Here is a 57,671-nt window from a genome sequence, read left to right as displayed (position 1 = left end):
AAAAATATTTGTAGATTTTTCAACGCAAATTTGCATTCTGTTCATACATTATAAAAGAGTACTTTTATACGTTTAGAAAATAAGGCGGGGGAAAAATGAGTATTACAGAACGTTTTTTTTACTTAGAAAAAGAACCATGTGTCATTTATTTGCCGGAGAAGCCAAATGGATTTTCTGTCATGCTTCTTGGTGATTACAACTACTTTATTGAGAATGGTACAAGTTTATGGACACAGCATGCGGGTAGATCTTATTTTTTACATGGCCTTATTGAGAAAGGCTACACGGTCTTTTCTTCTAATTTATACGGAAGACATTGGGGAAATGATCAATCTGTTCGTCTAGCAAAACGCCTATATGACGTTGTTTTGAGAAAAGAGACATTGAATGCGAAAATGCACATTATGGCAGATGGTATGGGGGCACTTGTAGCACTTGAAATGATGAACAAATATCCTGAATGTATACGCTCTGTCATTATGCTAAATCCGTGTTTAGATTTACCAGAATATGTGGAGTTTGAGAAAGAGCATAAGTTTTTTTACAAGAGACTCGTGAAGGAATTAAGTTTAGCGTATGATTCCAAAGAAGAAGAATTAGAATCCAAAATAAATAAGAAATCATTTACGCTTCTTCCGTCTTGTGTACCTGTTAAAGTTTTCGTATCAACACAAGAAAAAAGAGGTAGAAAACAGTTGTTACGTAAATACGAGAAAATGAGGCAATTCAATCAATGCGATACTTCTGTCTTATTCCATCTGCAAGATGTGAAATATAAAATGGTTAGGCAAACGACTGATTTCTTTAAAAAATATGAAGAAGAATTGTGAAGCTCCCATATACATAAATGAGGAGCTATTTGTTTCAAGGAGAAAGGGTTGGTGGTATGGAGCGCGTGCTAATTGTAGGTGCACTTACGTTTGTAGGTTATCACCTTGTGAATAAAATGGTTGCAGAAGAAGTAGAAGTGTACGGTCTTGATTTTGATGAATTCGAGAATATGACAAAAATTAATGAAGAGAAGTTATTGTTAATTGGCCGAAATGCGTTATTTACGTATTATTCGATAAGAGACGAAGATGGATGGAAATCAGTAGAAGGAGAGAAGTTCGATACAGTTTACTTTTGTTTGTATGAACCAAATCAACAAAGCGGCTTTCGAAATGAAAGAGTTATATTACAGTATTTAAAGCGAATTATAAGACTGTGTGAAGAACATAAAGTGAAGTTAAATCTAATTTCTTCTATTGAAGTAGGAAGCGCAGATGAGTCCGAAAATAAACGTCTATTTTCGAAAGTGGAAGAAGGCTTGAAAAAAGGAGAGGTACAATATAGTGTATTTCGAGTTCCTACATTATATGGTCCATGGCAACCATCTTTTATGATGTACCATCAGCTCATTTTATCAGAACTGGGTGAGAAAGAGTGCCATTATACGAGTGAGGAAAACGCCAGTGATCTACTGTACGTTGAAGATGCATGTGAATACTTATGGGGAAATGGAATGAACGAGGAGCATCTCGGCATATACAATTTACTTAGTGGTAAAAAGTCACTATGGAAAAAAGGTATGAACCTTCTCGGTGCAGAGGATAAAGTGAAGAAAGAGAATGTGGAAGAAAGAGATTCAGCTGTAGAGATTATTTCGATAAAAAGAAATACTCCGTTAGAATACGGTTTAAATAAACAATTGGCACATATGAAAAAATATAAAGAGTTATACGAAGGATAGCGAGCGTGTTACACTATGTATGTAAAAGTTTTAATGGAGAGGAAGAACATAATATGAATGAGAAAAGCATGCAATTTTTACAAATCGCAATGAAGCATTTACCAGAAGCAAAGGCCATTTTAGATGATAATGGAATTGCGCTTGATATGGAGAAAGCGCAGCCGGTGTTAGAGTTGTTAATGAAAGTTATGAACGAAGCTTATGAGCTTGGAAAAGCAGATAAAGAATAAAACCCTTCTTTTTTGAGGGGAGAGAGGCCCGAACCGTAAGTATAAGTGGTTCGGGCCTTTTTATATTTTGAAAAGACAGGGAAAGGTATTTTTCTGTTTCTTTTCATAAACAATAAAGTGAATAATGCGCTAGCTTTATGTTTTAGCTGAAATATATTCTAGACAAAAATACATTTATGTTTTAAAATTAGTACCAAGTCATAATAATTGATATAAAACGGAGGGCTGCGATGTGAACGTGGGCATTTTAGGGATCGGAAGATATGTGCCGGAAAAAGTAGTCACAAATCACGATTTAGAGAAAATAATGGATACATCCGATGAATGGATTCGTACGAGAACAGGGATTGCGGAAAGACGCATTGCCGATGATACAATAGATACTTCATATATGGCCGTAGAGGCTTCTAAAAAAGCGCTTGAAGATGCAGGGGTTAGCGGAGAGGATATCGATCTTATTTTAGTAGCAACAGTAACGCCAGATCGTGCTTTTCCAGCAGTGGCTTGTGTCATTCAAGAAGCAATTGGCGCAAAACATGCAGCTGCAATGGATTTAAGTGCAGCGTGTGCTGGCTTTATGTACGGAATGATTACAGCGCAGCAATTTATTCAAACGGGAACTTATAAAAATATACTAGTAGTCGGTAGTGATAAACTATCTAAAATTGTAGATTGGAACGATCGAAATACAGCAGTACTATTTGGAGACGGAGCCGGTGCGATCGTAATGGGAGCTGTTTCAGAAGGTAAAGGCGTTCTATCTTTCGAATTAGGAGCGGACGGAAGTGGCGGTAAGCATCTTTATCAAGACGAGTATGTTATGATGAATGGCAGAGAAGTCTTTAAATTTGCGGTTCGTCAACTTGGTGATTCTTGTCTTCGCGTTTTAGATAAAGCTGGTCTTACGAAAGAAGATGTGGATTTCTTAGTACCACATCAAGCGAACATTCGTATTATGGAATCTGCAAGAGAGAGATTAAATTTACCACAAGAAAAAATGAGTATGACAATTGAGAAGTTCGGTAATACATCAGCTTCTTCCATTCCGATTGCAATGGTAGAGGAATTGCAAAACGGACGTATTCAAGATGGTGATTTAATTATACTTGTTGGTTTTGGCGGCGGATTAACATGGGGAGCAGTCGCTCTTCGTTGGGGTAAATAAGGACTGAGAGAAAAAAAGGAGTGTATTTTGTATGGAAAAAAAGAGGGTCGTAATTACAGGACTAGGAGCTGTTACACCGGTCGGTACAGATGTTGAAACAGCGTGGGAAAACATTAAAAAGGGTGTATCTGGAATCGGACGACTTACAAGAATTGATCCGGAACTATTTCCAGCAAAAGTAGCAGCAGAAATTAACGACTTTGAAGTCGAGAAATATATTGATAAAAAAGAAGCGCGCCGTATGGATCGCTTTACACAATATGCAGTAGCAGCAGCGAAAATGGCAGTTGCAGATGCAAAGCTTGAGATTACAGAAGAAAATGGACCTCGAATTGGTGTATGGATTGGTTCTGGTATTGGTGGTATGGAAACATACGAAGAACAATTTAAGATTTTTACTGAGAAAGGCCCGCGCCGCGTGAGTCCATTCTTCGTACCAATGATGATTCCAGATATGGCAGCAGGCCAAGTATCAATTGCAACAGGAGCAAAAGGAATTAACACTTGTTCTGTAACGGCTTGTGCATCTGGTGCAAACTCAATTGGTGATGCGTTTAAAGCAATTCAGCGTGGTGATGCTGATGCAATGATTACAGGTGGAGCAGAGGCGCCGTTAACAAGTATGGCATTCGCAGGATTTAGCTCAGCGAAAGCATTAACATTCAATGAAGATCCAGCAACAGCTTGCCGTCCATTTGATAAAAACCGTAGTGGTTTCGTAATGGGTGAAGGTTCAGGTATTTTAATTCTTGAAGAATTAGAGCACGCATTAGCTCGTGGTGCTCACATTTATGCGGAAATCGCTGGTTACGGTGCAACTGGTGATGCATTCCATATTACAATGCCAGCTCCTGGCGGTGAAGGCGGCGTGCGCGCAATGCGTCAAGCTTTAGCAGATGCAGGTCTACAGCCAGAAGATATTGATTACATTAATGCGCATGGTACAAGTACGGATGCGAATGAAAAGTATGAAACGATGGCAATTAAAGAAACGTTCGGTGAGCACGCGTATAAAGTAGCAATCAGCTCAACGAAATCAATGACAGGTCACTTATTAGGAGCTGCTGGTGCTGTTGAAGCGATCTTCTCTATTAAATCAATTACAGATGGAGTAATTCCTCCAACCATTAACTATGAAACACCAGATCCAGAATGTGACTTAGATTACGTGCCGAATAATGCGAGACATCAAGAAGTAAACGCGGTGTTAAGTAATTCATTAGGATTCGGTGGTCATAACGCAGTATTAGTATTTAAATCGTATAAATAATAGATGAAATAAGGAGTTTTTTCGTAGCATATTGCGAAAAAACTCCTTATTTATTTTTACGTCTTTTTCTCCTTTTGCATATACATAAGAAAAAGGAGGGATGAAGATGGGGATTGTTGAAACAGCTGAATGGTTACATCTATATTATGGACGGCCAGAAAAGCTTTGTGAGAAGTTTACGAAGTATATCCCGCTGCCAAAAGAAAGGTTGTATCGCTTTTTAATTTCTAAAGGTATGTATCGCCCGGTTATGCGAGGAGAACAAGAAATTAAGGAGTTAGAGAAAAAGGAAGTTTGGAAAGAGTTACGTGCGGAGTATGAGAAACTAAAAAGTTGGTTAAAAGGTCCAGATGTCCCTGTCTTTATTTTATTATCAGATTCTTATAATCGAACTGTACAAGAAGAGTATAACGGTAGGGCTGGATTATCTATGCGTCACGTTATTTTCTTATTCGTATGTGGACGGAATTCGGTAGAAGAATTAAAAGTGTTATTGGCGCATGAATATCACCACATATGTAGGTTACATCAAATTGAGACGAAAGAAACAGAATATACATTGCTTGATACGATGATTATGGAAGGGCTAGCTGAGCAAGCGGTAACGGAAAGATACTCAGAAAAAAACAATGCACCGTGGACGAAGTATCTTTCAAAAGAAGAGGCTATTTATTATTGGAAAAACGTTGTACATGAAAGAATAAGTGTAAAACGAGGAACAAGGGAGCACGACATTTTATTAAATGGATTTCATTCTTATCCGAAGATGCTTGGCTATGCACTTGGCTTTCATATTGTCAAAGATTGTGTAACTTTGGAAGGGGACGATACACTTTCTTTATTACCTATAGATGCGAAAGAAATATTGAATAAAGCAAATACATTTCATATATAAAAAACAGGAGCTTTCTTTCCTGTTTTTTTTAGTATTAATAGAAGAAAAAATAATAATTAGAATATATTTCCTTAGGTGGAATAAAGTTAAGAAAAATTGAACATAATGATTGATACAAACAGTAGTGAAGTGAGGGGTAGTGAATGTTATATCTACATGATGTATGGGTAAATTGGTTTGAAGGTGAAGAGAATGGGTATAACGTTTGTCATTTTTACGAATGGCGGAAAGATGATACGATTGAGCTATTAGATCAAGTGCCATTATTAAAAGTAGATTCCACATTATATCATTACATCGAGAACGAATTGTTAGAGCTTCCGCAAAAAATGTTGGAAGACGTACATCATAAGGCTTATATTCGTAAAAATCATGAACGTTTGCAGCAAGAGTATTGCTTTGTAGTTACAGATGGAAAAGGAATTATTGCGATTGACACAATTGGTTACAATGTACCAATTCGAAAAAGTAGACTTATACCGCGCCAAGAGCAGATGGTATATGAGATGGTAGAAAACGTACAAGCAGAAAAGTATGAGTTCCAAGTAGAAGAAATGGAAAAAGAACATCATATTTTATCACCATCACCTTTCATTATGAATGGCTTAACTCGTAAAGAAAGACAGCTAAAACAATTATTATTTATGGCGTTAGATCAATTACATACAACGAAAAACACAGCAGAAATTCGCTATTGGTTCACAGAGTGGGATCCATCAGCATATGGAATGGTTCAACATATGGAATTTGAAGATATTTGGGCTAAGCTGTATGATGAAGCGAAAACAGGCTGGTCTGAGAAGCACGAACAATTATGCGAGCGTCTTGTAAAAGGACAGCCATTTTTTGAAAAGTTATGGGAAATGGAAAACGAGCAAAAGGTAAATTAAAAAAACCGCCAATTGGCGGTTTTTTTAATTTGTTATAACTTAGCTTCGGCAGCAAGCTCTTCGTGTCTAAGAGCCTTCCGCATAAGAAGACAAAAAGCGTCTTCTATGCGAAAGAACCTTAGCCAGTCAGAGCTGAACGAGCTGCCTCCGCTTTATAAGTTACCTACGTTTTCTGCTTAGTCCCATTGCGTTTTCTACTTTGCGTAGTTGTTTGAATGCAACGCGGTTTGCTTTTTCGGCACCTTTGTCTAGAATTTCGTCTAGTTCTGGTGAACTGATTAGTTCGTTATATTTGTCTTGGATTGGACGAATTGCTTCTACGACTACTTGTGCTAGGTCGCCTTTGAAGTCTCCGTATCCTTTTCCTTCGTACATTGTTTCGATTTCTTCAACTGTTTTTCCAGAGAATGAGGAGTAGATTGTTAATAAGTTAGAGATACCAGGTTTGTTTTCTTTATCGAATTTCACGATACCTTCAGAGTCAGTTACGGCACTCTTAATTTTCTTTTCAATTGTTTTTGGTTCATCAAGCATACTGATCATTGATTTTGGATTCGGATCAGATTTACTCATTTTTTTCGTAGGTTCTGTTAATGACATAACGCGAGCCCCTACTTTTGGAATACGAATTTCAGGAATTGTGAACACTTCGCGGAAGCGTTTGTTGAAACGCTCTGCTAGGTCACGTGTTAATTCCATATGTTGTTTTTGATCATCACCAACAGGTACGATTTCAGTGTTGTAAAGTAAAATATCAGCAGCCATTAATGGTGGATACGTTAGTAATCCAGCTGGAACTGAATCTCTACCTGATGCTTTATCTTTATATTGCGTCATACGCTCTAATTCTCCAACGTAAGCAACTGATTGCATAATCCATCCTAGTTGAGCGTGTGCTGGCACTTCTGACTGTACAAATAATGTAGCTTTTTCAGGATCGATGCCGCATGCTACATAAAGTGCAGCAAGACTGCGAATGTTTTTACGAAGTTGTACGGGATCTTGAGGTACTGTAATCGCATGTTGGTTTACAATACAGAAATAACAGTCGTGTTCGTTCTGAAGCTCTGTAAATTGCTTCATAGCTCCTAAATAGTTTCCAAGTGTAATCGTTCCACTCGGCTGAATACCAGAAAAGATAACTGACATAAGTAATTCCTCCTAAATTTGAATGCGTGATGGGGAAGAGAAGGCAAACAAAAAAGCCCATTCATCCCAAAAAACTATAGGGACGAATGGACCGCGGTACCACCCTAATTATTTCACTACTGTGAAATCTCTCTAATCCATAATAACGTTTGGATATAACGCCAAAGCCTACTACTTTCGGTTCGGTTTGGTGCTCAAAAGCCCATTCCATACTGTACAATTACTTGTTCACACCAGCCACAAGCTCTCTGAAATTGCCTCAATATGTACTCTTCTTTATCATCGCATACATATAAATTTATTTATTGTTACCTGAGCCCTTTTAATATGAAAGAACTAAAGTTTTATAACAAAATGTTTTGCTGATTATTATATCATATGGGATAGTGTTTGCAAACTACATCAAAATAGTAAAGCTAATGAGAGTCGAGAACAACCCAAGAATGATACCGGTAATGCAAATTGGATACGTCCATTTGAATGAATATGTTTTATAGATACGTTCTTTCTTATCGATTGGTTCCTCTACTTCTTCAATTAAAGAGTCAATTTTTTTGTTCGTACCAAATACTCTTTGGAAAGCGTAAATTGTTACGTTAAAAAATCCATTTTGAAATATGAATAAAAAACCGCCTATAAGAATAAAAAATAGTGCGATATAAAACGAGATGTTGACAAAATTCAACAAAAACTGCGATGAAACGAGGAATGCGCCAATACTAGAAGCGATTATCGCTATGAAAATTAGTATACAAGTATGAAAAAAAACTTTATTCAAAATGTTCCCCTCCGTCAAAATATTACTAGAATTATTATACTATAAAAGCTATAATATGTACTAGAATTAATTTTTTGAAAATTATACGCAATTAAAGGTCTGATTTCAAGATGATGGTAGCAATGTTAACGTATCCCTTTACAAAAAAATAAAAAAATAAACATTTTATTAAAAATTTTAACAAAAAAACAAAAAACTATATTCACAATTGTTATATTATATGTATAATGAAAATTGTAGAAACTTGGAGATTATTCTTTCAATTCTACTTTTTTACAAGTGAGGGTACAGGAAGTGCAATTAGGGGAGGCAACACAACATGAAGAAAAAGATACCGTTAATACTTGCATCGACGTTAACTGCAAGTATGTTGCTTGGCGCGTGTAGCTACCAAAAAGATGACGCAAAAGCAAAAGGGAAAGAAAATGCTACGAGTAGTAGTAATGGAAAGCAGATTCTTAATTTAACAGAGTTATCTGAAATTCCGTCAATGGATGCATCATTAGCATCTGATTCTGCATCTTCTACAGCATTAAATAATACGATGGAAGGTTTATATCGTATCGGCAAAGATCAAAAGAGAATGCCAGGAGTTGCTGAAGATGTTCAAAAGTTAGATGATGGAAAGAAATACATATTTAAATTAAGAAAAGATGCGAAATGGTCGAATGGGGAACCTGTAACAGCAAAAGACTTTGTGTATTCATGGAAAAGAGCAGTAAATCCAGATACAAAAGCGACGTATTCGTACATTATGTTCGACATTAAAAATGCAGAGAAGATTCATAAAAAAGAATTACCTGCTGACCAATTAGGTGTAAAAGCAATTGATGACTATACATTAGAAGTGGAATTAGATAATCCCGTTCCTTACTTTGTTGATTTAACAGTTTATCCAGTATTTTATCCACTAAATGAAAACTTTGTAAAAGCACAAGGTGAGAAGTTTGGATTAGAGGCAAATACAACATTATATAATGGGCCATTTGTTATGAGTGATTGGAAACATGAACAAAGCTTCCAGTTTAAGAAAAACCCATCATATTGGGATAATAAAACGGTTAAAATCGAAGAAATTAACTTTAATATTGTAAAAAATACATCTACTGATGTAAATTTATATGAGACAAACTCGATTGATCGTGCGGCTCTATCTTCAGAATTTGTTGATAAGTTTAGACAAAGCTCAGAATTCCACACAAGAAAAGAAGCAGGGGTTGCTTACTTAAGATTTAATCAAAGTAATCAATACTTAAGCAATAAAAACTTAAGAAAAGCAATTTCAATGTCCTTTGACCGTGATAACATTGCGAAAGTTATTTTGAATAATGGTGCAATTGGAGCTTATGGATTTGTTGGAAAAGATTTCGCTGAAGGTCCGAATAAAAAAGATTTCCGAGCTGAAAATGGAAAGTTAGTTGAAACAGATCCAAAAGAAGCGAAAAAGCTGTGGGAAACAGCGAAGAAAGAGCTTGGCACTGATAAAATCGAACTAGAATTCTTAAACTTCGATAATGAAGATGCGAAAAAAGTTGGTGAATTCTTAAAAGGTGAGATGGAAAAGAACTTACCAGGTTTATCGATTAAAATTAAACAGCAGCCATTCGCACAAAAAAATAAATTAGAAGATTCTCAGCAATATGATATTGCGTTTGGTATTTGGGGACCAGATTTCCCAGATCCAATTTCATATTTAGATATGTTTGTTACGAATGGTTCTCAAAATAAAACAGGCTATTCTAATCAGAAATATGATGAGTTAATTCTAAAAGCTAAAACAGATACAAAAGATTTACAAGCACGCTGGGACAACCTATTAGAAGTAGAGAAGATGTTAATTAAAGAGGATGCTGTTATCACTCCAATCTTCCAAAAAGGTTCAGCGTATGTAGTAAAAGGTGCCGTAAAAGATATTATCCCAATTAACTATGGTGGTAAATTAACTTACAAATGGGCATCTGTTGAACAAAAATAATCTTTTTTCCATCGTTTACTAGGGTATATGCCTATGATGGGCATATGCTCTTATTTTAAAAAAATAAAAGTAAGAATATTTAAAACTATCTTATTGCTTTTGAGAAAAACGGGGAGGTGCTTGACTATGGGACGTTATGTATTAAAACGTTTCGTGTACATGGCTTTGACATTATTTTTAATTACTACACTGACTTTCTTTTTGATGAAATTACTTCCGGGTTCTCCGCTTAAAAACCAGGAGAAGTTATCACCGGCACAAAAAGAAATCATTCTTGAAAAATATGGTTTAAATGATCCAGTACCAGTTCAATATGCACGTTACTTAGGTAACTTAGCAAAAGGTGATTTAGGGGTATCATTCCAATATGATAACCGTCCAGTAACAGATATGATTGTGGATCGCATTGGACCATCAGCACAACTTGGTTTACAAGCGATTATATTAGGAACATTTATCGGTTTAATTTTAGGAATCATTGCGGCACTTCGTAACAATACGTGGGTCGATTATGGGGCGACAATTATTTCCGTACTCGGGATGTCGGTACCATCGTTCGTATTCGCCGCATTACTACAATATTTCGTAGGGGTAAAACTTGGATGGTTCCCAGTAGCATTCTGGAAAGGACCAGAGTTTACAGTAATGCCTACAATCGCTTTATCGATGGCAGTTATTGCAACAATCGCACGTTTCGCTCGTGCAGAATTAATTGAAGTTATGCAAGCTGACTACATTTTAACAGCGAAAGCGAAAGGAATTAGCCAAGGCGTTATTATTATCAAACATGCACTTCGTAACGCGTTAATTCCTGTTGTAACAATTTTAGGACCAATGGTTGCAGGGTTAATTACAGGTACATTAGTTATTGAGCAAATTTATGCTGTACCAGGACTAGGGGAACAGTTCGTTAAATCTATTACAGTGAATGACTATACAGTTATTATGGGAACTACAATTTTCTATAGTGCGATTTTCATCTTAGTTATCTTCATTGTCGATATTTTATACGGAATTATTGATCCTCGTATTCGTTTAGCGGGAGGGAAAAAATGATGAAAGATGTACAAAAATTATCTCCAGATTTATTTCAACAAGCCAATCAAAATAATGTGGATAATGAAGTCATTGCCCGTCCAAGCTTAACGTTTTGGCAAGATGTAAGAAGACGTTTGTTCCAACATAAAGGAGCAATGTTCGGTTTCGTTTTATTAACGCTTATTATCTTACTAGCGATTTTAGGACCGATGGTAAGTAAGCACTCGTATAAAGAGCAAGACTTAGGTCGTGCAAAATTACCACCGAAAATTCCTGTTATTGAAAATGTTCATTGGCTACCATTTGACGGTACAGATCAATATGGTGTTGACCAATATGAGAAACGTGATATTAAAGAGTATTTCTGGTTTGGTACAGATGATCTTGGACGTGATTTATGGACAAGAACATGGGAAGGTACGCGTGTATCATTATATATCGCTCTTTTAGCAGCAGCGATTGACTTAGTAATTGGGGTTGCTTATGGAGGTATTTCAGCGTTCTATGGCGGTAGAGTAGATAACATTATGCAGCGTGTTATGGAGATTATTAACGGTATTCCATACTTAATCATCGTTATTTTAATGGTAATCATTATGGGATCTGGTATATGGTCAATTACACTCGCAATGGCAATTACAGGTTGGATAGGGATGTCGCGTATCGTTCGGGGACAAATCCTAAAATTAAAAAACCAAGAATACGTATTAGCATCTCGTACATTAGGTGCAACAAATACACAATTAATTGTAAAGCACTTAATCCCGAACGTAATGGGACCAATTATCGTAATGACAATGTTTACAATTCCAACAGCGGTGTTTGGTGAGGCGTTCTTAAGCTTCATCGGTTTAGGTATTCAGCCACCATTCGCATCACTTGGTTCTCTTGTAAATGACGGTTATAAATCAATTCAAACGTATCCGCATATGATGTTCATCCCTGCGGTTGTCATCAGTATATTAATTTTAGCGTTTAACTTAATGGCAGACGGATTACGCGATGCGTTAGATCCAAAAATGCGTAAGTAAAAGAGGGGAGAGGCAAAGATGAAAACATTGTTAGAGGTAAAAGATTTACAAGTCTCCTTTGATACACATGCAGGTGAAGTACAAGCTGTACGCGGCGTTACTTTTGATTTGAAAAAAGGAGAAACATTAGCGATTGTAGGAGAATCTGGTTCTGGGAAATCAGTTACTTCTAAAGCGTTAATGGGATTAATTCCGAATCCTCCTGGACGCATTAAAAATGGTGAAATCGTATTTGAAGGTCGTGACTTAACGAAATTAACAGAAAAAGAAATGCAACAAGTTCGTGGTAAAGATATCGCGATGATTTTCCAAGATCCAATGACATCATTAAACCCAACGATGACAATTGGAAATCAAATTATGGAAGGCCTTATTAAACACCAAGGGATGAGTAAAGCAGATGCACGTAAAGTCGCTTTAGAATTAATCGACCTTGTAGGTATTCCAAATCCAGAAGCTCGCTTAAAACAATATCCGCACCAATTCTCTGGTGGTATGAGACAGCGTGTAGTTATTGCGATGGCGTTAGCTTGTAACCCAAAATTATTGATTGCCGATGAGCCAACAACAGCCCTAGACGTTACAATTCAGGCGCAAATTTTAGAACTTATGAAGGACATTCAGCAAAAAACAGAAGCAGCAATCATTTTCATTACGCATGACTTAGGTGTAGTGGCAAACGTTGCGGACCGCGTAGCAGTTATGTACGCTGGTAAAGTTGTTGAAATTGGAACTGTAGATGAAATTTTCTACAATCCAAAACATCCATATACTTGGGGCTTAATCGCATCTATGCCAAGTTTAGATGGATCAGAGGAAGAGTTATATGCAATTCCTGGAACGCCTCCAGATTTATTGAAACCGCCAAAGGGTGACGCTTTTGCACCACGTAACCCACAGGCATTAAAAATTGATTTTGAAATGGACCCACCTTTATTTAAAGTAAGTGATACACACTATGCGGCAACTTGGTTACTTCACGAGCAAGCTCCAGAAGTAAAACCGCCGGCAGTCGTTGAAAAACGCATTCTTCAAATGAAAGCAGGTGAACAACATGACTAAACAACGTGAGAAACTAATTGAAGTAAAAAACGTAAAACAGCACTTCGACGTGAGTGGTGGTGTTGTCAAAGCGGTTAATGATATTTCATTTGATATTTACCGCGGCGAAACATTTGGTCTTGTAGGAGAATCAGGTTGTGGTAAATCAACAACTGGAAGAACGATTATTCGTTTATATGATGCAACTGCTGGTGAAGTGTTATTCGATGGTGAAAATGTACATGGTAAAAAATCACGTGCAGAGTTGAAGAAATTCAACCGTAAAATGCAAATGATTTTCCAAGATCCATATGCATCATTAAACCCTCGTATGACAGTAGGGGATATTATTGCAGAAGGTATCGATATTCACGGACTAGCAAAAAACAAAAAAGAGCGTATGGACCGTGTTCATGAATTATTAAACACAGTTGGTTTAAATAAAGAGCACGCAAACCGTTTCCCGCATGAATTCTCAGGTGGACAACGTCAACGTATCGGTATCGCTCGTGCACTTGCTGTAGAACCTGAATTTATCATTGCCGATGAGCCAATCTCAGCACTTGACGTATCAATCCAGGCGCAAGTTGTAAACTTACTGAAAAAGTTACAAAAAGAAAAAGGTTTAACATACTTATTCATTGCCCATGACTTATCAATGGTAAAATACATTAGTGATCGCATCGGCGTAATGTACCGTGGTCAAATCGTTGAGTTAACAACAAGTGATGAGTTATATGCGAATCCAATTCATCCATATACAAAATCACTATTATCAGCGATTCCGCTTCCAGATCCAGATTATGAGCGCAATCGTAAACGTATCGTATACGATCCATCTCAGCATGATTATGGCAATGAAGCACCAACAATGCGTGAAATTCGCCCAGGACATTTCGTATTATGTTCTGAAGCTGAGTATAAGAAATATAAAGAGATTTATCAATAATCAAAAGAGCCATTCTTCCGTTACAGAAGGATGGCTCTTTTTCTACTGTATAAACAGTTGTATTGTTAACATTTGTCGGTAAGTGAATATAAATGTTATTTACCAATGAATTCATCTTGATTAAACGAGTGTTACTGCGCCTGGATAGAAACAATCTCTTCTTTTTCCTCAGGTTTAACAAGTGCATAACGCTCCCACTCTCTACTTTTCCAGCGGAAGAACATAATAATGGCACGTGTCCATTCATCGATAGCAATCGCTAGCCAAATACCAACGAGCCCCATATCTAAATGGAATGCGAAAAAGTAACCGAGTGGTAAACTCATTAACACCATAGAGAATGCACCAATTAAAACGGGGTACTTTGCATCACCAGCTGCACGAAGTGAATTGATGATGACGATGTTCATCGTACGTCCGGTTTCAAGTAGTATACTTAGTAAAAGAACTGAAGCACCTAATGTAATAATGTGCGGATTATCTGTAAATAGTCCCATTAACTGTGTGCGGAATGTAATAACGAGAGCGACCATACATAAAGTGACTCCAATTGCCCATTTTACACTTTTCCATACACGTTCATACGCTTCATCTTTTTCACCACCGCCGACGAGGCGGCCAATAATAATTGCTGTTCCCATACCGATTGCAATAGCGAATAAATAAGTGAACATAGAAATGTTTGTAGCGTATTGTCTCGCTGCTAATGACTCTGTTCCTAAATATGTTGCATAGTATAAGAAGACAATTTGGCAAGCTTGATACATAACCTGCTCAAATGCAGATGGAATCCCGATCTTTAAAATTTTTCCGATGTATTCTTTTGATAAGGTGAAGTAATATTGTAATTTTACGCGATATTCCATAACACGGTACAGTAACCAGAAGAAAACGATAAGTGCGATTAGCCTGCTGACAGCAGAAGAAATGGCAGCCCCTTGTACACCGAGTTCTGGGAAACCGAATTTCCCGAAAATGAGTACGTAGTTTCCTGCGATATGAATAATATTCATTCCAAGTGAAATAAACATCGCTTGCTTTGTGAAGCCATGTACGCGGATAATTGCGGCTAATGAATTAATAATAGCTTGAAGGAAAATAGCTCCTCCGACGATAGATAAATAGCTTTGTGCATACATGAGTACATCGCCTTGTAAGTTCATTGCCATCATCATATGTTTTGAGAATAAAAGAAAACCAGCGCTTATAACGAGTCCGACCACTAAATTTAATGTGACGGCTAAAGCTGATATTTTAGATGCTTCCATAAAACGTTTGGAACCGAGGTATTGAGATACGACGATAGCTGCGCCGTTCCCGATGACTTCTAGTACCAAGATAGCGATATGGAGATATTGATTCGCTGCACCAACCCCAGATACAGCATCGTCTGATAATGCACTTAACATGAAAGTATCAGCGATCCCCATTAACATAAATAGAAAAACTTCTAGAAAAATAGGCCATGTTAATAAGAATAAACTTAGTTTCTCAGTAGGCCCGTTTTTTGCCTGAATTGCTGTCATGTCCGTCCCCTCTTTACCGATATCTATTTTTAGCAAAGTGTATCGTAACATACTTTCTTATCCTTTGCACTCATTTTAACCTACATATCTTTATTATGAAGGGCGCGCTATTTTATGATAAAAACAGAAGGATAATTATGCGTAAAGTATTATAAGATATAAATTTTATTTTTCTCTGATAATTTAGAAAAATATAAAAATAACTATTTTCAACACTTTAGTAAGGTTAATCAGCAATATGAAACGTTTACAAGGGTTTATTTTTTAACAGAAAATTTTAATAAAATAGAAATATAAATATACAAAAAATATATTTGTGTGTATAATATGAATTATTAGAACATATATATATTTCTTTTTGTTTGAAAATGAAAGGGCTAACATTTTTGTGGAGGGTGGAAGTATGAAAAAAAAGATGCCAGTTTTTGTAGTATCAACAGTAGCGATGAGCATGATGTTAGGGGCATGTAGCTACCAAAAAGATGAGCCGCAAGCGAACGCAAAAGGGGATAGCGGGAAAAGCGGTGCGAAGCAAGTCATTAATCTAACAGAAGTGTCTGAAATTCCGACAATGGATACAACACTTTCCTCGGATGCTGCTTCTTCAAAAGTTATGAATAATACAATGGAAGGGCTATATCGACTTGGGAAAGGTGATAAGTTAGTTCCGGGGGTAGCGAAATCCCATACGAAATCTGAAGATGGTAAAAAATATACATTTAAATTGCGTGAAGACGCTAAATGGTCGAATGGTGATCCTGTAACAGCAAAAGATTTTGTATATGCATGGCAAAGAGCAGTTAACCCTGATACGGCAGCGAAATCAGGATATATTATGCTTGATGTGAAAAATGCAGAGAAAATTAATAAAAGAGAGCTATCACCGGATCAATTAGGTGTAAAAGCGATAGATGATTATACATTTGAAGTTGAATTGGATAATCCGGTTCCATATTTTCTTGATTTAACGGTGTACCCACTATTTTTTCCATTAAATGAGAAGTATATGAAAGAACAGGGAGAAAAATTTGGTTTGGAAGCAAATACAACTTTGTATAACGGTCCATTTGTATTAAATGAATGGAAACATGAACAAAGTTTCCAATTAAAGAAAAATCCAAGCTATTGGGATCAAAAAGAAGTGAAATTAGAAGAGGTTAATTTTAATGTTGTAAAAGATACAGGAGCAGCTGTTAATTTGTATAATACGAATGCGATTGACAGAGTTGGTTTATCAGCGGAATTAGTTGATAAGTATAAAGGGCAACAAGATTTTAAAACAATTAATGATCCAACTGTATTCTTCTTACGTTTTAATCAAAAAAATCCAGCTTTAGCTAACAAAAATATTCGTAAGGCTATTTCTAGTGCATACGATCGAGATGGTATTGGTGAGGTTATTTTAAACAACGGTTCTAAGGGAGCTTACGGTTTAGTACCATCTGACTTTGTTAAGGGACCAGATAAGCAGGATTTCAGAAAAGAAAATGGAAAACTTTCAAAAGTCGATGTGAAGGAAGCTAAAAAATTCTGGGAAGCAGGAAAGAAAGAATTAGGTAAAGATAAAATAGAAATAGAATTTTTAAACTTTGATAATGAAGAATCTAAGAAAATTGGTGAGTATGTAAAGGGAGAATTAGAAAAGAATTTACCGGGTCTAACAGTAACAATTAAGATGCAACCATTTGCACAAAAATTAAAACTTGAAGATAGTGGACAGTTTGATATTTCATTTACTGGATGGGGACCTGATTTCCCTGATGCAATCACATTCCTTGATATGTTTATAACAGATGGTTCACAAAATAAAATGAGTTATTCTAATGCCCAGTATGATGACCTTATTAAAAAGGCAAAGCAAGAAGGTTCGGATGTAAAAGGACGTTGGAATGACCTGTTAAAAGCGGAAAAAATCTTATTTGAGGATGCAGCAATTGCACCAGTATTCCAACGTGGTAGATCTATATTAGAAAGAGAAACAATTAAAGATGTATATATCCACAAATATGGCGGCGAATTAAGCTTTAAGTGGGCATCTGTAGAAAAATAAAAAAAGCAGGCTAACCGCCTGCTTTTTTAATACGTACGTTTCTTATAAATGCCTTTCCCGCCAACTTGATTCCAGCCGGATTGGACATCCAAGCTTTTATTAACAAACTTCATCTTTTCTTTCCCGCCAAAGAGTTTTTCACCAATGCTATTTGTAATGACACCAATCAATGCTGTTATTCCGATGATGAGGGCAGCAACAGTGACAAAATCAATAAAAAAAGCAATCATTTGCAAATTCCCCCTTTGCCTGTCTGTATTTTTATTGTATGAGATAAAAGATAAAAAAGAAAGAAATGTCAGAAAAATAATTGATTTATTTTAGAAATCGTATAGACATGAATGAGAATGTTTGTTAAAATAAGAACAAACGTTCTTTTTGATTCTCACTTATATAGTCTTACATTTCTTAATTGATTTATCAGGAAAAGGTAAGAAAACGTTCTCTTTTTCACAGGAAAGATTATGAGAAAATAACTATATATCACATGAAAAATCTATGAAAAGCAAGCGTTAAGAGGGTTGAAGGTTAGTGTTAAATAACAGTTAATGTAAGTGTGGTCATGTTACATAGCAGTGGAATACACGGAAGAGTTTTCTCAATTAGAAGGAAATTTACTGTATATTTCTTGCAAAATCTATTGTATAATGATTATAGAAGTTACTTATTAAAAGTAATTGTTGTTTGCTAAAAGTTGTTGCTTACATGAAATGCGATTTTTGCACTTTGTTATAAGACAAGGTATCGAGAAAAATTGCTGAATTTAGAAATTTAAACTGTAATTAGTACAGAATTTGTACTCTTTAAGGAGAGTGAGCTTTGTATGGTAACATTATATAGTTCTCCAAGCTGTACGTCTTGTAGAAAGGCGAAATTATGGCTAGAGGAAAATCATATTCCTTATACAGAACGTAATATTTTCTCAGACCCATTAACGATTGAGGAAATTAAAGAGATTTTACGTATGACAGAAAGCGGAACGGATGAAATTATTTCTACTCGTTCGAAAGTTTTCCAAGAATTAAATGTAAACTTAGAGTCTTTACCACTTCAAGATTTATATAAGATGATTCGTGACTATCCAGGGATTTTACGTCGTCCAATTATGATTGACGAGAAACGCCTTCAAGTAGGTTACAATGAAGACGAAATCCGCCGTTTCTTACCACGTACAGTAAGAACGTTCCAATTGCGTGAAGCACAGCGTCTTGTAAATTAATTATAATAATATGAAAACCTTCTACCTATTATATAGTAGAAGGTTTTTTTTAATGTTTCACATTTCGTAATCGAACTTGTTGAACGATAAAGCCGATGCATAAAATGGTGAAAATAAACAAGTACGGAATGCTTGCAGTGAAACTTGGGTTGTTATGAAAAAAAGTTGCTAGTCTGTCTTCATGTGTGACCATTTTTCCTGCTGTATAGGCGAGAATCGCTGCCCCGCAATAAATAAGGAATGGAAATCGTTCCATAAGTATTAAAATGAGTTTGCTGCCCCAAATAATAATCGGGATAGAAATGAGTAAGCCGATTATTACGAGTAAAAATCTTCCGTGAGCTGCCCCTGCAATGGCGATAACGTTGTCAAACCCCATAACGAGATCCGCGAATACTATTGTACGCACAGCTTGAAATAAAGTTGTTTTTCCTTGAATAGAAGAAAGATCGTTGCTATTATCAGTTAGTAAATTTACTGCAATTAATGTAAGTAAAATGCCCCCGGTCAGTTGCAGAAATGGGATGTCGAGTAAATAGACAGCTAGTATAGTAAGGACGATTCTTAGTACGATTGCTAAAAGAGTACCGATCAAAATGGCTTTATTTCGTTTTGGTTCAGGTAAATTTCGGCTAGCTAGTGCGATGACAATTGCGTTGTCACCACCTAATACAACATCGATACCGACAATCATTAGTACAGATGTTAAAAACTCTAAGTCCATTCGTCTGCCTCCATTTATGATGTTTTAATAAGCGAACTATATGTATGTTGTGAAGAGAGAGACTAAATAATCTTCTCTAATAACAGTTTCACTTTATTACAGTGTACGGGGGAAGGTGGAAATGTATGTCCAAATTTTTTATGAGTGAGAAATCGCTATAATGATATATTTGTGTAGATGGTCGAATAAAGATAGGCATATAACTATTTTTGTAAAATAAATCGATTTTATTTCCATTCTGGAGAATCTTATCATAAAATGAGAGTACAAGAATCTATTGATTTGTCATATGAGTGGGGAATCCCTTCATAACAATTCTAAGCAGGAAGGGAGAGTTGTATTTTGGATATTGAAAGAATTAATGACCATACGATGAAATTTTTTATTACGTACATTGATATAGAGGACAGAGGGTTTAATCGTGAAGAGATTTGGTATGATCGCGAACGAAGTGAAGAGCTCTTTTGGGAGATGATGGACGAAGCTCGTGATCATGACGATTTCTTTATTGATGGACCGTTATGGATTCAAGTGCAAGCAGTCGATAAAGGGATTGAAGTACTTGTCACGAAAGCAGAGCTTTCAAAGGATGGACAAAAGTTAGAACTACCGATAGGTGTAGATAAAATTATAGACATTCCTCTAGATGAAGGTATTGAATCATTATTCCAGCAAGAATTAGTGGAAGAGGTAGAAGAGCAAGCAGGAACAAACTTTAACGAAGATGGTACGTTTGGCTTTTTAATTAAGTTTAATGATTTTGAAGATGTCATTTCATTAAGTCATCGTCTTATCTTTGAGGATATAAAAGATGAGCTATATTCATTTGAGAACCGCTATTATGTATATGTGGAATTCGATGAAGTGCTACATGATGAAGAAGAAATTGATCGTATTTTAAGTATCGTTTTAGAATACGGAGAAGAGTCAACTTTAACAATTCATCGTGTAAGTGAGTATGGGAAACAAATTGTGAAAGAGCATGCGCTTGAAACAATTCGCAATAATTTTCCTGCTAAAACGTAGGCCGATTTCTGTAGTATGAAATCGGCTTTTTATATGAAGAATAGGAAAGCTTTCTTAGTAAGGAGGTAAGAGATGAAAAATACGTTAAAGTTGATTTTCTTTGTTTTACTATTGTTCGCATTATTTGTTTCGTTACGTATGTTTATTGATGTTGCATTTTATTCGGATGTAATTGGGATAAAGGATGTTTCGATTTTAGGTATTATTAGTATTTTATTTACGGTATCTGCATTTTTAATTGGCTGCGTTATTTTCTTAGAGAACCGTCATCCGTCTAAAACACTTACATGGCTCATTGTGTTAGGTATTTTTCCGGTATTTGGATTCTTCGCTTATTTATTATTTGGACAGAACTTTCGGAGGAAGAGAATGTTCCAAAAGAAGGCGCTGCTCGATGAACAAGCGTTTTTACAATATAAAGGGCATGAAGATCACGACGAACGGATTTTGCGCAACCATAAGCATCAAGAGCTGTTATTTCGTTTAGCGGATCGCTTAGGCGCTTTAAATATTTCATTTCAAACTGAAACGAGAACATTAACAAATGGAGATGAAACGTTTCAGGCCATTTTAGATGGATTAAAGCGAGCGAAACACCATATTCATATGGAGTATTACATTGTGCGTGATGATAAGCTTGGAACAGAAATTAAAGATATTTTAATACAAAAATCAAAAGAAGGCGTAGTCGTTCGTTTTTTGTATGATGCGGTTGGTAGTTTTAAATTATCAAAAGCGTATATTGCAGAATTAAATGATGCAGGTGTCGAAATGATTCCGTTCTTCCCTGTGCGCTTTCCAATTTTAAACGATAAGATTAATTATCGAAACCACCGGAAAATCGTTATTATTGATGGAAATGAAGGGTTTGTAGGTGGATTAAATATTGGTGATGAATATTTAGGGAAGGATAAATACTTCGGTTTTTGGCGAGACACGCATTTATATTTGCGTGGTGAGGCTGTTCAAAGTTTACAGCTTATTTTCCTTCAAGATTGGTTTTATATGACTGGTGAGGCTGTGCTAGCCCCTGAATATTTACAAGCGAAAGCAGTTGAGGGGGATCATTGGGGAGGCGTGCAGCTCGTTGGAGGTGGACCGGATAATAAATGGGAAACCATTAAACATTTATATTTTGCCATGATTGCCTCTGCGCGGAAATCCATTTGGATTGCGACGCCATATTTCATTCCGGATGATGATATTTTATCTGCATTAAAGGTAGCTGCACTCGCTGGTATTGATGTTCGTTTGTTAATGCCGAGCAAGCCTGATAAGCGCACTGTCTTTTACGCATCGAGATCGTACTTCCCAGAGCTTTTAGATGCAGGGGTAAAGATATATGAATATGAAAAAGGTTTTCTCCATAGTAAAGTTGTCATTGTCGATTCTGATTTAGCTTCAATTGGGACAGCTAATATGGATATGAGAAGTTTTCATTTGAACTTTGAAGTAAACGCCTTTTTATATGATACAGATAGCATTCGAAAACTTGTTCAAGATTTTAAAGACGATTTAGAAGAATCCAGTGAAATTCATGTCGATCGTTTTCATAAAAGGCGTCTTCATAGACGAATAGTTGAATCAACGTATCGGCTATTATCGCCTTTATTATAAAAAGAGATGTCCGAAATTGGGACATCTCTTTTTTAAAAGGAATTTGTAATAAATTGTAGAATATAAGGAGCTGAAAGGGTGTGATTCCGATGTTTATCGCCAAAAGAGAAAACGGAGAAAAAATTCATCTACTCTATCATCATGATGAAGAGATTTTACACCGTATGCGTAAAATGGAGAACTTCTTTTGTATAGCTTGCGGGAAGGAAGTGCAAATGAAATTAGGGAAACAAAAAAAGTGGCATTTTGCTCATAAGAAAGTGGACTCATGTTTAGCATTTTATGAAGCAGAATCTATATATCATATGCATGGTAAAGAATTGTTATATAGGTGGTTCAAACAGCAAAATTTTCATGTGGATATAGAGCATTATCTTCCAGAGATTCAGCAACGACCAGATATTTTCATAGAGAGAGCAGGGAGAAAAATTGCGATTGAATACCAGTGCGCAAATCTCTCTATAGAACAGCTGTACAAACGAACCTATTCGTATTGGCGAGCCGGTATACAGGTCGTTTGGATCATTGGTGGAAATCAATTGAAAAAGCACTCCGCAAATTGGATGAAATTCTCCTCACTTATGGCTTTCTCCTTACAATCTTATCCTCAGCCACTTCTTATTTTCTTCTGTTCAAAACAAAAATCATTTATGAAATGCGCATTTATCACTTCATTTTCTGCAAGCGTCTCTTTCTCACATATTATATATTTACCAATTGAAACGACTAATTTTGAAATGCTCTTTTCTCCTGTTCCTTTCCAAAAGGAAATATTAGACCGAGAGTGGAAGAAGCGAAAGAACTATTTTCGTCAAAACGCTTTGCCTATTTGGAATTATAATCATAAGTCATTATTACGCCTCTTATACCAATGTAGATGTACCCCAGCAAATTTTCCTTCTGAAATCGGTTTGCCGCTCCCGTCTTCATTCGCTTTTCAAACAAATCCATTTATATGGCAAGCTTTTCTATATATGAAGTGTATAGGTGAGCTTGCGGTAGGGGATTGTATTTCCCTTCAATATGTGTGTAGTTATATAAAAAAGTATGCGGAAAGGCGCATGCTCCCGTACTTTTCACAGCATATATGGAAAGTAGCGGTTACTGAATATATGACATTTTTATGCTATACAGGTGTATTGCAGAAAGTAGGGACTTATAAGTACCGGAAAATAAGGGGGATAACTATGTTAAAAACAGAGCAGGAAGTTATGAAATATGATGAAGTTTGCTTAGCGTATGCCTTATCTTTATTTGAGGCAAAGTACAACATGAGAGAAGGAAAAGGGGATATAATAAAGACTGATCGTGAAGGAATTACATAAGAAAAATCGAATTGTATGTAAGTAGAGATATTTAAAGGAGGGCTTAAAGGATGTCTGAACAAAACACAGCAAAAACATTACCAGATCGCAATGAGATTGAAGAATCAAGTACGTGGCGATTAGAAGATATTTTCCAAACAGATGCAGAATGGGAAAAAGAATTTCAAGCTATTAAAGATTTATTACCGAAGTTAACTGAATTTAAAGGGAAACTTGGTGACTCTGCGAACAATTTACTTGAAGCATTGCAATATGAAGATGAAATTTCAATGCGATTAGGTAAGCTATATACATATGCACATATGCGTTACGATCAAGATACAACAAACTCTGTGTATCAAGCATTAAATGACCGTGCGACAAATTTATATTCACAAGTATCCAGTAGCACAGCATATATTGTGCCTGAAATTTTATCGATTTCAGAAGATACACTGCAATCATTCTTGAAAGAAAATAGAGACTTAAGTATATATGAACATGCATTAGAAGAAATTACGCGTCAACGCCCGCACGTATTATCTGAAGCGGAAGAGGCTCTATTAGCAGAAGCATCTGAAGTAATGAGTTCGTCAAGTAATACATTTGGTATGTTGAATAATGCGGATTTGAAATTTCCATCAATTAAAGGTGAGGATGGAGAAGAAGTAGAAATTACACATGGTCGTTACATTCAATTTTTAGAAAGTGATGATCGTCGTGTACGCGAAGATGCATTCAAAGCTGTATATGAAACGTACGGAAAATATAAGAACACATTTGCAAGTACGTTAAGCGGAGCGGTGAAGCGTAATAATTTCAATGCGCGCGTTCGCAAATACGATTCTGCACGTCAAGCTGCATTAAGTAATAATAATATTCCTGAAGCGGTGTACGATCAACTTGTTGAATCTGTAAATGATAATTTACACTTGCTACATCGTTACATTGATATTCGTAAGCGTGCACTAGGGCTTGATGAGCTTCATATGTATGATTTATATACACCACTTGTACCAGAAGTGAAAATGAACGTGAAATATGAAGAAGCACAAGACATGTTATTAAAGTCTTTAAACGTCCTTGGTGATGAGTATGTTGACATTTTAAAAGAAGCATATGAAAATCGCTGGGTAGATGTGTATGAGAATAAAGGAAAACGAAGCGGAGCATATTCATCTGGTGCATATGGAACAAATCCTTATATTTTAATGAACTGGCATGATAATGTAAATAATTTATTTACACTTGCTCATGAATTTGGCCATTCTGTGCATAGTTACTATACAAGAAAAACGCAGCCGCACGTATACGGTGACTATTCAATCTTTGTTGCGGAAGTAGCATCAACTTGTAATGAAGCGCTACTAAACGATTATTTATTAAAAACGACAGAAGATAAGAAAGAGCGTCTATACTTATTGAATCATTATTTAGAAGGATTCCGTGGTACTGTATTCCGTCAAACGATGTTCGCAGAGTTTGAGCATATTATTCATAAGAAAGTACAAGAGGGACATGCGGTAACACCAGACATGTTAACGGAGATCTACTATGATTTAAATAAGAAATATTTCGGTGATGCTTTAGTAATTGATGAAGAAATTGGTTTAGAGTGGTCTCGTATTCCGCACTTCTACTACAACTATTACGTATACCAATACGCAACAGGATTTAGTGCAGCAACGGCTCTATCTAAACAAATTTTAGAAGAAGGGCAACCAGCAGTAGAACGTTACATTAATGAGTTCTTAAAAGCAGGAAGCTCAGATTATCCAATTGAAGTGCTGAAAAAAGCAGGAGTAGATATGGCATCTCCAGAACCGGTAAAAGAAGCACTACAAGTATTTGAAGAGAAATTAAATGAATTAGAAGCATTATTATTTGAAGAGAAGTAATAAAGAAAGACGAGGGATTTACCTCGTCTTTTTGCTTGGGTTTTATTTTGTCGATATTTGTCGAGAGAATAAAACGAATTTCCTTCTTTTTTCTAAATTAGAAGGCAGTTTTGCAGTTGGTGTTTGTAGTTAAAACCCTTTAAATCGTTTTTTATGGTTGAAATAAGAGAGAGCGATGACAATGACTCCAAATAAAAGAGGGAGAGCAATAACTTTAGGAAAAGCTTGTAGTAGAGAGAGGATGTACAAGAAAAAAGAAACGATGACAGCTAGAAGGATTAGTAAAATATACGTTTTTTTCATACAGAATACCTCCAAAATAGCTTTTTTATAGCTTATTCAGAAATGAAAACGTTTAGAATGTGACAAAAGTGTGAAATTCGACAAAAGGGGTTGTCATCTGACGTCGAATCTTGTAATATAATAAGCGTGAACGAATTCACATACAAACATATACCCCTTTGTTTGAACGTGAAAATTTCTCCCATCCCCTTTAATATTTTTATAAGCCGTAAAGAAGAAGACCTGGTGTTTACACCAGGTCTTTTTCTTTTGCTATCCATTTCCAATAACGCTCACATTTTACGTCAATCATTTGTACTTTTCGTTTCAGTTGTAATTTTTTTAGTTCACGCTCGATCTCTTGTTGCGGGCAGTCATATATAAATGCTACTTCTTTTGAAGATATAAATTGCGTTGCTTCTAGTAATACTTCTAAAGGTGGTAATGGTTCTGGCTCGATTTCACATTTTACAAGTTCTTTTAATAATTGTACGTATACATCATAGGAATACGTTCCAGCAATTTTAATACCTTCTTCATCTGAATTCGCATGAAAAAATACGAGAGAAGGTATTTCGGTAATATGCATCTCATTTGTGAATTTCAAGTCACATTGGAAAGCTTTTTTTGCGCTAGCGGAATATAGATCTTTTTTAAATTCTTCTACATCAATTTCGCTATCTTTTGCGCATGCAAGTAATAATTCGCAGTCAGGGTTTGATACATTTTCAAGGAAAATGTATTCTTGGAGTTTTCGCAAAAACTTCGAACCTGCTTTTCGGCCCTGTAACTCCGCTGCCTTAATTGCCATCGAAACTAAATATGGTGTTGATGATGCCTCTTGCATATGTACTTTTCCATCACATGAAAAACCTTGTAAACTTGTCGTCTTTTCCCACACAAATCGAATATTAGCAGGTTTATTCCATTTGTGTGAGGAAGCGTTCGTTCCGTCCACTTTTCCAGTTACAATATGACGAATAGAGAAGTATTTCCCGTATTCAAGCCATAGTTTAATAATAAAGGGTTCAATTTCCCAGCAATCTTTACAAAGTGGATCAATAAATAAATATGCTTCTACAGACTTATGCTCACATGCGGAAGGAGATGGCATATTGATATGCTTTGCTTCCTGTTTATCCATTATATTTCACCTGTTTCGTTTGGAGTATTAACCATATGCTGAGCAGTTAATGCTAAACGTTCAAAAACGAACTCTCTTATATGACCGTGAACTCCTGTGTCATCCATTGCTTGCTCCATACATGATAGCCAAGCCTCTGCTCGTTTTGGTGTAATCTCAAACGGAAGATGGCGTGCTCTTAACATAGGATGACCATGTTCTTCAGTGTACAAATTCGGACCACCTAAATATTGTGTTAAAAATTGCTTCTGCTTCCTAGCGGTTTCTGTTAAATCATCCGGGAAGATGGGAGATAGGTCAGGGTGCTTACTGACATAGGAATAAAATGTGTCTACTAATATTGCAATGCATTGTTCACCGCCAATTGCTTCAAATGGTGTCATCGGTTGCTTGCTCATCCTTTATAAACTCCTTTTTCCATGAAATGTATATCTATTGTAGCAATGGAATGTTAGGGAGGGCAAATAAACAGCCTTCATAACGTTCTTTGCTTATTTTACAGATGTAAAAGAATCTTTTCCTTTTCAAAAAGTGAGATGTATCCACTAGTAGAACGTATTCACTAGTGGAATTTTCACTTTAGCGTGCTTTGTTTTGTTTGGCAAGGAAAAAGCGTTTTACTTTATTATTTGTATGACGGATTGGTATGTCGTGTTGCTTTAATAAATGAATAAAGGCAGCTTTTCCTGTTTCTTCATCTTGTACTTCAAATTCAATTTCATAATCATCGTGATTGTAATAAAAACTATGGTCAAAGACAAGCGTTCCGCCTTCAAATAACGTTTCAGCTCTTTCAGTTGTTAAACTACCCATATAAGTTAAAGTAGAAACAGGAATTTGTAGTTTGTGTAGTTGATCCATTACAGCCCCTGAAATAATTACGTTTGTTTCCATCATCATTCTTGCTTCGTCTTCTGTTACGACTTGATGAGTTTCCAACAAGCCAACTTCTGCAGGTTGTTTCAATGTTAATGTATAAGTTTCTTCTTTATGACGAATACGAAGTGCAGAGCCAGCTTCTTTTAACGAGAAGTTAGGTGTTTCAAAGTAGTGATTCACTTGTTTCGTAAATACCTCAATAGAAAACGATTTACATAATGCATGGAATTCTTCTTCTGTAACTATATTTTTAAATTCAATTTCAATTTCTTGTTTCATTGTATGCACTCCCTTTGATAAATAATTCTTTACACATTATCGCTTTTTCACAAATTTGGTTCAATGTTTTATTTGTTTGCGTCCATGTTATGATACAATAATACTGTTAAGTAAGACAGGAAGTTGAGATGGAGGAGTTAGAGCATGCAAAATAAAATCCAAGTTAAGAGCGTAGAAAAGAGAGAGAATGCTCTTATTTTTTGTGCGGAAAATAGTGAAATAGCGGTAAAGGAGTTAAGTGCGCGTAATCACGTACTTGTAGACTCAGATAATTTATCATTTTTATATATCTTAGAAAACGAATCATCTTTCATTTATGTAAGTATTCCGCACACATGCTGGGAAGCGATGCATGAAGCGATGAATAACGATGTGGTAATGTTTGTTCGCGTGAATGACATTGAAATGGAATTAGAAGGATTAAAAGAAGAAGTAGAATATTTAGTTGAAAATATTGAAGGTAATGCAAATTACGGAGAAGAACTAGTAACTGCTGTAGAAAAAGTATTTCTATAAGCAAATGGATTGATTTTGGTGGTGGTTGAAATGAATCGAAATTGGGAAGAATTTTTAGCACCTTACCATCAAGCGGTGGCAGAGCTGAAAGTGAAACTAAAAGGAATGCGTACTCAATTTGCAATGTTAACAGAGCATTCTCCAATTGAGTTTGTAACAGGAAGGGTAAAGTCGGTTGCAAGTATTATTGATAAAGCGGAGAAGAGAAATGTACCGTTAGACCGGCTGAGAGAAGATATGCAAGACATCGCGGGTCTTCGAATGATGTGTCAATTTGTTGACGAAATTAAGCCTGTTGTAGAATATCTTCGAAAACGAAATGATTTTGAAATCGTGGAAGAACGTGATTATGTCACGCAAAAGAAAGATAGTGGTTATCGTTCTTATCACGTTGTTATTAGTTATCCTGTTCAAACGATTCAAGGAGAACAAAAAGTATTGGTAGAAATCCAAATACGCACGTTAGCAATGAACTTTTGGGCAACAATTGAGCATTCTTTAAATTATAAATATAGTGGACGTTTTCCTGAAGATATTAAAATACGCTTGCAGCGTGCAGCGGAAGCAGCATTTTTATTAGATGAAGAAATGTCTTCTATCCGTCTTGAAATTCAAGAAGCGCAGAAAGTTTTTTCAAGAAAGCAAGAAACGAAAGATTCCGAATCATAAACTAAAGGGTGTTGGGCGATGAAATTTACAATTATGTCAAAGGGAGATCAATCATCAGATACACTGGCAAGCACGATGAAAGAATACTTGCTAGATTTTGGATTTATAATGGATGAACAGGAACCCGATATTGTAATTTCTGTTGGAGGAGATGGAACGCTTTTATATGCGTTTCATCGTTATTATAATCGATTAGATGAAACAGCATTTGTTGGCGTACATACAGGGCATTTAGGTTTCTATGCAGATTGGTTACCGACAGAAGTAGAGAAATTAGTAATTGCAATTGCTAAAACACCATTCCAAGTGGTGGAATATCCGCTTTTAGAAGTGATTATTCGCTATGTGAATGGGAGTAAAGAGTCACAGTATTTGGCGATGAATGAAGCGACTGTAAAAAGTGCAGAAGGTACATTAGTAACAGAAGTGGAAATACGCGGAGAGTACTTTGAAACGTTCCGTGGGGATGGCCTTTGTATTTCTACTCCTTCAGGAAGTACTGCGTATAATAAGGCGCTTGGCGGAGCGATTATTCACCCTTCTATTGAAGCGATTCAAATTGCAGAAATGGCATCTATTAATAACCGTGTGTTTCGTACGGTAGGTTCGCCGCTCGTATTGCCGAAACATCATACATGTGTGTTGAAGCCTGCTGCAGGAATGAACTTACAAATTACAGTGGACCATTTAACGATGGTTCATCAAGATGTGAAATCAATTCAGTATCGCGTTGCAAACGAAAAAGTACGATTTGTTCGTTTCCGTCCATTCCCGTTCTGGAAACGAGTTCGTGACTCGTTTGTTGCAGATAAATAGAAAGGGTTTATATATTTGAACAGATTTACATTGAAATGGGATATAGAATCGGCTGAAGAGGGAACTTTAGTTAGAGAATTTTTAAAAACAAAAGGGATTTCTAAAGCCGCATTAACGGATATAAAGTTTCACGGTGGAGCTATTGAAGTAAATGGTCAACATGCGAGCGTACGTCATCAGTTGCAAGCTGGTGAAGAATTACGTGTCTTTTTTCCGGTGGAGGAAAGAAGTGAAGGGATGATTGCAGAAGATATCCCTTTATATATTGTATATGAAGATAATGCGGTTCTTGTCATTAATAAAGAGGCGAATATGTCAACGATTCCGTCTAGAGAACATCCATCAGGAAGTGTTGCGAATGCGCTCTTATCTCATTATGATAAGCAGCATCTTGCAAGCACGGTGCATATTGTAACAAGATTAGATCGTGATACTTCAGGGCTTATGCTTATTGCAAAAAACCGTTTCCTGCATCATCTTTTATCGAAACAGCATCAACAAAAAGCTGTGAAAAGAACGTATGAAGCAATCGTTCATGGGGAGATGATAGAACGAGAAGGAACAATTGATGCACCGATTGGACGAAAGCCGGATAGCATTATTGAGCGGACGGTTTGTGATGATGGACAAAGAGCAGTTACTCATTTTAGAGTGATTGATAGCGCCAATCATAAGACACATGTATCGCTTGAGCTTGATACAGGAAGAACGCATCAAATTCGTGTGCATATGGCGCATATAGGGCATCCGTTACTTGGCGATAATTTATATGGTGGAAAAAGGGATGAAATGCAACGACAAGCACTTCATAGTACATCTTTGACGTTTTATCATCCTATTTTAGAGAAGGAAATGTCTTTCACTACAACGATTCCAAGTGATATGCAAGAGGTATTAAAGCACGCTTAAAAAGGGAACAAAATTCTTATGTAACGAAGAATTTTGTTCCCTTTTTTCTTAGCGGAATAATATTAAAATTTGATTTTCACCCGTGCGCTTTATAACGAAAAAACCACTTTCGGATTTTGTAGCAATGCCATCGTCATTTGGACTGCAATATCCATGGGTTTCGCAAGTGCCGTCATCCCGTACTAACATTTGTCCAATTAATCCGACAGGAAGCCACTCGGTACGATCTTTCCTTGCTATATATTTGCAAGCTGGATCCCATTCTGTATTTAAAAGTGGTTGTATGTCTTGTGATTCCGAACGTACATATTGGCGTTTTCCAAAGCTATCTGTTTTGTAGCGCTTTTGCCAACTTAAAGCACCGCTATTTCCTATAAGAGCGGGGGTTGCACTAGATATTCCTAAAATGAATGAATCGTTTGAAGTAGCGATTCGAATTTTTTCTTCGCTACTAAATGTAACGAAATAACCTACATCAATAAGAGTATTGTCTGCTGTTTCAAACATTTGTGCAAAATCAGTTCCGCTTGCATTATAAGAAGCGCCATCAATGTACATTTCTCCATTATGAGCAAGCCACTTTGCACCGATATTATGATCGGTTTTATTTGTTCCGTTTGCAATAAACCAAGAATATGATTCTTCTGCTGTGCCGAAGCGTCCCATAATATGGCTACCTGCAAAATGAGCTGTTGATGTATGATTACCTTCCGCATGAGAAGAGAATCCGTTAGCGATAGTAGCGGTTCCTTCTGCATGTGCTGCTTCGCCTAAAGCGATCGTATGTTTACCTTCCGCATGAGAATAAGAGCCACCTGCTATCGTTTCACTTCCTTCGCTATGGGAACTATGTCCAGTTGCTTTTGTTTTTGATCCTTCTGCATGAGAGAAAGAAGCTTTTGCGTGTGTAAGAAGCCCTTCTGCGTGTGAAGCTGTACCCTCTGCATTAGAGTGCAGTCCTTCTGCATATGCATACCGTCCCCCTTTTTTTACTTTTGTATTTTCAGGTGTAGGGGTTTGAATTATGATAGTTTTTTCTGTTTGTATATCATTGGATGGTGCTAATGCTTCTTTTATTTTCTTCACTTGATTTATAATAGCAGCTGGAATTTCTGATTCCGCTTTTTTATTTATTGCTACAGGGATGCTTTCTTCTGTCTTTTTCTCTGTTTGCTCAGAAGGCATAACCTGTTCGTTATGAGTAGGAAGAGGATTATTTTTTTGCTGCATCTTTGTTTTTCTATTATCAATTATGCGGCTCATTACAGCATTTTCTAAAGAGACATATTTCGGTCTAGCTTTGTTTTTGGGGGAAGCCTCTTGTCCTTCTAGTTCTTCTAAAGCTGCAGCTCGAATGCTGCACCAGTTGTTAATTCCGTACATGGGCAGATAAAAAGGCGGGCATTTTCTTTTTTGTTTAGAAGATTTTTTCTTCATTCTGTCACCTCCTGCGACAGTATATGCCGTGTAATGAAAAAAAGATGCACTTTATTGCATCTTTTTTTCATTACTTTACCCAGTTTTTATATGAGAGCCACCTAAATGATACGATAATCCCTCGTAATTTATGAATGATACGTAAATAAGGGGAGTTATGAAATTGGGCGGAATTTCTCAGGGACAAAAGGCAGGGAGGAAGGGACGGAAACGGTCTCCATTTCGGGATAACGTAGTCCGGTTAGTTTGCCGCCAAATACAGCGCCAGTGTCAATATTGACTGTATGATTTACAAAGCGAGGTTCTTTTACAGGTGTATGTCCATATACAATCCAAGCTTGTCCTTTATATTCTTTTGCCCAGTCGCGACGGACAGGTGAGCCGTCAGCGTGTTTTTCTCCTGTAATATCACCATATAATACAAAGGTTTGTACTTTTTTATCTTGTCTTCCTATATAATCTTGCCGAATTCCGGCGTGACATACAAGTAATCTTTTCTCATCGAGTACGTGATATAAAGGGGATTGCTCGTAAAGTGTGATGAATTTTTCTTTTATAATGCTTTGTTTATGAGAAGGCAGTGCTTCATATTCAGCAACAGTTGTTTCGAGTCCATGAGCGATTGTTACATTACGCCCAAGGAAAAATCGGTATAGTTTATTACAGTGATTTCCCGGAGCGTAATAAGCTACTTTTTTATTTATGACAAGTTCCCATACAATTTCAATCATACGTAATGAATGAGGGCCTCGATCAGTAATATCACCAACAAACGCAATTTGGCGTTGATCAGGGTGAATTGGCAGGTCACTATTCCAGTTATATCCGAGTTTCGTCGTTAAGTCTTGGAACTCTTGGAAGCATCCATGTATATCCCCTATAATGTCATATTTCATATTTAAACCTCCATCATATTTTTCATTAGTATATCTAAAAAGGGATAGAGATAAAAATATACCGTTTTTGTGCGTCAGTTGAACATAAAGATTTTCGTTCTTGAGCGAACGTTTAAAACAAATCCAATCGCTATCATGTATGTGAGTAAGGAACTTCCTCCGTAGCTCATAAGGGGTAATGTGATTCCTGTAATAGGTAATAATCCGATGGTCATCCCGATATTTTGAAATACTTGAAAAGTAAACATTCCGATTGTACCAGCACAGATGTAACTACCGAAAGGGTCATTACTTTCTAAAGCGATATGAATCATGCGGAAAATAAGTAGGAAAAAAAGTGCAATAATGACACTTGCGCCTAAAAAACCGAATTGTTCAGCGACATTAGTGAAAATAAAATCTGTATGTGGTTCTGGAAAGTATACTTGTCCATTTTCCCAACCTTTTCCTTGTATTTCCCCTGATCCAGTAGCTAAGAAAGCTTGTCTTAATTGATAGCCTTGCGCATCATATTTGTATGGTGCTAACCAGCCGTAGAAGCGATTTAGTTGATATTCTTGTAAAATGTGTGCTTTAAAGAATTTTGTATGAGTAAAAAAAATATAAGTTAATGTAACGCCAGTTGCAAAAATACCGGAAATTAATCCGAAAATAAAACGCCAACGTATACCAGAAACTAGTATCATTGCTGCGAGCATAGCGGAAATTACCATTGTGTTTCCTAAATCAGGTTCCTTTGCAATAAGTAGTAGGGGCGGCAAACTTGTTGCGCATATTTTTCCGAGTAATAAAAAATCGTCGTGTATTGTTCGGCAAAAATATTTCTCATTGTGATTTGCTATAATTCGTCCGGTGACGATAATTAAAAACAATTTCATAATTTCAGAAGGCTGGAAATTTCCGATACCTGGAAGCTTGTACCAAGCGGTAGCACCTTTAATTGTAATGGCGCCTGGTACTTGAAGTTCTAGTCCAATAAGTAGTACCAATGCAAAGCTATATAAATACCAAGCAATTTTTTGATAACGATCAAAATCAATAATCATAATTACACCAATGGCTATAAATCCAATGAAGTACCATTGGATTTGCTTTAATACAAAATTTATATTTTGCAAAAATGATGGTAAAGAGGCTTGTGCACTTGCAATTGCAAAGCAACTAACAATCCCAATGGCAAATAAGATGAATAGTAATACGTAGTCTATTTGATATTGAGAATTTGGATCTTTCAATGTAGGTGTTCCTTTCTATCGCCTAGTAAGTGTATGCATTATGTCATGATAAAAATAATATACAAGCAGACTATGCATACATTTATTCCACTATTTGTGTGAAGTCATACATCACAAAGAAGGAATAGCTCCTTCCTTGTGATGGATTATATGGCACGGAGTTCTTTTGTAATCATATTTAAACAATAGGAAAGACGTGCATGTGTATTTATATCTGGAATGAGGTTCGGAAATAGATTGTAATATTTGAACGCATTTTTATACCATCCGTAAGCTCTTATCAAACCCTTTTTATAATGTTTGGGGTCTTGTAAGAAACCATACTTTTTTGAGGTTAAAACGAGATGAGAAAAATCTTCACAGCCTTCAAGGAATTTGTGACGTACTTGCTGTCCAGAATGAACGCGGAAGGAACTTAAAGGCTCAGTGATATACATGGCATCACCTTTTGAAAGTAAATGGATCCAAGAGGCCATATCAACACTACAACCATATTTTCTGCCATTTAAAGTGCCGAAAGGTTCTGTTAATAGACTTTTTCTAAAGAGTACGATTGTAGGTTCGCCGATAATATTTTGTCCCGCCAAAAGCATACGGTTTCCAAAATCTTTCCCATTGAGTAGAGTATCTTCATCATATAATTTTTTCATGGAGGGGTGTTGTTCAATTATATCTCCATCATCATTGATCCAAGTACGATAGGATGTGATAAGTGCAAGGTTTTTATTTAAGTCTTGTTGGAAATAAAACATCATTTTTTCAATTTTATTATTACAAAATATATCATCGTCCATTAAGAAATTTATGTACTCTCCATTTGACTGTTCTAAGAGCATAAGGGCGTTATGAAATTGTCCTAAAGTAGAGGGATTTCGAATGTACGTTATATGTTTATGCTTATGTAAATAATCTCTGTATATTAATTTTTCTGTTTCATTATTTGTGCTATCGTCTCCTACAATAATTTCAATATTTGAATACGTTTGTGCTAATGCACTTTCTAGAGCAATTTTAAAATAATGTGGTCGATTATAGGTGGGAATAAGGATGGAAACGAGAGGTGGATTTTTTATATTATCCATATACAACTACCTTTCAGAAATTTTTTGTGTAAGAATAATATCTTGATAACTGGTGTGTTCAGTTCTGCCACACCATGAACCATAATGGGAAGGAGTCTGTACTTCTAGCCCATATTTATTTAATAGAGTACGAATATCTTCCTCAGGATAGGCAACTGCGAAATTCGGGATATCTTTATTTAGAACATAACAATTGTCAATTTGGTGATAAAAACCTAACGTACTTAGTCCTGCATTTAAGTAATAGGAAGATTCAGGATTAATTAAAAAGAAAGTAATAAAACATCTCCCATCTTTTTTCAGAACTCGTGCAATCTCGCATACGTAATGTTCTAATTCTTTCGGAAGGAGGTGGGTAAATACAGACGTTAAAAAAATAAAATCGAATGATTCATCTTCATATGGAAACTTGTATTGGGAAGCATCTTCTTTTCCATCGGGATTGTAGAATTGGTTATATATATCGACATGTTCAAAATGGAAATTGTTACGGCGTGTTGAAATGTTATTTTTGCACCATGTAATTCCCTTATTAAATAAGTCAAATCCATAATAAGTACCATCATCGCTTAAATAGTTCATTAATGGAACCGCCATACGGCCGATACCACAGCCTATATCTAACACTGTTTCATTTGATTTTAAATTGCCAATTTCAATAAAATACTGCATAAACTCTTTTCCAACTTCTTCAAAGTCACCACCTACATATTGAACGAGTTCTGGGGGTGGAATTAATGTGATTTTTTTCTCATTTTCGTTCATACATTCACTCCGTCCTTGTAGTAAAGTAAGAGATTTTTATTGCATATATAAGTTAATCATTTATAGTGAGGGGAACTTTACACGATTGGTTCTTACGAATCAATAGTGTGATAGAACCCCTCAAAAGAATAAAATTGTATTCTATTCTTTTCGCCAATAAATACCGAAATCATCAATTTGAGTCATAGGAGCTTTTATGTTTCTTTCACTTCTGAAATCTGTTACAGCCTCTGCGCATGTTATCAATCCATAATCATCAATAATAATAAAGCCACCTGTTGAAACTTTATCATATAAATTTACAAGACTATCCATCGTAGATTCATACATATCACCGTCAAGGCGAGCAATTGCAATTTTTTCTACCGGTGCTGAAGGCAATGTATCTTTAAACCAACCCTTTAAAAATTTCACCTGATCATTTAATAAATCGTATTTTTTAAAATTTTCTTGTACTGTTTCTAAAGAAACTCGTAAGTAATCGAATGTGTGCAAATAATCACCATAATCTTTTGGATATTGTTCTAAGTTAGGTGCGGGCAGACCTTCAAATGAATCGGCAACCCATACAGTACGATCCTTAATGTTGTTTGCTTGTAAAAATCCATTCATAAAAATGCATGATCCTCCGCGCCATACACCAGTTTCAATAAAATCGCCTTCTATATTTTCCCTGACTACAGTTTCCATAGCCTCTTGTAATTGATTCATACGCTTTCGACCAACCATACTGTGTGCAGCTCTTGGCCAATCCTTGCCACCTTGACGCTCATTGTTTGAAACGTTAGGATTAACGATTTTTAAATTGTGATTTTCTACATACTGCTTAAGAAATAAAGGAAGTGGAACCGTAACTGGTTCATATGATAGTTCTTTAGATATATGTAACGAAGCAGGTAAGTATGGTTCGTATTCTAACCATATTTCAAATAAAATTGTTTTCTTTAGTAACTCAAGATAAAGCTGGACAGCCGATTTATTTTCCATATAAGTGCCTCCTGCGGAATGTCATACAACATTATGACTATGTAGAAAAGAAGGATTTAATGATTGAATTTACCAATGAAAAAGCAGTAAAACTGATATCAGTTTTACTGCTAGGGAAAAAATTAAGCGATTTTTTCAATAATAATGGATGCACTCGTACCAAGAGCTAATGATAATCCAAGTCCTGTAACAATTACTTCAACTAATGATGGAGTTGACGTAATTTGCGTAATTGCTTGAACAACGATAGGTGCTCCAACTGAGATTAAAGTCGTTCCAGTACCAGGTACAGGTAAACCATTTACTTGGATTGTAAGTCCTCCTAATAGACTTACGGCTGCAGTATATACGATAACAGTGATTTTATAGAATCCAGTTTCACTAATTACGAAAGTATCGTCATCTAATTGAGAAATTGCTGTGCCAAACTGAGATCCAACAGTATTAAATGGTACTGGAGCATTAAGTCCAAGATCCAAAGAAATTCCACCGGAGTTAAATGCATATAATCCTGCTGGAAGTCCTAGCCCTGATGGTCCAGTCGGTCCAGTTGGCCCAGTTGGCCCAGTTGGTCCAGTCGGTCCGGTAGCACCAGTTGGTCCAGTCGGTCCAGTGTCTCCAGTTGGCCCAGTCGGTCCAGTAGTACCAGTGTCTCCAGTTGGCCCAGTCGGTCCAGTAGTACCCGTTTCTCCAGTTGGCCCTAGTTGTCGTGTCTCCAGTTGGTCCAGTTGGTCCAGTCGGTCCAGTCGGTCCAGTCGGTCCAGTTGGTCCAGTCGGCCCAGTTGGTCCAGTCGGTCCAGTCGGTCCACAGTTGGCCCAGTCGGCCCAGTCGGTCCAGTCGGCCCAGTTGGTCCGGTAGGAAGGGTAAACGGTGGTATTGGTGGTAATGTTGGTCCTACAAGATTAGGGTCAAATGCACTAGCTGATAAAGATTCATCGGGATTCAATCCATCTGAATAATTATTATTTGACATAAATTCACCTCCATAAAGCGTTCATTATATAGTAGATGCAAAACCGGAAGAAAATGACACGGACATTTGAATTATTGAAAAGAAATCTTAAACTGCTTGTGTAAGTTAAAAAAGTGGAAAGTTTATTGTATGTATAACATATGATTGATTTGGAAGAGGGTGATTATGTTGAACAAGCAAGGAATCACAATTAGTTTATGTATGATTGTTCGAGATGAGGAAGATACAATAGGTCGATGTTTAGATGCAGTAGAAAAAATTGTTGATGAAATTATTGTAGTTGATACAGGTTCCATTGATCGAACGAAAGAAATTGTAGCTCAATATACTTCCAACATATATGACTTTCCATGGATTAATGATTTTGCGGCAGCTAGAAATTTTTCTTTTTCGAAAGCAACACAAGAATATATATTATGGCTAGATGCTGATGATGTGTTATTAGAAGATGCTCAAGAGGCATTGATCCTATTAAAAAGAGAATTAGATCCTAATGTGGATGCTGTTTCGATGCCGTATCATCTTGCAATGGATTCTAACGGGAAACCTTTATATTGTACAAAAAGAAATCGACTTGTAAAGCGTGAAAAACAATTTCAATGGTTTGGAAAGGTTCATGAATATTTAGCTATTTCTGGTGAAACTTTTAGTAGTAATGTTGCTATTACACATAAAAAAGAAAAAAAGGTAACAAATCGTAATTTGAAAATTTTTCAAGATGCTGTAGCAGCTGGAGAAGAATTGAGTCCGAGAGATTTATTTTATTACGCGAATGAATCTATGGATAATCAAAAATATGATGATGCAGTTATGCTATATGAAACATTCCTTAATCAAGACGAAGGATGGTATGAAGAGAAAATTTATGCATGTGGTAAGTTAGGGGATTGCTATGCAAAGCTTGGATCATGGGAAAAGGCAATTGAATCTTGCGTGAAGTCGTTTCGATATGATGTTCCTAGAGGAGAGAATTGTACAAGAATAGGATATATATATATGGAACAACAAAAATATAACGAAGCGATATTTTGGTTTAAACTTGCAACGGAAGTACCAATGGCGACGGAGAGTCCGTTTCATAGTCCAGCGAGCTACACATGGCTTCCCTATTTACAAATGTGTATTTGTTATAGCAAGTTAGGAGAGCAAGATAAAGCTTATTATTACAATGAACTAGCAGCTTCATATGTTCCAAATAATGCTGCAATTGAATATAACCGCAAATATTTTCGGAGTGTTTTTGATAAACAATATAAATCGTTATAGGTTGCGTTTTTCTAGAAATGATGTATCGCGATTCTAACTCTAATAGATTGGCTATATAGTAAAGTATCGGTGTACTGGTTACATTTATAGACTTCCTATGAAGTTTATATTTCAAATTCAATTTGTATAAGGAGTGTGTGAAATGAATCCCCAAAAAAATTCTTTATATGAAGAAAAATCTGTGCATTATTATAATGCAGTGAATCCGAATTTATTAAAGCATATAAAAAAGGAATGGAAAGAAGTTCTTGATATCGGTTGCTCGAGCGGTGCATTGGGAGCGGCTATTAAAGAAAATGGAACACGTGTATCAGGAATTGAGGCATTCCCAGAGGCAGCAGAAAAAGCAAAAGAAAAACTAGACCATGTTGTTTTAGGTGATATAGAAACAATGGATATACCGTATGAGAAGGAGCAATTTGATTGCGTCATATTTGGGGATGTATTAGAGCATTTATTTGATCCGTGGGCTGTAATAGAAAAAGTAAAGCCATATATAAAAGAAAATGGTGTGATTTTAGCAAGTATACCAAACGTTGCTCACATTTCAGTATTAGCGCCGTTACTTGCTGGAAATTGGACGTATACAGAATATGGTTTATTAGATAAAACGCATATTCGTTTCTTTACATTTAATGAAATGCTCCGAATGTTTTTAAAATCAGGTTATTCGATTAGTAAAGTAGATCGTGTATATATTGATTATAAAATGTACGAACCACTTATTGAGGAATTATATGGAATTTGTAAAAAATATCGTCTTGGAAGTGGCTTCATGGCTGAGACGGTCGTATTTCAGTATATTATTGAAGCAGAAAAATCACAGCTATGAGTGCTGCTGAAAAAACAATATTATTTGTTACATGTATAAATGATCGGAAAATGTATGCACAGTGTGTACGACATATATTGAGCTTAGCAGTGCCTCCAGGGTATAATGTACAATTTATGCCAATTCGGAATGCGAAAAGTATGACGAGCGGATATAATCAAGCGATTTCGCATCCAGCGAAATATAAAGTATATATACACCAAGATGTTTTCATTATGAATGTGGCATTTTTATATGGATTACTTCAATTATTTAACGAACATGAACATCTTGGAATGATTGGAATGATTGGAGCCCAATATGTTCCTCCAAACGGGATATGGAATGAAGGCAAGGGAGTTGTTGGGAAAGTAATTGGTTATATGAACGATTTATTTTATATGGCAACTCAAGAACAGCCGTATCATGACTCAAAAACATTTATGCCTGTGGAATGTATCGACGGTTTATTGATGGCAACGCAATACGATATTCCCTGGCGAGAAGACTTGTTTGATGGGTTTGACTATTATGATGTATCTCAGTCATTTGAATTTAGAAAAGCTGGCTATACAGTTGGGGTTCCTGTACAGCGTGATGCGTGGTGCATTCACTATCATATTGATGTGAATATGACCAACTATGACAAGTATAGAAAGATATTTGTGGAGAACTATATGTCAGATGTAAATCAAGACGAATAGAGGGGCTACAAAATGAAGGATCGTACAATATTAGTTGTTGTTTGTGTAAATAATGAAGAGCTATTTGAACAATGCGAGAGACAAATAAGAAACCTTTTTGTTCCCCCTGATTATGTCGTACAAATTTTTCCGATACGAGATGCGAAAAGTATGGCAAGCGCATATAACCGAGCACTTTCATATCCCGCGAAGTATAAGGTTTATATACATCAGGATACTTATCTTATTAATCGAGAGATGTTTTATACACTTATTTCCCTTTTTAAAGATAATGAAAAGCTCGGCTTAATTGGAGTAGCTGGAGCCCAATTTTTACCGAGTAACGGGATATGGTGGGAAGGGAAAAATTTAGTAGGGAAAGTGATTGAGTATAGAAGACGGAATTATCAATTATTAAATTTAGATCAGGGGTTTTATGGAAGCCAATCTTTTATGTCGGTGCAGGCAATTGATGGCTTATTCATGGCAACGCAGTATGATATTCCGTGGCGAGAAGATTTGTTTCAAGGGTTCCACTTTTATGATGTATCACAGTCTTTAGAGTTTCAAAGGGCTGGTTATTTAATTGGTATCCCAAATCAATCAAATTTATGGTGTATTCATTATAACGGAGATGAATTTGATGCGGATACATATGAGAAAGATCGAAAAGTGTTTGTAGAACAGTATAAAGATATTTTATCTCCATCATAAGGGAGAGATGCAGAGTGAAAGGGATTATTTTAGCAGGTGGTACTGGATCGAGGCTATATCCAATAACGAAAGTAACGAATAAACATTTGCTTCCTGTTGGACGTTATCCAATGATTTATCATGCGGTATATAAGCTGAAACAATGTGAGATTACAGATATTATGATTATTACAGGTAAAGAGCATATGGGAGATGTTGTTAGTTTTTTAGGAAGCGGTCAAGAGTTTGGCGTGTCCTTTACGTATCGTGTGCAAGATAAGGCTGGCGGAATTGCACAAGCATTAGGGCTTTGTGAAGATTTTGTTGGGAATGATCGCATGGTAGTTATATTAGGCGATAACATTTTTTCGGATGATATTCGTCCGTATGTTGAAGAGTTTGCAAATCAAAAAGAAGGTGCGAAAGTACTGCTGCAATCTGTAGATGATCCTGAGAGATTTGGCGTAGCAAATATTCAAAATCGTAAAATAATTGAAATTGAAGAAAAGCCGAAAGAGCCGCAAAGTTCCTATGCAGTCACAGGAATTTATTTATATGATTCGAAAGTCTTTTCTTATATAAAAGAATTAAAACCTTCCGCAAGGGGAGAGCTTGAAATTACAGATATCAATAATTGGTATTTAAAACGAGGGGTACTTACTTATAATGAAATGAGCGGTTGGTGGACTGATGCAGGAACTCATGTTTCTCTTCAAAGGGCGAATACGTTAGCGCGGGATATAAACTTTGGTAAACAGTTTAACGGAGAATAGGTGAGAATATGAAAGTTATAGAAACAAACTTTACCGACGCGAAATTGCTAGAACCGAGGTTATTTGGAGATGAGCGTGGCTTTTTTACTGAAAGTTATAATAAGAAGGTGCTAGAAACATTAGGAGTTACGTATTCATTTGTACAGGATAATGTTTCGTATTCGGCAGAAGCGGGAACGATTCGGGGATTACACTTTCAAAAAAATCCAAAAGCACAAACGAAACTTATTCAAGTTATACAAGGAGCAATTTATGATGTTATCGTTGATTTGCGAAAAAATTCACCAACGTTTAAACAGTGGAGAGGATATATTTTAAGCGCGGATAATCATCGGCAATTATTAGTGCCAAAAGGATTTGCACATGGTTTTTGTACAATTGTCCCGCATACTATTGTTATGTATAAAGTAGATGAGTATTATAGTGCTAATCATGACTCAGGGGTACTTTGGGACGATAAAGACTTAGCAATTCCATGGCCGGTAACAAGTCCTATTTTGTCTGATAAAGATCGAATATTACCGTTACTTCAGGAATGTGAAGATAGTTTTTGAGTAGGAGAGTTGTTTATGAATATATTAGTAACAGGTGGGGCCGGATTTATTGGAAGTAATTTTGTTCATTACATGTTACAAAGCTATGAAACATATAAAATTATTAACTTTGATGCATTAACATATAGTGGAAACTTAAATAATGTAAAGTCTATTCAAGATCATCCGAATTACTATTTTGTAAAAGGGGAAATTCAAAATGGAGAGCTGCTGGAGCACGTTATTAAGGAACGTGACGTGCAAGTAATTGTCAATTTCGCAGCTGAATCACATGTGGACCGTAGTATTGAGAACCCGATTCCTTTTTATGATACAAATGTAATTGGGACAGTCACCTTATTAGAATTAGTAAAAAAATATCCACATATTAAACTCGTGCAAGTATCAACAGATGAGGTGTACGGCTCTTTAGGGAAAACAGGTCGATTTACAGAGGAAACACCGTTAGCTCCAAATAGTCCATATTCTTCAAGCAAAGCGAGCGCCGACATGATAGCTTTATCTTATTATAAAACATATCAATTACCAGTTATAGTAACGCGTTGCTCCAATAACTATGGGCCGTATCAATATCCTGAAAAATTAATTCCATTAATGGTTACGAATGCGCTGGAAGGAAAAAAATTACCGTTATATGGTGATGGATTAAATGTAAGAGATTGGTTACATGTAACGGATCATTGTAGTGCGATTGATGTTGTATTGCATAAGGGACGTATAGGAGAAGTATATAATATAGGTGGAAATAATGAAAAAACAAATATAGATGTTGTGGAACAAATCATTACTCTCTTAGGAAAAACGAAAAAAGATATTGCGTATGTTACAGATCGTTTAGGTCATGATCGTCGTTATGCGATTGATGCACAAAAGATGAAGAATGAGCTCGGGTGGGAACCGCACTATACGTTTGAACAAGGGTTGAAAGAAACGGTGGAATGGTATGAACATCATACAGAATGGTGGAAACCACTAAAAGAAAAGTAAGGGGCATATAAATGAAAGAACGGGTTATCATAACAGGAGCAAATGGTCAATTAGGAAAGCAACTACAAGAAGAGTTAAATCCTAAAGAATATGACATATATCCATTTGATAAAAAGTTACTAGATATAACAAATATATCCCGAATGCAGCAAGTGGTACAAGAAATAAGGCCACATATAATTATTCATTGTGCAGCGTATACGAAGGTTGATCATGCTGAGAAAGAAAAAGATCTAGCTTATAGAATCAATGCAATAGGAGCTCGAAATGTAGCGGTTGCTTCACAATTAGTAGGGGCGAAGTTAGTTTATATTAGTACTGATTATGTATTTCAGGGCGATAAACCGGAGGGATACGATGAATTTCATAATCCGGCGCCGATTAATATATACGGAGCTTCTAAGTATGCGGGAGAGCAGTTTGTCAAAGAGTTACATAATAAATATTTTATTGTTCGTACATCGTGGTTATATGGTAAGTATGGAAATAATTTTGTGAAAACGATGATGCGATTAGGTAAAGAAAGAACAGAAGTATCTGTTGTAGCGGATCAAATCGGTTCTCCTACTTATGTGGCGGATTTAAATTTGATGATTAATAAGCTCATTCATACTTCTTTATACGGTACGTATCATGTATCAAATAGAGGTTCGTGTTCTTGGTTTGAATTTGCCAAAAAAATATTTTCGTGTGCAAATATGAAAGTGAATGTAGTACCTGTTTCAACCGAAGAATTTGGAGCGGCGGCAGCGAGACCGAAATATTCTATTTTCCAACATAACATGCTACGATTAAATGGTTTTTTACAAATGCCTTCTTGGGAGGAAGGATTAGAGCGGTTTTTTATAGAAACAAAAAGTCATTAACAAAATTTACGTTAATGACTTTTTTGTTTGCCTTTAAGAGGTTTTATGGTACTATAATTATAGTATCAGGTACTAATAACAAGTATAAGTATTTCTGGGAGGATATATCATGGAACTATTACAAGGGAAAACATTTGTTGTTATGGGCGTTGCGAACCAAAGAAGTATTGCGTGGGGAATTGCTCGCTCTTTGCATAATGCAGGTGCAAAATTAATCTTCACATATGCAGGAGAACGTTTAGAGAGAAACGTTCGTGAATTAGCGGACACATTAGAAGGGCAAGAATCACTTGTATTACCTTGTGATGTAACAAATGATGAAGAACTTACAGCTTGCTTTGAAACAATCAAGCAAGAAGTTGGTACAATTCACGGTGTAGCACACTGTATTGCTTTTGCAAATCGTGACGATTTAAAAGGTGAATTTGTAGATACTTCTCGCGATGGATTTTTACTTGCACAAAATATTAGTGCATTCTCTTTAACAGCTGTAGCAAGAGAAGCGAAGAAAGTAATGACAGAAGGCGGAAATATTTTAACGTTAACATATCTTGGCGGCGAGCGCGTTGTGAAAAACTATAACGTTATGGGTGTTGCGAAAGCTTCATTAGAAGCGAGCGTGAAATATTTAGCAAATGATTTAGGCCAACATGGCATTCGCGTTAACGCTATCTCTGCAGGACCAATTCGTACGTTATCTGCAAAAGGTGTAGGCGACTTTAACTCAATCTTAAGAGAAATTGAGGAGCGCGCACCACTTCGTCGTACAACGACTCCAGAAGAAGTTGGGGATACAGCGGTATTCTTATTCAGTGATTTAGCACGTGGCGTAACAGGAGAAAACATTCACGTTGATTCAGGGTATCATATCCTAGGATAAATATAATATTAACTTTTAAAGGACAATCTCTAAATATTGAGATTGTCCTTTTTATTTGTTCCTAGAAAGAACGATTTTTAACGAAAGTTCTTACCACGTTCTGAATATAACTATAATAGTACACGATTTATTCAGCTACGTATGGAAGTGGGAGGGACGAGTGTGAAGAATAAAAATAAAAGTTCAACAGTTGGAAAACCGTTGTTATATATTGCACAAGTAAATTTGGAACTTGCTGCACCGAAAATAAAAAGAATTATCTTAACAAACTTTGAAAATGAGGATCGAAAAGAGGAAAGTAATAGAAACGAAAATGTTGTAAGTAGTGCTGTGGAAGAGGTAATAGAACAAGAACAGGAACAACAAGAAGAGCAGCAAGTAGAAGAAAAAATAGAAGAAGAGGAGCAAGTACAAGAACAGCCAGATCCAGTGAGAACTGTCCCATATAATAAATCATTTAAGGATATGAATACTGAAGAGAAAATTCATTTTTTATTAAATCGCCCTCATTATATTCCGAAAGTAAGGTGCAGAATAAAAACGGCTACGGTTTCTTATATTGGATCGATCATCTCGTATCGTAATGGAATTGTAGCTATTATGCCGCCAAATAGTATGAGAGATATTAGGTTATCTATAGAAGAGATAAAATCGATTGATATGGCCGGCTTTTAAATATGTAAAGGTGGTAGAAATCTTCTACCACCCCAATAGTTTTTTAGTTTACTTCACTTATTAGATAGAAACGTCGCGTAAGCACTGAATCGCACAGAAGCAGTTTAAATCAACAGTAAGACAAGTGTTAGTCGATACTAATCTTGCATTTGGTACAGCTAAAAACGTACAAATTGGATCATCACCAGGTGGTACAGGAGAACCGTCACCTAATACTACAGTTAATACACGTAGCACAGCACAGCTATCATCATCTACACTTTCCACACGGAAAATTGGAGATCGGCAGCTAGAAAGGCTTGCAGTTGGTGCAAATGCTTCAAAAGGTTCTCCAGTTTTTGTGTATAAAATAAAAGGGCGTGTATTTGCTACTGAAGCACTATTGTGTGCTCCTAAAAATGGGATTTCACAACCAGATCCACACGTTGTTGTAGAACAATCTTGTAATTCATTGATGAATTTTACAACGTCAACTACACAATGAGAAGAGCCATGGTGTTTATTTTCGTTACAACTCATTAATGTCACTCCTTATCTTCTTGTTTGTATTTACATTAATAAGATATTGGAGTTGAGGAGATTTGGTCACAATCTCAAGACCTTTTTTTTTAAATAGGCGAAAGAAGATAAGGGAAGGTGGAATTATGCTGTTTACAAGTTGGCTTTTATTTTTTATTTTTGCGTTAGCTGCTTTTAGGCTCACCCGTTTAATTGTTTATGATAAAATTACAGCTTTTTTGCGAAGACCGTTTATTGATGAATTAGAGATTACAGAGCCGGATGGAAGTGTATCAACTTTTACAAAAGTAAAAGGGAAAGGATTAAGAAAGTGGATTGGCGAATTATTAAGCTGTTATTGGTGTACAGGTGTATGGGTTAGTGCTTTTTTATTAGTTTTATATAATTGGATTCCTATCGTTGCAGAGCCGTTACTTGCATTATTAGCTATTGCAGGGGCAGCAGCAATCATTGAAACGATTACAGGATACTTTATGGGAGAATAATATATTTTCATAATACGAGAAAATGCGGAGTTTAAAAGAATGAGGGAACGGAAATAAAAAGTTGTTCATATAGTAAATAGACAGAATTGACAGTAGAGGAGATGTTTGCTGTGAGCAATAATCCAAGGCAAAATTCATATGACCTGCAGCAATGGTATAACATACAGCAACAGCACCATGCACAACAACAGGCATATCAAGAACAATTGCAACAACAAGGTTTTGTGAAGAAAAAAGGATGTAATTGTGGTAAAAAAAAGAACACAATAAAACACTATGAAGAATGAAACACTCATGTTACTGTGAGTGTTTTTTATTATATATAAAAAGCGGTATTTCTGTATTAGAAATACCGCTTTTTACTAGCTAATTTGTGCAACTGTTAGTGCTGCAGCACGGATGTCTACAGTTCCAATTAACTCAACTGGTACAATTTGAATTAAGTCACCAGGGTTTAAGTTAATAAGAATAACACCGCTGGATACGTCTACTTCACCAGTACCAATAACGTTAGAACGAACCGCTGTACCTGATCCAGGAATAATGTTAGCTGGTGTATTTAATGATAAGAAGAAACGACCAGCTTCTGGTGCAACAGGTACATTATCAAGACTAATTGTTAATGTATAACTGATTTGATAAATACCAGCTCGTAGAATTCGGATGCCATCTCCGACACTTACTGTATCATTTATTACAGGAACAGTAATATTTGGGTTTGGACTTACGCTAGGTAATAGTAGTGGTGTAAATAATGAAGCGAACTGAGGTGCAGACGCGTTGAAAGCAAAACCGAAGGCAGGTAGTGTACTAGCTGGTTTTGCCTCACAATCGATTTTAGTAAATTCACAATCAGAAGAGAACATGTTTTTCACTCCTTTATCTGTTTCTACTTTCAGTTAATGAAAAGGACAGGTTCTATGTTCTAGACAAGTTCCCAATTTTAAGAAATTTACATAATAATACTCGTTAAGCATGGATTGGGTGGCAGATAATTCTGCCACCCAATCCATGCTTAACTCATTATTTAGATTTAAATCGTAACATCGCGTAAGCATTTCTAGACAAGTTCCCAATTTTAAGAAATTTACATAATAATACTCGTTAAGCATGGATTGGGTGGCAGATCCACCCAATCCATGCTTAACTCATTATTTAGATTTAAATCGTAACATCGCGTAAGCATTGAATAGCGCAGAAGCAGCTTAAATCAACAGTAAGACAAGTGTTGGTTGATATTAATCTTGCATTTGGTACAGCTAAAAACGTACAGATTGGATCGTCACCAGGTGGTACAGGAGAAGTATCACCTAATACTACAGTTAATACACGCAATACAGCACAATCATCATCATCTATACTCTCGACACGGAAAATTGGAGATCGGCAGCTAGAAAGGCTTGCAGTTGGTGCAAATGCTTCAAAAGGTGCTCCAGCTTTTGTGTATAAAATAAAAGGACGTGTATTTGCTACGGATGCACTATTATGTGCTCCTAAAAATGGAACTTCGCAACCAGATCCACATGTTGTGGTTGCACATTCTTGTAATTCATGTATAAACCGAACGACATTTGATACACAGTTGAAATCACAATCGTGATGATGATGGTCTTCGTTACAATTGCAGCTCATTATGTTCACTCCTTATCGTGAGTTCTGACATACACTATTACAATATGAATGAGGTATGGTTGATATTACGTTAATTCTTACGATAAAAGCAGGGAATTTATATAGTAGGGATGTACATAATGCAATAAAAAAAAGACATCCTTATTTAGTGGATGTCTTTTCAGGTAAATCTTTTCGCACTGTATATAAAAAACGAGATATATCTAATTTCTTTCCTCTAAAAAATTGCGGAGAGGAAATGTAAAGTTCTTCTTTCGCACGTGTAATTGCGACATAAAGTAGTCGGCGTTCTTCTTCTAAAGCTTCAGAAGTCTCTGTAACACGATCGTTTGCATCTTTTAAAGAAGAAGTATGGGGGAGAATACCATCGCTCGCTCCAAGTAAAAAGACGCATGGAAATTCAAGGCCTTTTGCGTTATGAATAGACATAAGTGAAACAGCATCTTTTTGCGGCATTGTTTTTAATGCTTCCATTTCCTTTTGACCTTGAATTGCTTCACCAATAAATTGTAAATAAGCTGGAATATCGGTGAAACGATTTGCCGACTCCATTAATTCTTCTAACATTTCTTCTTGTATATCTTTATGCATCGTAAAGGAAGAACGATCGTTACTTTGTAAGTACTCTAAATACTTTCCTTTACCATGAATAATTTCTTTTAATGCTTTTTTCGGTTCTAATTCTTTTATAAATTTAATAAAATCGATACGCTCATTTACCTTTTTCACTTGAAAAGGTTTTAAGCTTGGATTTAATAGTAAGAAATGAAGAAGAGAAGGAAAACGACCTTCACCATACTTCCATTGTTCACGTTCAATAAATGAAATACAATCATCACGCCCGATATACATCGTTGGTAATATATTTGAAAGTGATTCTAATTGAAACGGATCAATTACTAGTCGTAAATGATCTAATACAGGCTTAATTAGAGAATGTTCATAAAATGACTGACTCGCACCGTGCTTAATAAACGGGATTTTATGAATTGTAAGCTGATCAAGTAACGAACGGCTTACGGAATGTGTGCGATACAGTAAACAAAAATCTTTATAGTTTCGTTCACCGCTAGCTATCTTTTCTTGAATGAGCTGCAAAATTTGGTTTGCTTCATCAAGAGTCGTAGCCGGTCTTGCGTAAAAAGGTTGTATACCTTCTTCGCGCACAGAATATAGCTCTTTATCAAAACGCTCTTGATTTAGTTTGATAACTTCATTTCCAAGTCCGACGATAAAAGGATTGGATCGATAATTCGTATTAAGTGCGATAATCGTAGTGTTATCAAATTCTTTTGGAAAAGATAAAATAATTTGGTGACTTGCTCCTCGCCAGCCATATATCGCCTGGTCGTCATCACCTGCGATAAACAAATTATTTCTTGGCGAAGCTAACAATTTTACAATTTCATATTGTGCATACGATGTATCTTGGAACTCATCTACTTCAATATAGTGGAAACGTTGTTGTAATTGAGTAAGCAAAGGAGCATTATTTTCTAACATATAATATGTTTCTAATAAGATGTCATCGAAATCGATATAATTATATCGTTGTTTTACTTCTTCAAAACGCTCATATACTTCTTTAAATTCTTGTTCAACGGGTGTTTTTGCTTTTACATCTTTCGGACGATTCAATTTGTTTTTCTCAAGTGAAATCATCGCGAGCATCGTTTCAGCATCATAATCATCTTTTAAACGTAACTCTTTTAAAATTTTCTTTATCATAATTTGTTTATGTTTTTCGTTGGCTAAAATTTGCTGATTGTATCCTTGACTACGAAGCAATTTTAAAAAGACAGAGTGGAACGTACCAGCAACAACGTAGCTACTTGCCGCATGATTCATACCTGGTAAATTTGCTACACGATTTCGGATTTCTTCAGCCGCTTTTTGTGTAAATGTAAGCAATAAAATATTTCGCGGATGAACTTGTTTTACATTTACTAAATAACCTACGCGGGTTGTTAAAACAGATGTTTTTCCGCTTCCAGCACCAGCCAATGTAAGAACAGGACCTTCTGTCGTTCGTACGGCCTCTAACTGTTTCTCGTTTAAAAATACATTTTGCTGTTCGAGGGCGCGGAAATACGCCGCATCTGCATCTTCTTCCATAATTAAATGGGTAGATGTTTTCGGAATATGATATGTTGCACGTGGAATATCAGCGTGCGTTAATGATTTTTGTGAAAATTTTTCTTGTGTCATATATTCACCTTCAAAACTATAGCATCAACATTTAACTTTAGCGGAAGAAAAAGAAAATAGCAATGTAAAAAACAGGAGGGGATACCTCCTGTTTTCAAATTACAATTCTTTTATCATAACGATATGAGGAATATTTGCTTCCATAAATACATCAGAATTCGTTACATATCCAAGTTTCTTATAGAAATCTTCAGCATGTGTTTGGGCATGCAACTTTAATTTTGGTAGCGAGTGTTCCTTTGCATATGCTTCAAGTGCATCCATAACAATTTTTCCAATGCCTTTTTTACGATGGGAAGCTAGTACACAAATGCGCTCCATTTTTCCAATGCCATCAATGGTGCGAAAACGTCCAGCACCAACTGGAACATCATTGTCATATATAACAACGTGTGTTGAAGTTTCTTCAAACTCATCGTACTCTTCTTCAGCAGAGACACGTTGTTCATTTACAAACACTTGTTTACGTACAGAGAAGGCATCTCTTAGTTGTTCATCCGTTTGTACAATCTGTGCGTGCAAATTAGTTGTTCCCCTTTCCAAGGTGGAATGTTTCGTGTACAGTCCATGTTCCATTTTCTAATTGATATAGAAGATGGAAACGATCAATTGGTTGTTCATAATAGAAATCTTTCATACGTAATCGGCCCAACACATCAGCATGCTCTGCGTCTGATAAGCCTTGTCCAATTGTTAAATGAGGTACGAAAGCATATTCGCGTTCTTGCGTGAATAACCCGCTATGCATTTCTTCATTTAAGAAAGTAAGTTCAGGTGTTTTTTCTACTTTAAAGTAAAGGACGTTATTAACAGGTGCGAATGAACCAACTTTCCCAACATGAAGGGTGAAAGGGTTCGTTTTACTTGCGATTGTATGTAACTCGTTTACAATCGATTCTAGTTGATCATCTTGCGTCTCAAAGGGTGTTTTCAATGTAATATGTGGCGGAACTAATGCGTAGTGCGGATCATAACGTTTACGCAATCCGTTCGCTTTATCTTGAATCATTTTAGATGGAAAAATTACAATGCCTAATTTCATGTTCCAATTCCTCCCTTTGTAAGTCTAGTTAGATTTTGAGAAAATAACTCTCTTAATCTATTATATCAAATTATTCTGAATACTGCTCTCTATTATTTCATTGATAGCATATGAGAGAAAGCTTTCGGTAAATCAGTTTGCCAATATTTCCACGTATGATTACCTTCAAATTCCTCGTAATGCGTGATGAAATTTCTATCTGTCAGAAGTGTATTGAGCTCACGGTTCGGCCCTACGAAATCAGATACTTGCCCATCAGTGCGCTTTACAGCTGTTTCTTCTGTCCCAATGACGTGATAAAGCTCCAGTGCCTCCGGAGTTTTGAAGTCTTTTGCTAAGTTCATCACTGTTTCGTCCACAAATGGTGATTGCATAACGACTTTACCGAATGTATGCGGATACATAAGTGCGGTCATAAAGGAAACTGTTCCGCCAAGGGAATCACCAATTAACACACGACCTTTTCCCATTTGGTACGTTGGATAATTTTCATCGATATACGGTGTAAGTTCATGAGCAAGGAAACGAATATAAGCAGCGTTTTTTACTTCATTTGGGAAATATTTTTCTTTACGATCGTGTACATTTTTATATGGAATACCGACGATAATTGTACGGTCAATTTCTTCAGTTTCACGAAGGCGCTCAATTACACGGTGCGCTTTACCAAGCTGAAAATAATCTCTACCATCTTGTGCAATTACAACTGTATGTTTGTGCAGTGGTGTGTAATTTACTGGTAAGTAAACGAGAAGTGTAACATCTTCTTGAAGTGATGCACTATAAAATGAAATCTCTTCAATTCTCCCTATTGTTTGATTCATGTAGATCCCCCTAAATAAAAATTTACTGTAATGATTGTAAGAGCGACGCTTGTAGTGAAAAAGAAAGAAATATTCACTAATAGGTGCTTTCGTTTCTATTTTACCATAATGGTACGAAGAATCTAAAAAATTAGTATTTAAGTTAGGAAAGAAAACGGATATAATGAAGTGGGATTTTTGACAGGCGAGAGGGGAGACGGAATTTGAAACAAGAAAAGTCAATCGCACTACCATTAGCAATTTCCATTATAGCCATTTCATTCGCAGCAGTTTTTGTAAAGATGTCCTCAGCACCATCTTCAATATTAAGTATGTATCGATTATGGATTATCGTACTTATTATGCTGCCTATCGTTTGGAAGAAACGGGAAGAGTTTAGTAAGATTCAAATAAAAGATTGGGGATTTTTAATTGGATCTGGATTCTTTTTAGCACTTCATTTTCTTTTATGGTTTGAATCTTTAAAGCATACGACAGTTGCTAGTTCGACGATTATTTTAGCGCTCCAACCGATCATATCTTTAGTTGGGGGTTTTTTCTTATTTAAAGAAAGAACAACATACTCAGCTATTGCGACAATGGGAATTGCGATACTAGGCGTAATGTGTATTGGGTGGGGAGATTTAGGACTAAGTGAACAAGCAATTTATGGAGATATATTATCCTTTTTAAGTGTAATAGCGGTTGTCGGTTATTTGTTTATCGGGCAAACGACAGTAAGGAAAGTATCACACTGGATTTACAGCTTTACAGTCTTTGCATTCGCGGGTATTTTTATGGGAATTTATAATATAGTGTTGCAAGTACCTTTTACAGGTTATACAAAGTGGGATTGGACCGTTTTTCTTTTACTTGCAGTCGTGCCGACAGTGTCACACGTCATTAATAATTGGTTATTAAACTACGTAAATGCAACAACAATTTCGATGAGTATTTTAGGGGAACCAGTTGGAGCATCTATATTAGCATTCTTCTTACTTGGGGAAAGACTAAATGCAATGCAAATTATCGGTAGCATGCTCGTATTGTTTGGTGTATCTGTTTTCTTACTACAGCAACAAAAACGAACAGCAAAAAATGTAGTAAACGAGCCAGCGTATACACAGGAATTATAATGTTAGAGGAGAAAAGAGAAGTTATGATACTTCTCTTTTTGTTTTATGCCGCTATTTGTGGGAGTTCTACTGCCTATAAACACCCGATTGGTGAGATCAGATTATAGTATCATTTTATAGAAATTTAGATGGAGAAGGGGGGAGTACAATGGAATTTCCATCAAAAAAAGATGCATGGTTATATCCAATCTTTTTTATTGTTGTAGGTGCCTGCTTTGCTCCAATATTTGCCGGAAGAGAACATTTTCTTTTGTTTTTCACAATCCCATTAGCCATATTATTTATTTGGAGTTGGTTTTCAACAAAATATATTGTCGGAGAAGAGACAATTACTATTAGATCAGGTTTCGTTAAAAAGCGCATATTTATACGAGATATAAAACGAATTTCAAGTACGAAAAACCCAATAGCAGCTCATGCTTTATCATTTGACCGACTTGAAATGGTTTACTGCACACATCAAACAGAAATTATTTCTCCTAAAGATAAGGAACAATTCATCAATTTAGTTAAAAGGAAAAATCCACACATTGACACAAAGTAAAAGAGTGGCTTCGTAGCCACTCTTTACTTTGGATTTGTCATATAAGGTTGTACATGAATGATACATAGGTCACGGAACTTCCCTTCAGCAGTTGTGACAATTACGACGGCTCTTCCGGCACTTTTTCCAGTAATCGTTATCGTATCATCTTTTGGATACATTGTGATAACATCAGCATTCATGTTTGTCCAAATAAGTTCTTTATTCGTTGCTTGCACTGGCAAAACGGAAGCTGATAACTCAATGCTTTGTCCCGTTCTTACTTTCAACTTATTTTTTTCCATATGAACACCGATGACTGAAATAACAGAAGGAGCAATTGAAATTTTAGGTGGATTAGATTGTATGTTCAAACAAGACGCAGAAGTATTTGTGATAGGTGAAAATTTTCGTGTTTGTTGTTGCTGGAAAGCTGCTAACATGTTGGAGTCCCCTTTCTGTTTAAGTGCTGATAGTACTACTATAAAGGAGTAGTGTTATGTTTAATTTAACGAAACATAAAGAAATTGTTAAATTCGAACAGAACATTGTCGAACTTTGATAAAAAGAAAGCTCTGCTGATACGATAACAGCAGAGCTTTCCCTTTATAGATTATGTTGTTTTTCAAAATCCTCAAATTGTTCTTCAACTTCTTTTGAAGGTTGTGTTAGTAAACTAACAATTATGATCACTAGTAAACTAATAGCGAAACCAGGAATCATTTCATATAAGAAGTCTTTTAAGAATTTAAATTGTGTCCATATAATAACAGTCGCAGCACCAGAAATCATACCAGCAAGTGCGCCCCATTTTGTCATGCGTTTCCAATATAAGCTTAATAAAATAGCAGGTCCGAATGAAGAACCAAATCCAGCCCAAGCGTATCCAACAAGAGCTAAAATCGTATCATTTTGTTTAAACGCTAATGCACACCCAACTAATGCAATAACAAGTACAGCCATACGACCGACAAATACAAGTTCTTTATCAGAAGCAGAACGTTTAAAGAATGTACGATATAAATCTTCTGTTATAGCACTAGAAGTAACGAGTAACTGAGATGAAATTGTACTCATAATCGCTGCTAAAATCGCTGCTAATAAAAATCCAGTAATAAGTGGATGGAATAAAATTTTTCCTAGTTCAAGGAAAATTGTCTCTGGGTTAGATAATGTTAATTCTTGTTGTGAGTAGTAAGCAATACCGATAAGACCAGTAAACATTGCTCCGACAACAGAGAAAATCATCCAGCTCATACCAATTCTTCGTGCGCTTTTAATTTCTTTTACAGAGGAAATCGCCATAAAGCGTACGATAATATGAGGTTGTCCAACATAACCAAGGCCCCATGCGAATAAAGAAATAATCCCTAAAGTAGAGGCACCTTTAAAAATATCTAGACGTGTTGGATCTACAGATCGAATTGTATCAAATGCAGGTCCAAGTCCGTTCGAGTTCATAATTGTTACGATAGGAACAAGAATAAGAGCAACAACCATAATGATTCCTTGCACGAAGTCTGTCCAACTTACTGCTAAGAAACCACCAAATAATGTGTAAGCGACAACAACGCCTGCAACAATGAATAATCCCACATGGTAGTTCATACCAAATGAATTTTCAAATAATACAGCGCCTGAAACTAATCCTGAAGCTACATAAAAAGTAAAGAAAATCATAATAACAAGTCCGGATACTAAGCGTAGCATGTGAGATTTGTCGTGGAAACGATGTTCCAAAAATTCTGGGATAGTAATAGAGTTGTTTGCCATTTCAGAGTAGGTACGTAAGCGAGGAGCGACATAAAGCCAGTTTGCGTATGCGCCTAGTGTTAGGCCGATCGCAATCCAACTACTACTTAATCCAACGCTAAACATTGCACCGGGTAAGCCCATTAAAAGCCAACCACTCATATCGGATGCTCCAGCACTTAATGCTGTTACTGCGGGGCCTAGTGTACGCCCGCCAAGCATATAATCTGTTAAGTTGGACGTTCGTTTATAGGCGAAATAGCCAATTACTAACATCCCGAGCATGTAAATAGAGATAGAAGTTAAAGTTAACATCTGCGTACTCATGTAGTTCCCCTTCCTTTTGTCATGTCTTTTGATGCGTTATGCATATTTATAATCTATCATGATTATTCTGAAAAATCCATACAGAAATATGAATTTTCAGAAATGTAAGCGTTTTTTGAAGTCATTTTACTTTTTTAATATATAATATTCATACAAAAAACCTTATTTTTAATAGAGTATTTATTATATTTACATAAAAAGAGGTTGTTTTGTCAATATAATATTGAAAGGAAAGAAAAATAAAATTTTTAAAAAAGTATTGACTTGTGAAAAAAGTCAGGTCTATAATGAGTGCAACTTAAAAAAATGCAAGCGTTGATGAAGAAGAGTACACATGATGAACATGTCAGAGAGCTGATGGTTGGTGCGAATCAGTATGGAATTGATGTGGAATGGGCTTCGGAGCTTCCAAACCGAAACGAAAGAAGTAGGCTTTGGCGACATGATCTCATCGATACAAGAGACACGTATTGTTTTTGATACGGTAAAGTGCGTTACAGTCGTAACGAATTAAGGTGGCACCACGGGAGTACCCGTCCTTTCTATAGGATGAGTACTCCCTTTTTGTGTATAAAAAATTAAATAAATGAAATCGTTTAAGTAAGAAGAGTACGTGTATTGGAGACGTTACAGAGAGCCGGGAATAGGTGGGAGCCCGGTGCGGTGCCATATGCGGAAT

At 36.1% G+C, this 57,671-nt stretch carries 60 protein-coding genes, 1 pseudogene and 3 other annotated features (1 of these 64 only partly in view); of the genes and pseudogenes, 36 read left to right on the top strand and 25 right to left on the bottom strand.

Translation table 11 applies throughout. The features are described 5' to 3' along the window. Positions 1–95 precede the first annotated feature (95 nt). The 7 genes from DN390_RS12655 (at position 96) to DN390_RS12625 (ending at position 6,182) form a co-directional block, all read left to right on the top strand. The gene (locus tag DN390_RS12655) at positions 96–830 is read left to right on the top strand and encodes a lipase family protein (protein ID WP_147807464.1); all 735 of its coding nucleotides are present in this window, start codon (positions 96–98) and stop codon (positions 828–830) included. A 29-nt stretch (positions 831–859) separates the two neighbouring features. After that, a complete protein-coding gene (locus DN390_RS12650; protein ID WP_147807463.1) occupies positions 860–1,732 on the top strand; it encodes an NAD-dependent epimerase/dehydratase family protein in 873 nt (290 codons plus the stop codon). A 53-nt stretch (positions 1,733–1,785) separates the two neighbouring features. After that, on the top strand, positions 1,786–1,962 hold the full coding sequence (locus tag DN390_RS12645) for a ComZ family protein (protein WP_001986215.1): 177 nt from the start codon (positions 1,786–1,788) through the stop codon (positions 1,960–1,962). 232 nt (positions 1,963–2,194) lie between these two features. After that, entirely contained in the window at positions 2,195–3,127 is a 933-nt protein-coding gene (fabH, locus tag DN390_RS12640) for a beta-ketoacyl-ACP synthase III (RefSeq protein ID WP_001100541.1), read from the top strand. A 31-nt stretch (positions 3,128–3,158) separates the two neighbouring features. Then, a complete protein-coding gene (gene fabF, locus DN390_RS12635) occupies positions 3,159–4,397 on the top strand; it encodes a beta-ketoacyl-ACP synthase II (RefSeq protein ID WP_000412652.1) in 1,239 nt (412 codons plus the stop codon). Positions 4,398–4,503: 106 nt separating this feature from the next. After that, a complete protein-coding gene (locus tag DN390_RS12630) occupies positions 4,504–5,292 on the top strand; it encodes a DUF2268 domain-containing putative Zn-dependent protease (RefSeq protein WP_147807462.1) in 789 nt (262 codons plus the stop codon). Between the two features lie 143 nt (positions 5,293–5,435). Next, positions 5,436–6,182 (top strand): YjbA family protein, encoded by a 747-nt coding sequence (locus tag DN390_RS12625; protein WP_000966137.1) that lies wholly within the window; start codon positions 5,436–5,438, stop codon positions 6,180–6,182. Positions 6,183–6,341: 159 nt separating this feature from the next. On the opposite strand, the gene trpS is transcribed toward DN390_RS12625, so the two are convergent. Then, positions 6,342–7,331, bottom strand: a complete 990-nt coding sequence (gene trpS / locus DN390_RS12620) for a tryptophan--tRNA ligase (protein ID WP_060629937.1) — start codon at positions 7,329–7,331, stop codon at positions 6,342–6,344. A 75-nt stretch (positions 7,332–7,406) separates the two neighbouring features. Beyond that, positions 7,407–7,623: a binding site (T-box leader), on the bottom strand. Between the two features lie 105 nt (positions 7,624–7,728). Further along, positions 7,729–8,109: a DUF3899 domain-containing protein gene (locus DN390_RS12615; protein WP_097949560.1), complete on the bottom strand. Its 381-nt coding sequence runs from the start codon at positions 8,107–8,109 to the stop codon at positions 7,729–7,731. A 319-nt stretch (positions 8,110–8,428) separates the two neighbouring features. Between DN390_RS12615 and DN390_RS12605 the strand changes: the two genes are divergently transcribed. From DN390_RS12605 to DN390_RS12585, 5 genes are all read left to right on the top strand, one after another. Further along, entirely contained in the window at positions 8,429–10,084 is a 1,656-nt protein-coding gene (locus tag DN390_RS12605; RefSeq protein ID WP_147807461.1) for a peptide ABC transporter substrate-binding protein, read from the top strand. Positions 10,085–10,210: 126 nt separating this feature from the next. Beyond that, entirely contained in the window at positions 10,211–11,140 is a 930-nt protein-coding gene (opp3b, locus tag DN390_RS12600; RefSeq protein ID WP_063224613.1) for an oligopeptide ABC transporter permease, read from the top strand. Further along, a complete protein-coding gene (opp3C, locus tag DN390_RS12595) occupies positions 11,137–12,153 on the top strand; it encodes an oligopeptide ABC transporter permease (RefSeq protein WP_060629940.1) in 1,017 nt (338 codons plus the stop codon). The genes opp3b and opp3C overlap by 4 nt, the downstream gene beginning before the upstream one ends. Positions 12,154–12,171: 18 nt before the next feature. After that, a complete protein-coding gene (locus DN390_RS12590; RefSeq protein WP_000854346.1) occupies positions 12,172–13,215 on the top strand; it encodes an ABC transporter ATP-binding protein in 1,044 nt (347 codons plus the stop codon). Next, positions 13,208–14,143: an ABC transporter ATP-binding protein gene (locus DN390_RS12585; protein ID WP_147807460.1), complete on the top strand. Its 936-nt coding sequence runs from the start codon at positions 13,208–13,210 to the stop codon at positions 14,141–14,143. Before DN390_RS12590 ends, DN390_RS12585 begins: the two co-directional genes overlap by 8 nt. A 131-nt stretch (positions 14,144–14,274) precedes the next feature. Here DN390_RS12585 and DN390_RS12580 read toward each other — a convergent pair whose 3' ends face one another. Then, entirely contained in the window at positions 14,275–15,720 is a 1,446-nt protein-coding gene (locus tag DN390_RS12580) for an MATE family efflux transporter (protein WP_147807459.1), read from the bottom strand. Between the two features lie 352 nt (positions 15,721–16,072). Here DN390_RS12580 and DN390_RS12575 point away from each other — a divergent pair, with 352 nt between their 5' ends. Continuing rightward, positions 16,073–17,719 carry a peptide ABC transporter substrate-binding protein gene (locus DN390_RS12575; RefSeq protein ID WP_147807458.1) on the top strand — a complete coding sequence of 549 codons (1,647 nt, stop codon included), beginning with the start codon at positions 16,073–16,075 and terminating at the stop codon, positions 17,717–17,719. A gap of 26 nt (positions 17,720–17,745) precedes the next feature. Here the strand turns inward: DN390_RS12575 and DN390_RS12570 are convergent, their stop codons facing one another. Next, positions 17,746–17,949 carry a hypothetical protein gene (locus DN390_RS12570; protein ID WP_000559978.1) on the bottom strand — a complete coding sequence of 68 codons (204 nt, stop codon included), beginning with the start codon at positions 17,947–17,949 and terminating at the stop codon, positions 17,746–17,748. 593 nt (positions 17,950–18,542) lie between these two features. On the opposite strand from DN390_RS12570, the gene spx reads away from it, so the two are divergent. Then, positions 18,543–18,938 (top strand): transcriptional regulator Spx, encoded by a 396-nt coding sequence (gene spx / locus DN390_RS12565; RefSeq protein WP_000258267.1) that lies wholly within the window; start codon positions 18,543–18,545, stop codon positions 18,936–18,938. Between the two features lie 49 nt (positions 18,939–18,987). Here spx and DN390_RS12560 read toward each other — a convergent pair whose 3' ends face one another. Beyond that, positions 18,988–19,662, bottom strand: a complete 675-nt coding sequence (locus tag DN390_RS12560; protein WP_097949563.1) for a TerC family protein — start codon at positions 19,660–19,662, stop codon at positions 18,988–18,990. A gap of 342 nt (positions 19,663–20,004) precedes the next feature. Between DN390_RS12560 and mecA the strand changes: the two genes are divergently transcribed. From mecA to pepF, 4 genes are all read left to right on the top strand, one after another. Then, a complete protein-coding gene (gene mecA, locus DN390_RS12555; RefSeq protein ID WP_000350711.1) occupies positions 20,005–20,688 on the top strand; it encodes an adaptor protein MecA in 684 nt (227 codons plus the stop codon). A gap of 72 nt (positions 20,689–20,760) precedes the next feature. Continuing rightward, a complete protein-coding gene (locus tag DN390_RS12550) occupies positions 20,761–22,305 on the top strand; it encodes a cardiolipin synthase (RefSeq protein ID WP_060629945.1) in 1,545 nt (514 codons plus the stop codon). Positions 22,306–22,385: 80 nt separating this feature from the next. Continuing rightward, entirely contained in the window at positions 22,386–23,630 is a 1,245-nt protein-coding gene (locus DN390_RS12545; protein WP_097949564.1) for a competence protein CoiA, read from the top strand. 50 nt (positions 23,631–23,680) lie between these two features. Continuing rightward, the gene (gene pepF, locus DN390_RS12540; protein WP_060629947.1) at positions 23,681–25,507 is read left to right on the top strand and encodes an oligoendopeptidase F; all 1,827 of its coding nucleotides are present in this window, start codon (positions 23,681–23,683) and stop codon (positions 25,505–25,507) included. Positions 25,508–25,636: 129 nt separating this feature from the next. Here pepF and DN390_RS30630 read toward each other — a convergent pair whose 3' ends face one another. The 4 genes from DN390_RS30630 to DN390_RS12525 form a co-directional block, all read right to left on the bottom strand. After that, positions 25,637–25,810 carry a hypothetical protein gene (locus DN390_RS30630; RefSeq protein ID WP_097949565.1) on the bottom strand — a complete coding sequence of 58 codons (174 nt, stop codon included), beginning with the start codon at positions 25,808–25,810 and terminating at the stop codon, positions 25,637–25,639. 229 nt (positions 25,811–26,039) lie between these two features. After that, positions 26,040–26,933 carry a ClpXP adapter SpxH family protein gene (locus tag DN390_RS12535; protein WP_098951754.1) on the bottom strand — a complete coding sequence of 298 codons (894 nt, stop codon included), beginning with the start codon at positions 26,931–26,933 and terminating at the stop codon, positions 26,040–26,042. Continuing rightward, positions 26,933–27,331, bottom strand: coding sequence for a globin domain-containing protein (locus tag DN390_RS12530; protein ID WP_000043381.1), 399 nt, complete (start codon positions 27,329–27,331; stop codon positions 26,933–26,935). The genes DN390_RS12535 and DN390_RS12530 overlap by 1 nt, the downstream gene beginning before the upstream one ends. Positions 27,332–27,512: 181 nt before the next feature. After that, on the bottom strand, positions 27,513–28,091 hold the full coding sequence (locus tag DN390_RS12525) for a CYTH domain-containing protein (protein ID WP_147807457.1): 579 nt from the start codon (positions 28,089–28,091) through the stop codon (positions 27,513–27,515). 144 nt (positions 28,092–28,235) lie between these two features. On the opposite strand from DN390_RS12525, the gene DN390_RS12520 reads away from it, so the two are divergent. The 4 genes from DN390_RS12520 to DN390_RS12505 are packed head-to-tail and all read left to right on the top strand — an operon-like array spanning position 28,236 to position 31,001. After that, on the top strand, positions 28,236–28,607 hold the full coding sequence (locus DN390_RS12520) for a UPF0738 family protein (RefSeq protein ID WP_048553937.1): 372 nt from the start codon (positions 28,236–28,238) through the stop codon (positions 28,605–28,607). 30 nt (positions 28,608–28,637) lie between these two features. Next, positions 28,638–29,276, top strand: coding sequence for a GTP diphosphokinase (yjbM, locus tag DN390_RS12515; protein ID WP_060629952.1), 639 nt, complete (start codon positions 28,638–28,640; stop codon positions 29,274–29,276). Between the two features lie 18 nt (positions 29,277–29,294). Next, positions 29,295–30,092 carry an NAD kinase gene (locus DN390_RS12510; RefSeq protein ID WP_000673195.1) on the top strand — a complete coding sequence of 266 codons (798 nt, stop codon included), beginning with the start codon at positions 29,295–29,297 and terminating at the stop codon, positions 30,090–30,092. 15 nt (positions 30,093–30,107) lie between these two features. Continuing rightward, a complete protein-coding gene (locus DN390_RS12505; RefSeq protein ID WP_147807456.1) occupies positions 30,108–31,001 on the top strand; it encodes an RluA family pseudouridine synthase in 894 nt (297 codons plus the stop codon). Between the two features lie 48 nt (positions 31,002–31,049). Here DN390_RS12505 and DN390_RS12500 read toward each other — a convergent pair whose 3' ends face one another. The 7 genes and pseudogenes from DN390_RS12500 to DN390_RS12470 form a co-directional block, all read right to left on the bottom strand. Further along, a complete protein-coding gene (locus tag DN390_RS12500) occupies positions 31,050–32,438 on the bottom strand; it encodes a peptidase G2 autoproteolytic cleavage domain-containing protein (protein ID WP_147807455.1) in 1,389 nt (462 codons plus the stop codon). 155 nt (positions 32,439–32,593) lie between these two features. Next, positions 32,594–33,334: a bis(5'-nucleosyl)-tetraphosphatase PrpE gene (prpE, locus tag DN390_RS12495; RefSeq protein ID WP_060629955.1), complete on the bottom strand. Its 741-nt coding sequence runs from the start codon at positions 33,332–33,334 to the stop codon at positions 32,594–32,596. 74 nt (positions 33,335–33,408) lie between these two features. After that, on the bottom strand, positions 33,409–34,569 hold the full coding sequence (locus DN390_RS12490; protein WP_147807454.1) for an FtsW/RodA/SpoVE family cell cycle protein: 1,161 nt from the start codon (positions 34,567–34,569) through the stop codon (positions 33,409–33,411). 146 nt (positions 34,570–34,715) lie between these two features. After that, a complete protein-coding gene (locus tag DN390_RS12485; RefSeq protein ID WP_060629957.1) occupies positions 34,716–35,651 on the bottom strand; it encodes a glycosyltransferase family 2 protein in 936 nt (311 codons plus the stop codon). Positions 35,652–35,657: 6 nt separating this feature from the next. Beyond that, positions 35,658–36,416, bottom strand: a complete 759-nt coding sequence (locus DN390_RS12480; RefSeq protein WP_097949572.1) for a class I SAM-dependent methyltransferase — start codon at positions 36,414–36,416, stop codon at positions 35,658–35,660. 141 nt (positions 36,417–36,557) lie between these two features. Next, entirely contained in the window at positions 36,558–37,403 is an 846-nt protein-coding gene (locus DN390_RS12475; protein WP_060629959.1) for a TylF/MycF family methyltransferase, read from the bottom strand. 122 nt (positions 37,404–37,525) lie between these two features. Beyond that, positions 37,526–38,377: pseudogene (locus DN390_RS12470) on the bottom strand (BclA C-terminal domain-containing protein). A gap of 165 nt (positions 38,378–38,542) precedes the next feature. Here DN390_RS12470 and DN390_RS12465 point away from each other — a divergent pair. From DN390_RS12465 to DN390_RS12420, 10 genes are all read left to right on the top strand, one after another. Then, a complete protein-coding gene (locus tag DN390_RS12465) occupies positions 38,543–39,643 on the top strand; it encodes a glycosyltransferase (protein WP_147807453.1) in 1,101 nt (366 codons plus the stop codon). A gap of 142 nt (positions 39,644–39,785) precedes the next feature. Beyond that, the gene (locus tag DN390_RS12460) at positions 39,786–40,475 is read left to right on the top strand and encodes a class I SAM-dependent methyltransferase (RefSeq protein ID WP_147807452.1); all 690 of its coding nucleotides are present in this window, start codon (positions 39,786–39,788) and stop codon (positions 40,473–40,475) included. Continuing rightward, positions 40,472–41,158, top strand: coding sequence for a glycosyltransferase family protein (locus DN390_RS12455; protein WP_097949577.1), 687 nt, complete (start codon positions 40,472–40,474; stop codon positions 41,156–41,158). The genes DN390_RS12460 and DN390_RS12455 overlap by 4 nt, the downstream gene beginning before the upstream one ends. 12 nt (positions 41,159–41,170) lie before the next feature. Next, positions 41,171–41,851, top strand: coding sequence for a glycosyltransferase family protein (locus DN390_RS12450; protein ID WP_000654997.1), 681 nt, complete (start codon positions 41,171–41,173; stop codon positions 41,849–41,851). 14 nt (positions 41,852–41,865) lie between these two features. Further along, positions 41,866–42,603 (top strand): sugar phosphate nucleotidyltransferase, encoded by a 738-nt coding sequence (locus DN390_RS12445; protein ID WP_060629964.1) that lies wholly within the window; start codon positions 41,866–41,868, stop codon positions 42,601–42,603. Positions 42,604–42,611: 8 nt separating this feature from the next. Next, positions 42,612–43,157, top strand: coding sequence for a dTDP-4-dehydrorhamnose 3,5-epimerase (gene rfbC / locus DN390_RS12440; RefSeq protein ID WP_147807451.1), 546 nt, complete (start codon positions 42,612–42,614; stop codon positions 43,155–43,157). Between the two features lie 15 nt (positions 43,158–43,172). Beyond that, positions 43,173–44,144, top strand: coding sequence for a dTDP-glucose 4,6-dehydratase (rfbB, locus tag DN390_RS12435; RefSeq protein WP_097949579.1), 972 nt, complete (start codon positions 43,173–43,175; stop codon positions 44,142–44,144). An 11-nt stretch (positions 44,145–44,155) separates the two neighbouring features. Then, positions 44,156–45,010, top strand: coding sequence for a dTDP-4-dehydrorhamnose reductase (gene rfbD / locus DN390_RS12430; protein ID WP_097949580.1), 855 nt, complete (start codon positions 44,156–44,158; stop codon positions 45,008–45,010). 109 nt (positions 45,011–45,119) lie between these two features. Beyond that, on the top strand, positions 45,120–45,890 hold the full coding sequence (fabI, locus tag DN390_RS12425; protein ID WP_000421885.1) for an enoyl-ACP reductase FabI: 771 nt from the start codon (positions 45,120–45,122) through the stop codon (positions 45,888–45,890). A gap of 141 nt (positions 45,891–46,031) precedes the next feature. After that, a complete protein-coding gene (locus tag DN390_RS12420) occupies positions 46,032–46,565 on the top strand; it encodes a spore coat CotO family protein (RefSeq protein ID WP_097949581.1) in 534 nt (177 codons plus the stop codon). Positions 46,566–46,625: 60 nt separating this feature from the next. On the opposite strand, the gene exsY is transcribed toward DN390_RS12420, so the two are convergent. Continuing rightward, positions 46,626–47,084, bottom strand: a complete 459-nt coding sequence (gene exsY / locus DN390_RS12415) for an exosporium assembly protein ExsY (protein WP_097949582.1) — start codon at positions 47,082–47,084, stop codon at positions 46,626–46,628. Between the two features lie 125 nt (positions 47,085–47,209). On the opposite strand from exsY, the gene DN390_RS12410 reads away from it, so the two are divergent. Next, the gene (locus DN390_RS12410) at positions 47,210–47,569 is read left to right on the top strand and encodes a DUF1360 domain-containing protein (protein WP_000899662.1); all 360 of its coding nucleotides are present in this window, start codon (positions 47,210–47,212) and stop codon (positions 47,567–47,569) included. Positions 47,570–47,670: 101 nt separating this feature from the next. Further along, the gene (locus DN390_RS12405) at positions 47,671–47,856 is read left to right on the top strand and encodes a hypothetical protein (RefSeq protein WP_003266501.1); all 186 of its coding nucleotides are present in this window, start codon (positions 47,671–47,673) and stop codon (positions 47,854–47,856) included. A 75-nt stretch (positions 47,857–47,931) separates the two neighbouring features. Here DN390_RS12405 and exsF read toward each other — a convergent pair whose 3' ends face one another. The 6 genes from exsF to DN390_RS12375 form a co-directional block, all read right to left on the bottom strand. Further along, positions 47,932–48,435, bottom strand: coding sequence for an exosporium protein ExsF (exsF, locus tag DN390_RS12400; protein ID WP_060629970.1), 504 nt, complete (start codon positions 48,433–48,435; stop codon positions 47,932–47,934). Positions 48,436–48,730: 295 nt separating this feature from the next. Beyond that, on the bottom strand, positions 48,731–49,201 hold the full coding sequence (gene cotY, locus DN390_RS12395) for a spore coat protein CotY (protein ID WP_097949583.1): 471 nt from the start codon (positions 49,199–49,201) through the stop codon (positions 48,731–48,733). A gap of 141 nt (positions 49,202–49,342) precedes the next feature. Continuing rightward, complete coding sequence (locus DN390_RS12390; protein WP_097949584.1) at positions 49,343–51,409, bottom strand: ATP-dependent helicase; 2,067 nt, start codon at positions 51,407–51,409, stop codon at positions 49,343–49,345. Positions 51,410–51,508: 99 nt separating this feature from the next. Beyond that, a complete protein-coding gene (locus tag DN390_RS12385) occupies positions 51,509–51,931 on the bottom strand; it encodes a GNAT family N-acetyltransferase (RefSeq protein WP_097949585.1) in 423 nt (140 codons plus the stop codon). Position 51,932: 1 nt separating this feature from the next. Beyond that, positions 51,933–52,451, bottom strand: coding sequence for a YjcG family protein (locus tag DN390_RS12380; RefSeq protein WP_060629974.1), 519 nt, complete (start codon positions 52,449–52,451; stop codon positions 51,933–51,935). Positions 52,452–52,543: 92 nt separating this feature from the next. After that, on the bottom strand, positions 52,544–53,275 hold the full coding sequence (locus DN390_RS12375) for an alpha/beta hydrolase (RefSeq protein WP_147807450.1): 732 nt from the start codon (positions 53,273–53,275) through the stop codon (positions 52,544–52,546). Positions 53,276–53,478: 203 nt separating this feature from the next. Here DN390_RS12375 and DN390_RS12370 point away from each other — a divergent pair, with 203 nt between their 5' ends. Both DN390_RS12370 and DN390_RS12365 read left to right on the top strand, forming a co-directional pair. Next, positions 53,479–54,390: a DMT family transporter gene (locus DN390_RS12370; protein ID WP_147807449.1), complete on the top strand. Its 912-nt coding sequence runs from the start codon at positions 53,479–53,481 to the stop codon at positions 54,388–54,390. Between the two features lie 148 nt (positions 54,391–54,538). Next, a complete protein-coding gene (locus DN390_RS12365) occupies positions 54,539–54,934 on the top strand; it encodes a PH domain-containing protein (RefSeq protein WP_147807448.1) in 396 nt (131 codons plus the stop codon). A 23-nt stretch (positions 54,935–54,957) separates the two neighbouring features. On the opposite strand, the gene DN390_RS12360 is transcribed toward DN390_RS12365, so the two are convergent. Next, the gene (locus tag DN390_RS12360; protein WP_060629980.1) at positions 54,958–55,356 is read right to left on the bottom strand and encodes an Ig-like domain-containing protein; all 399 of its coding nucleotides are present in this window, start codon (positions 55,354–55,356) and stop codon (positions 54,958–54,960) included. Between the two features lie 163 nt (positions 55,357–55,519). Beyond that, positions 55,520–56,992, bottom strand: coding sequence for a sodium/proline symporter PutP (gene putP / locus DN390_RS12355; protein ID WP_097949588.1), 1,473 nt, complete (start codon positions 56,990–56,992; stop codon positions 55,520–55,522). Positions 56,993–57,298: 306 nt separating this feature from the next. Continuing rightward, positions 57,299–57,536, top strand: a binding site (T-box leader). Between the two features lie 42 nt (positions 57,537–57,578). Next, positions 57,579–57,671 (top strand) — a binding site (T-box leader); it runs 152 nt beyond the window's last position.

Origin of the sequence: Bacillus sp. SH7-1 (assembly GCF_008042405.1) — a bacterium.
Classification (GTDB): domain Bacteria; phylum Bacillota; class Bacilli; order Bacillales; family Bacillaceae_G; genus Bacillus_A; species Bacillus_A thuringiensis_N.
Note: the sequence above shows the minus strand (reverse complement) of the source record. Positions and strands in the feature narration are given on the sequence as shown.

Coding starts and splice junctions, on each gene's coding strand:
- DN390_RS12590 (WP_000854346.1), top strand. CDS start 12,172: ATGAAAACATTGTTAGAGGTAAAAGATTTACAAGTCTCCTTTGATACA.
- DN390_RS12575 (WP_147807458.1), top strand. CDS start 16,073: ATGAAAAAAAAGATGCCAGTTTTTGTAGTATCAACAGTAGCGATGAGC.
- DN390_RS12500 (WP_147807455.1), bottom strand. CDS start 32,438: ATGAAGAAAAAATCTTCTAAACAAAAAAGAAAATGCCCGCCTTTTTAT.
- DN390_RS12360 (WP_060629980.1), bottom strand. CDS start 55,356: ATGTTAGCAGCTTTCCAGCAACAACAAACACGAAAATTTTCACCTATC.
- DN390_RS12585 (WP_147807460.1), top strand. CDS start 13,208: ATGACTAAACAACGTGAGAAACTAATTGAAGTAAAAAACGTAAAACAG.
- DN390_RS12375 (WP_147807450.1), bottom strand. CDS start 53,275: ATGAATCAAACAATAGGGAGAATTGAAGAGATTTCATTTTATAGTGCA.
- DN390_RS12480 (WP_097949572.1), bottom strand. CDS start 36,416: ATGAACGAAAATGAGAAAAAAATCACATTAATTCCACCCCCAGAACTC.
- fabF (WP_000412652.1), top strand. CDS start 3,159: ATGGAAAAAAAGAGGGTCGTAATTACAGGACTAGGAGCTGTTACACCG.
- DN390_RS12450 (WP_000654997.1), top strand. CDS start 41,171: ATGAAGGATCGTACAATATTAGTTGTTGTTTGTGTAAATAATGAAGAG.
- opp3b (WP_063224613.1), top strand. CDS start 10,211: ATGGGACGTTATGTATTAAAACGTTTCGTGTACATGGCTTTGACATTA.
- prpE (WP_060629955.1), bottom strand. CDS start 33,334: ATGAAATATGACATTATAGGGGATATACATGGATGCTTCCAAGAGTTC.
- putP (WP_097949588.1), bottom strand. CDS start 56,992: ATGAGTACGCAGATGTTAACTTTAACTTCTATCTCTATTTACATGCTC.
- DN390_RS12475 (WP_060629959.1), bottom strand. CDS start 37,403: ATGGAAAATAAATCGGCTGTCCAGCTTTATCTTGAGTTACTAAAGAAA.
- DN390_RS12530 (WP_000043381.1), bottom strand. CDS start 27,331: ATGAGCAAGCAACCGATGACACCATTTGAAGCAATTGGCGGTGAACAA.
- rfbD (WP_097949580.1), top strand. CDS start 44,156: ATGAAAGAACGGGTTATCATAACAGGAGCAAATGGTCAATTAGGAAAG.
- DN390_RS12525 (WP_147807457.1), bottom strand. CDS start 28,091: ATGAAACAAGAAATTGAAATTGAATTTAAAAATATAGTTACAGAAGAA.
- DN390_RS12550 (WP_060629945.1), top strand. CDS start 20,761: ATGAAAAATACGTTAAAGTTGATTTTCTTTGTTTTACTATTGTTCGCA.
- DN390_RS12645 (WP_001986215.1), top strand. CDS start 1,786: ATGAATGAGAAAAGCATGCAATTTTTACAAATCGCAATGAAGCATTTA.
- DN390_RS12455 (WP_097949577.1), top strand. CDS start 40,472: ATGAGTGCTGCTGAAAAAACAATATTATTTGTTACATGTATAAATGAT.
- DN390_RS12410 (WP_000899662.1), top strand. CDS start 47,210: ATGCTGTTTACAAGTTGGCTTTTATTTTTTATTTTTGCGTTAGCTGCT.
- DN390_RS12535 (WP_098951754.1), bottom strand. CDS start 26,933: ATGGATAAACAGGAAGCAAAGCATATCAATATGCCATCTCCTTCCGCA.
- DN390_RS12520 (WP_048553937.1), top strand. CDS start 28,236: ATGCAAAATAAAATCCAAGTTAAGAGCGTAGAAAAGAGAGAGAATGCT.
- DN390_RS12655 (WP_147807464.1), top strand. CDS start 96: ATGAGTATTACAGAACGTTTTTTTTACTTAGAAAAAGAACCATGTGTC.
- trpS (WP_060629937.1), bottom strand. CDS start 7,331: ATGTCAGTTATCTTTTCTGGTATTCAGCCGAGTGGAACGATTACACTT.
- DN390_RS12485 (WP_060629957.1), bottom strand. CDS start 35,651: ATGGATAATATAAAAAATCCACCTCTCGTTTCCATCCTTATTCCCACC.
- DN390_RS12365 (WP_147807448.1), top strand. CDS start 54,539: ATGGAATTTCCATCAAAAAAAGATGCATGGTTATATCCAATCTTTTTT.
- exsF (WP_060629970.1), bottom strand. CDS start 48,435: ATGTTCTCTTCTGATTGTGAATTTACTAAAATCGATTGTGAGGCAAAA.
- DN390_RS12420 (WP_097949581.1), top strand. CDS start 46,032: ATGGAAGTGGGAGGGACGAGTGTGAAGAATAAAAATAAAAGTTCAACA.
- DN390_RS12580 (WP_147807459.1), bottom strand. CDS start 15,720: ATGTTACGATACACTTTGCTAAAAATAGATATCGGTAAAGAGGGGACG.
- DN390_RS12380 (WP_060629974.1), bottom strand. CDS start 52,451: ATGAAATTAGGCATTGTAATTTTTCCATCTAAAATGATTCAAGATAAA.
- DN390_RS12460 (WP_147807452.1), top strand. CDS start 39,786: ATGAATCCCCAAAAAAATTCTTTATATGAAGAAAAATCTGTGCATTAT.
- DN390_RS12560 (WP_097949563.1), bottom strand. CDS start 19,662: ATGGACTTAGAGTTTTTAACATCTGTACTAATGATTGTCGGTATCGAT.
- fabI (WP_000421885.1), top strand. CDS start 45,120: ATGGAACTATTACAAGGGAAAACATTTGTTGTTATGGGCGTTGCGAAC.
- DN390_RS12605 (WP_147807461.1), top strand. CDS start 8,429: ATGAAGAAAAAGATACCGTTAATACTTGCATCGACGTTAACTGCAAGT.
- DN390_RS12510 (WP_000673195.1), top strand. CDS start 29,295: ATGAAATTTACAATTATGTCAAAGGGAGATCAATCATCAGATACACTG.
- DN390_RS12465 (WP_147807453.1), top strand. CDS start 38,543: ATGTTGAACAAGCAAGGAATCACAATTAGTTTATGTATGATTGTTCGA.
- cotY (WP_097949583.1), bottom strand. CDS start 49,201: ATGAGCTGCAATTGTAACGAAGACCATCATCATCACGATTGTGATTTC.
- rfbC (WP_147807451.1), top strand. CDS start 42,612: ATGAAAGTTATAGAAACAAACTTTACCGACGCGAAATTGCTAGAACCG.
- DN390_RS12405 (WP_003266501.1), top strand. CDS start 47,671: ATGTTTGCTGTGAGCAATAATCCAAGGCAAAATTCATATGACCTGCAG.
- DN390_RS12630 (WP_147807462.1), top strand. CDS start 4,504: ATGGGGATTGTTGAAACAGCTGAATGGTTACATCTATATTATGGACGG.
- rfbB (WP_097949579.1), top strand. CDS start 43,173: ATGAATATATTAGTAACAGGTGGGGCCGGATTTATTGGAAGTAATTTT.
- DN390_RS12570 (WP_000559978.1), bottom strand. CDS start 17,949: ATGATTGCTTTTTTTATTGATTTTGTCACTGTTGCTGCCCTCATCATC.
- DN390_RS30630 (WP_097949565.1), bottom strand. CDS start 25,810: ATGAAAAAAACGTATATTTTACTAATCCTTCTAGCTGTCATCGTTTCT.
- exsY (WP_097949582.1), bottom strand. CDS start 47,084: ATGAGTTGTAACGAAAATAAACACCATGGCTCTTCTCATTGTGTAGTT.
- DN390_RS12390 (WP_097949584.1), bottom strand. CDS start 51,409: ATGACACAAGAAAAATTTTCACAAAAATCATTAACGCACGCTGATATT.
- opp3C (WP_060629940.1), top strand. CDS start 11,137: ATGATGAAAGATGTACAAAAATTATCTCCAGATTTATTTCAACAAGCC.
- pepF (WP_060629947.1), top strand. CDS start 23,681: ATGTCTGAACAAAACACAGCAAAAACATTACCAGATCGCAATGAGATT.
- spx (WP_000258267.1), top strand. CDS start 18,543: ATGGTAACATTATATAGTTCTCCAAGCTGTACGTCTTGTAGAAAGGCG.
- DN390_RS12625 (WP_000966137.1), top strand. CDS start 5,436: ATGTTATATCTACATGATGTATGGGTAAATTGGTTTGAAGGTGAAGAG.
- yjbM (WP_060629952.1), top strand. CDS start 28,638: ATGAATCGAAATTGGGAAGAATTTTTAGCACCTTACCATCAAGCGGTG.